This is a genomic window from Ruminococcus flavefaciens ATCC 19208 (genome assembly GCF_000518765.1).
GTDB lineage: Bacteria > Bacillota > Clostridia > Oscillospirales > Ruminococcaceae > Ruminococcus > Ruminococcus flavefaciens.
The window spans coordinates 1-57,671 of record NZ_JAEF01000007.1 but is presented as its reverse complement, the minus strand read 5'-3'; the positions used below and the strand labels follow the sequence as shown (position 1 = coordinate 57,671).

The 57,671-nt window shown below is 44.2% G+C and carries 47 protein-coding genes (1 of these 47 running past the window's edge); 9 read left to right on the top strand and 38 right to left on the bottom strand.

Going from position 1 to position 57,671, the window contains the following annotated elements; genetic code table 11:
* The 4 genes in view from L870_RS0102460 to L870_RS0102445 are tightly spaced (at most 36 nt apart) and all read left to right on the top strand, a layout consistent with a single transcriptional unit that may run on beyond the window.
* Positions 1–193, top strand: partial view of a hypothetical protein gene (locus L870_RS0102460; protein WP_028516781.1) — the 3' portion only. It extends 986 nt beyond the left edge of the window; the window shows 193 of its 1,179 coding nt (coding positions 987–1,179); the start codon falls outside the window, past its left edge; its stop codon occupies positions 191–193.
* Between the two features lie 36 nt (positions 194–229).
* Positions 230–997 carry a class I SAM-dependent DNA methyltransferase gene (locus L870_RS0102455; protein ID WP_028516780.1) on the top strand — a complete coding sequence of 256 codons (768 nt, stop codon included), beginning with the start codon at positions 230–232 and terminating at the stop codon, positions 995–997.
* Between the two features lie 13 nt (positions 998–1,010).
* Entirely contained in the window at positions 1,011–1,883 is an 873-nt protein-coding gene (gene hslO / locus L870_RS0102450; protein ID WP_028516779.1) for an Hsp33 family molecular chaperone HslO, read from the top strand.
* A gap of 4 nt (positions 1,884–1,887) precedes the next feature.
* Entirely contained in the window at positions 1,888–2,532 is a 645-nt protein-coding gene (locus L870_RS0102445) for an HAD family hydrolase (protein ID WP_028516778.1), read from the top strand.
* A 245-nt stretch (positions 2,533–2,777) separates the two neighbouring features.
* On the opposite strand, the gene L870_RS0102440 is transcribed toward L870_RS0102445, so the two are convergent.
* Both L870_RS0102440 and L870_RS0102435 read right to left on the bottom strand, forming a co-directional pair.
* On the bottom strand, positions 2,778–4,364 hold the full coding sequence (locus L870_RS0102440; RefSeq protein ID WP_028516777.1) for a glycosyl hydrolase 53 family protein: 1,587 nt from the start codon (positions 4,362–4,364) through the stop codon (positions 2,778–2,780).
* Between the two features lie 29 nt (positions 4,365–4,393).
* Positions 4,394–5,041: a nuclease-related domain-containing protein gene (locus L870_RS0102435; RefSeq protein WP_028516776.1), complete on the bottom strand. Its 648-nt coding sequence runs from the start codon at positions 5,039–5,041 to the stop codon at positions 4,394–4,396.
* 123 nt (positions 5,042–5,164) lie between these two features.
* Here L870_RS0102435 and L870_RS0102430 point away from each other — a divergent pair, with 123 nt between their 5' ends.
* Positions 5,165–5,383: a DUF378 domain-containing protein gene (locus tag L870_RS0102430; RefSeq protein WP_028516775.1), complete on the top strand. Its 219-nt coding sequence runs from the start codon at positions 5,165–5,167 to the stop codon at positions 5,381–5,383.
* 105 nt (positions 5,384–5,488) lie between these two features.
* Here the strand turns inward: L870_RS0102430 and rpsR are convergent, their stop codons facing one another.
* Genes rpsR through rpsF form a run of 3 tightly spaced genes read right to left on the bottom strand, consistent with a single transcriptional unit; the run spans position 5,489 to position 6,615 of the window.
* Positions 5,489–5,731: a 30S ribosomal protein S18 gene (gene rpsR, locus L870_RS0102425; protein WP_028516774.1), complete on the bottom strand. Its 243-nt coding sequence runs from the start codon at positions 5,729–5,731 to the stop codon at positions 5,489–5,491.
* Positions 5,732–5,770: 39 nt separating this feature from the next.
* Positions 5,771–6,289, bottom strand: coding sequence for a single-stranded DNA-binding protein (locus tag L870_RS0102420; RefSeq protein WP_028516773.1), 519 nt, complete (start codon positions 6,287–6,289; stop codon positions 5,771–5,773).
* Between the two features lie 29 nt (positions 6,290–6,318).
* Positions 6,319–6,615 (bottom strand): 30S ribosomal protein S6, encoded by a 297-nt coding sequence (gene rpsF, locus L870_RS0102415; protein WP_028514575.1) that lies wholly within the window; start codon positions 6,613–6,615, stop codon positions 6,319–6,321.
* A gap of 241 nt (positions 6,616–6,856) precedes the next feature.
* On the opposite strand from rpsF, the gene L870_RS0102410 reads away from it, so the two are divergent.
* On the top strand, positions 6,857–8,071 hold the full coding sequence (locus L870_RS0102410) for a cation:proton antiporter (RefSeq protein ID WP_028516772.1): 1,215 nt from the start codon (positions 6,857–6,859) through the stop codon (positions 8,069–8,071).
* Positions 8,072–8,195: 124 nt separating this feature from the next.
* A complete protein-coding gene (gene ispF / locus L870_RS0102405; RefSeq protein ID WP_028516771.1) occupies positions 8,196–8,672 on the top strand; it encodes a 2-C-methyl-D-erythritol 2,4-cyclodiphosphate synthase in 477 nt (158 codons plus the stop codon).
* Positions 8,673–8,728: 56 nt separating this feature from the next.
* On the opposite strand, the gene L870_RS0102400 is transcribed toward ispF, so the two are convergent.
* The 22 genes from L870_RS0102400 to mtaB all read right to left on the bottom strand — a co-directional run bounded on the left by L870_RS0102400 (position 8,729) and on the right by mtaB (position 42,820).
* Entirely contained in the window at positions 8,729–9,997 is a 1,269-nt protein-coding gene (locus tag L870_RS0102400; protein WP_028516770.1) for a dockerin type I repeat-containing protein, read from the bottom strand.
* 10 nt (positions 9,998–10,007) lie between these two features.
* Entirely contained in the window at positions 10,008–10,349 is a 342-nt protein-coding gene (locus L870_RS0102395) for a phenylpyruvate tautomerase MIF-related protein (protein ID WP_028516769.1), read from the bottom strand.
* Between the two features lie 183 nt (positions 10,350–10,532).
* On the bottom strand, positions 10,533–11,813 hold the full coding sequence (locus L870_RS0102390) for a methionine gamma-lyase family protein (protein WP_028516768.1): 1,281 nt from the start codon (positions 11,811–11,813) through the stop codon (positions 10,533–10,535).
* Positions 11,814–12,264: 451 nt separating this feature from the next.
* A complete protein-coding gene (locus tag L870_RS18860; RefSeq protein ID WP_028516767.1) occupies positions 12,265–14,826 on the bottom strand; it encodes a carbohydrate-binding protein in 2,562 nt (853 codons plus the stop codon).
* Between the two features lie 204 nt (positions 14,827–15,030).
* On the bottom strand, positions 15,031–15,768 hold the full coding sequence (locus L870_RS0102380; RefSeq protein ID WP_028516766.1) for an ABC transporter permease: 738 nt from the start codon (positions 15,766–15,768) through the stop codon (positions 15,031–15,033).
* Complete coding sequence (locus L870_RS0102375) at positions 15,761–16,672, bottom strand: ATP-binding cassette domain-containing protein (protein ID WP_028516765.1); 912 nt, start codon at positions 16,670–16,672, stop codon at positions 15,761–15,763. Before L870_RS0102375 ends, L870_RS0102380 begins: the two co-directional genes overlap by 8 nt.
* 109 nt (positions 16,673–16,781) lie before the next feature.
* Positions 16,782–17,981 carry an elongation factor Tu gene (tuf, locus tag L870_RS0102370; protein WP_028516764.1) on the bottom strand — a complete coding sequence of 400 codons (1,200 nt, stop codon included), beginning with the start codon at positions 17,979–17,981 and terminating at the stop codon, positions 16,782–16,784.
* 840 nt (positions 17,982–18,821) lie between these two features.
* Complete coding sequence (fusA, locus tag L870_RS0102365) at positions 18,822–20,900, bottom strand: elongation factor G (protein WP_028516763.1); 2,079 nt, start codon at positions 20,898–20,900, stop codon at positions 18,822–18,824.
* 24 nt (positions 20,901–20,924) lie between these two features.
* Positions 20,925–21,395 carry a 30S ribosomal protein S7 gene (rpsG, locus tag L870_RS0102360; RefSeq protein ID WP_009983569.1) on the bottom strand — a complete coding sequence of 157 codons (471 nt, stop codon included), beginning with the start codon at positions 21,393–21,395 and terminating at the stop codon, positions 20,925–20,927.
* Between the two features lie 230 nt (positions 21,396–21,625).
* Positions 21,626–22,042, bottom strand: coding sequence for a 30S ribosomal protein S12 (gene rpsL, locus L870_RS0102355; protein WP_028516762.1), 417 nt, complete (start codon positions 22,040–22,042; stop codon positions 21,626–21,628).
* A gap of 187 nt (positions 22,043–22,229) precedes the next feature.
* The gene (locus tag L870_RS19830) at positions 22,230–25,235 is read right to left on the bottom strand and encodes a leucine-rich repeat protein (protein WP_051411355.1); all 3,006 of its coding nucleotides are present in this window, start codon (positions 25,233–25,235) and stop codon (positions 22,230–22,232) included.
* An 85-nt stretch (positions 25,236–25,320) separates the two neighbouring features.
* Entirely contained in the window at positions 25,321–26,436 is a 1,116-nt protein-coding gene (locus tag L870_RS18240; protein ID WP_051411354.1) for a leucine-rich repeat protein, read from the bottom strand.
* A gap of 74 nt (positions 26,437–26,510) precedes the next feature.
* The gene (locus L870_RS0102340) at positions 26,511–27,947 is read right to left on the bottom strand and encodes a TrkH family potassium uptake protein (protein ID WP_028516761.1); all 1,437 of its coding nucleotides are present in this window, start codon (positions 27,945–27,947) and stop codon (positions 26,511–26,513) included.
* A gap of 19 nt (positions 27,948–27,966) precedes the next feature.
* Positions 27,967–29,325, bottom strand: coding sequence for a Trk system potassium transporter TrkA (gene trkA, locus L870_RS0102335; RefSeq protein ID WP_028516760.1), 1,359 nt, complete (start codon positions 29,323–29,325; stop codon positions 27,967–27,969).
* Positions 29,326–29,519: 194 nt separating this feature from the next.
* A complete protein-coding gene (locus L870_RS0102330; protein ID WP_028516759.1) occupies positions 29,520–29,762 on the bottom strand; it encodes a hypothetical protein in 243 nt (80 codons plus the stop codon).
* A 2-nt stretch (positions 29,763–29,764) separates the two neighbouring features.
* Positions 29,765–30,418: an HAD family hydrolase gene (locus tag L870_RS0102325; RefSeq protein ID WP_037270945.1), complete on the bottom strand. Its 654-nt coding sequence runs from the start codon at positions 30,416–30,418 to the stop codon at positions 29,765–29,767.
* Positions 30,419–30,445: 27 nt separating this feature from the next.
* The gene (locus tag L870_RS0102320; RefSeq protein WP_028516757.1) at positions 30,446–31,966 is read right to left on the bottom strand and encodes a DUF1963 domain-containing protein; all 1,521 of its coding nucleotides are present in this window, start codon (positions 31,964–31,966) and stop codon (positions 30,446–30,448) included.
* Between the two features lie 434 nt (positions 31,967–32,400).
* The gene (gene glgA / locus L870_RS0102315; RefSeq protein ID WP_028516756.1) at positions 32,401–33,855 is read right to left on the bottom strand and encodes a glycogen synthase GlgA; all 1,455 of its coding nucleotides are present in this window, start codon (positions 33,853–33,855) and stop codon (positions 32,401–32,403) included.
* Between the two features lie 327 nt (positions 33,856–34,182).
* Positions 34,183–37,215: a BspA family leucine-rich repeat surface protein gene (locus L870_RS18235; RefSeq protein ID WP_051411353.1), complete on the bottom strand. Its 3,033-nt coding sequence runs from the start codon at positions 37,213–37,215 to the stop codon at positions 34,183–34,185.
* A gap of 111 nt (positions 37,216–37,326) precedes the next feature.
* The gene (locus tag L870_RS0102305; RefSeq protein ID WP_028516755.1) at positions 37,327–37,635 is read right to left on the bottom strand and encodes a hypothetical protein; all 309 of its coding nucleotides are present in this window, start codon (positions 37,633–37,635) and stop codon (positions 37,327–37,329) included.
* A 26-nt stretch (positions 37,636–37,661) separates the two neighbouring features.
* On the bottom strand, positions 37,662–41,366 hold the full coding sequence (locus tag L870_RS0102300) for a phosphoribosylformylglycinamidine synthase (protein ID WP_028516754.1): 3,705 nt from the start codon (positions 41,364–41,366) through the stop codon (positions 37,662–37,664).
* A gap of 143 nt (positions 41,367–41,509) precedes the next feature.
* Positions 41,510–42,820 carry a tRNA (N(6)-L-threonylcarbamoyladenosine(37)-C(2))-methylthiotransferase MtaB gene (gene mtaB, locus L870_RS0102295; RefSeq protein WP_028516753.1) on the bottom strand — a complete coding sequence of 437 codons (1,311 nt, stop codon included), beginning with the start codon at positions 42,818–42,820 and terminating at the stop codon, positions 41,510–41,512.
* A gap of 278 nt (positions 42,821–43,098) precedes the next feature.
* On the opposite strand from mtaB, the gene L870_RS0102290 reads away from it, so the two are divergent.
* Positions 43,099–43,329, top strand: a complete 231-nt coding sequence (locus L870_RS0102290; RefSeq protein WP_019680953.1) for an HPr family phosphocarrier protein — start codon at positions 43,099–43,101, stop codon at positions 43,327–43,329.
* A 69-nt stretch (positions 43,330–43,398) separates the two neighbouring features.
* Here L870_RS0102290 and L870_RS0102285 read toward each other — a convergent pair whose 3' ends face one another.
* The 6 genes from L870_RS0102285 to L870_RS0102260 all read right to left on the bottom strand — a co-directional run bounded on the left by L870_RS0102285 (position 43,399) and on the right by L870_RS0102260 (position 49,949).
* Positions 43,399–44,088: a PepSY domain-containing protein gene (locus L870_RS0102285; RefSeq protein WP_028516752.1), complete on the bottom strand. Its 690-nt coding sequence runs from the start codon at positions 44,086–44,088 to the stop codon at positions 43,399–43,401.
* Between the two features lie 19 nt (positions 44,089–44,107).
* Positions 44,108–44,740 (bottom strand): hypothetical protein, encoded by a 633-nt coding sequence (locus L870_RS16350; protein ID WP_051411352.1) that lies wholly within the window; start codon positions 44,738–44,740, stop codon positions 44,108–44,110.
* A 126-nt stretch (positions 44,741–44,866) separates the two neighbouring features.
* Entirely contained in the window at positions 44,867–45,628 is a 762-nt protein-coding gene (locus L870_RS0102275) for a hypothetical protein (RefSeq protein ID WP_028516751.1), read from the bottom strand.
* Positions 45,629–46,101: 473 nt separating this feature from the next.
* Positions 46,102–47,637 (bottom strand): zinc ribbon domain-containing protein, encoded by a 1,536-nt coding sequence (locus tag L870_RS16345; RefSeq protein ID WP_037270938.1) that lies wholly within the window; start codon positions 47,635–47,637, stop codon positions 46,102–46,104.
* 170 nt (positions 47,638–47,807) lie between these two features.
* Entirely contained in the window at positions 47,808–48,698 is an 891-nt protein-coding gene (locus tag L870_RS0102265; RefSeq protein ID WP_028516750.1) for a dockerin type I domain-containing protein, read from the bottom strand.
* A gap of 261 nt (positions 48,699–48,959) precedes the next feature.
* Entirely contained in the window at positions 48,960–49,949 is a 990-nt protein-coding gene (locus L870_RS0102260; RefSeq protein ID WP_028516749.1) for a dockerin type I domain-containing protein, read from the bottom strand.
* Between the two features lie 436 nt (positions 49,950–50,385).
* On the opposite strand from L870_RS0102260, the gene metG reads away from it, so the two are divergent.
* Positions 50,386–52,377, top strand: a complete 1,992-nt coding sequence (metG, locus tag L870_RS0102255; protein WP_028516748.1) for a methionine--tRNA ligase — start codon at positions 50,386–50,388, stop codon at positions 52,375–52,377.
* Between the two features lie 137 nt (positions 52,378–52,514).
* On the opposite strand, the gene L870_RS0102250 is transcribed toward metG, so the two are convergent.
* The 5 genes from L870_RS0102250 to L870_RS0102230 form a co-directional block, all read right to left on the bottom strand.
* Positions 52,515–53,837 carry an esterase/lipase family protein gene (locus tag L870_RS0102250; RefSeq protein WP_028516747.1) on the bottom strand — a complete coding sequence of 441 codons (1,323 nt, stop codon included), beginning with the start codon at positions 53,835–53,837 and terminating at the stop codon, positions 52,515–52,517.
* A 177-nt stretch (positions 53,838–54,014) separates the two neighbouring features.
* A complete protein-coding gene (locus L870_RS0102245; protein WP_028516746.1) occupies positions 54,015–55,790 on the bottom strand; it encodes a hypothetical protein in 1,776 nt (591 codons plus the stop codon).
* Positions 55,760–56,275: an RNA polymerase sigma factor gene (locus L870_RS16340; RefSeq protein ID WP_037270935.1), complete on the bottom strand. Its 516-nt coding sequence runs from the start codon at positions 56,273–56,275 to the stop codon at positions 55,760–55,762. Before L870_RS16340 ends, L870_RS0102245 begins: the two co-directional genes overlap by 31 nt.
* A 70-nt stretch (positions 56,276–56,345) precedes the next feature.
* On the bottom strand, positions 56,346–56,558 hold the full coding sequence (locus L870_RS0102235; RefSeq protein ID WP_028516745.1) for a helix-turn-helix domain-containing protein: 213 nt from the start codon (positions 56,556–56,558) through the stop codon (positions 56,346–56,348).
* A gap of 11 nt (positions 56,559–56,569) precedes the next feature.
* A complete protein-coding gene (locus L870_RS0102230; protein ID WP_028516744.1) occupies positions 56,570–57,028 on the bottom strand; it encodes a DUF2975 domain-containing protein in 459 nt (152 codons plus the stop codon).
* Positions 57,029–57,671: the final 643 nt, after the last annotated feature.

Genomic DNA, 57,671 nt, shown 5'->3' with positions numbered 1-57,671 from the left:
TAAAAATACATATTATTGTGAATGGCAGAACGGTGCACTGCAGCCGTACAAAAGGACGAATTATTACGAATTTGTCCGCGAGGACGGTTCAACGGGCTGGGTAACAGACATATACTATTACGATGACGAAAGAAATGAGGTATTAGTCGATACCATAGAAGCTCAGCCGTCATCACAGGTTGCAGTATCTTAAAACTTTGGCTGATTTCCTGAGAAAGGAATATAAAATATGAGCGGATACAGTGCGTTTGCACGTTATTATGACGAGCTTACGGCGAATATAGACTATAAGCGCCGCGGAGAGTTTTTCCACGGCATAATACAGAAGTTCAAGACTACAAAGGAGAATATCCTCCTTGACCTTGCCTGCGGTACGGGAAGTATATCCGAGGTCATGGCAGGTCTGGGGTACGATGTTATCGGAGTTGATAACTCTGATGAGATGCTGGGCATAGCTCTTGATAAGAAGTTCGACAGCGGACTGAATATACAGTATCTCTGTCAGGATATGCGTAAGCTGGATATGTTCGGGACTGTGGATATAACAGTCTGTGCCCTTGACAGTATCAATCACCTTGCGAGCCTTGACGATGTGAAAAAGGTATTCGAGAATGTGGCGTTTTTCTCGGAGCAGGACGGACTTTTCATATTCGATGTGAACACTCCCTACAAGCACCGCGAAATACTGGCGAACAATACCTTTACATATGAGACCGAGAACGTTTACTGTGTCTGGGAGAATACTCTTGATCCAGATACTCTCGAGGTTAAAATGGAGCTTGAATTCTTTGAGCGCGAAGAAAACGGACTCTATTCACGGAGCTCCGACGGCTTCTCGGAAAAGGCTTACAGTGAAGAGGATATTGAGGCTCTGCTTAAAGAGTGCGGATTTGAGGTTCTGGCAAAGTACGGAGATGATACCTTTGAGCCGCCCTGCGAGACTTCACAGCGTATAGTCTATGCGGCAAGATGTATCAGAAGCGGTCAGAAATATTGAAAGGATAAGGAAAATGGGTAATTTATACAGAGCTATCTCTGCTGACGGTTCGGCTTTTGCAGAGGTACTTGATGCTAAGGATATAGTTTCGGAGATAGAACGCATACACAAGACATCTGCTGTTATTACGGCAGGTCTTGGCAGACTTTCAATAGCGGCTTCACTTATGGGCTATATGCTCAAGGGTGATGACGACAGCGTTACCCTGAGAGTTGACGGCGGCGGTCCTTCGGGACAGCTGGTTGCAGTTGCTGACAGCTGGGGCAATGTGAAAAGCTGCGTGAACAATCCTGTTGTGGAGCTTCCGCTGAATGCGCAGGGAAAGCTCGATGTGGGCGGCGCAGTGGGCAGAGACGGTACTCTGTCCGTAGTCAAGGATATGGGACTGAAAGAGCCGTATGTTGGCGTTATACCTCTTGTTTCGGGTGAGATAGCTGAGGATATCGCAAGCTATTACGCTACAAGCGAGCAGATACCTACGGTGTGCAGTCTCGGTGTGCTTGTAAATCCAGATCTTACAGTTAAGGCAGCAGGCGGTTTCCTTGTTCAGCTCCTGCCCTTTGCTGACGAGAAGTGCATTGATACTATCGAGAAGAATGTGGCGAAGATACGCCCTGTTTCACAGATGCTGGACGAGGGTATAACTCCCGAAGAGATAGCAAATATGCTTCTTGACGGACTTGAGCCTAATGTGCTCGATACTGCTCATCCTGAGTACAAGTGCGATTGCAGCCGTGAACGCACAGAGAAAGTCCTCATCAGCATCGGAAAGGACGAGCTGAAGTCCATTGCGGACGAGGGAAAGGATACCTCTGTAAGCTGCCATTTCTGCGGCAGGGAGTATGTATTCACTCCTGATGAGATACGCGGACTTATAGGGGAGTGAGAACATGAAAACAGCTGTATTTGACCTTGACGGCACTATTGCCGATACTATTTGCGATCTGGGTGACGCAGTTAATTACGGGCTTGAAAAGCTTGGCTGTCCCACACATGACTACGAAGCGTATAAGAAAATGGTGGGAAACGGTGCGAAGAAGCTTTGTGAACGTGCTCTTCACGATGATAAAAAGGATAAGGCTGCGGAGCTGCATAGGCTTTTCAAAGAGTATTATTCCGAGCATTATCTTGACAAGACAAGGCTGTATGACGGAATGAAAGAGACTATGGAGAAGCTTAAAAGCAGCGGAGTCATACTTGCTGTGGCTACAAATAAGCTGGAGGACGTTGCAAGAGAGATAGTCTGGGAGCTTCTGCCCGATATTGATTTCGTGAAGGTGCTTGGCGGTGTAGATTACAGACCCACAAAGCCCGACAGTGCTATACTTATCGAGATATTTTCAGTTCTTCCCGATGAGGAGAACGAGGTATACATGATAGGTGACAGCAACGTTGATGTGCAGACTGCGAAGAATGCAGGTATACCCTGTATAGGCTGTGCATGGGGGTTCCGCGGACGCGCCGAGCTTGAAGCCGAGGGTGCGGAATTTATCGCGGAAAAGCCTGAGAATATCGCGGAAATCATTTTGAAGTGATAACTGGCAGGGACGCCCTCTCTTGCAGGGCGTCCCTCTTCCGAAAACAATTCACTGGATTGTTTTCGGAATTCACCCTTGCGGTGCGCTTTTTTATTATTTCGCTGTTCTTTAAAAGCTTGGAACAGCGACCAGAGACGCTGTCTCTGGACTCTGCCAAAGGGTTATGAACCCTTTGGAAACCCATTCATAGGGTAATCATATTTTTACGCAAAAAAGCCGCTGCAATTGCAGCGGCTTTGCCATTATTTTACGATAATTGTCTTGTATGTGAGGTCACTGTCGGCATATCCTAAGATATAACGCTGGAGCTTCACAAGGTCTGCGACTCCGACCTCATTATCACCGTTGAGGTCGAGCTCTGCGGACTTATTTCCTGCTACGATAGCCTTTCTCAGTGCCACAACGTCATATACGTCGATAATTTCATCGTTGTTGATATCACCGAGAATTATATCCTTTGTCTGTATTGGCTCGGTAGTAGTTGTTGTGGTCGTAGTGGTCGATGTTGTTGTCGTAGTCGTAGTGGTGGTCGTTGTAGTAGTGGTTGTGGTAGTTACTACAGGCTTTTTCTGAGGGTAGATGTTGAGGAATACGTCCAGCGAATCCAAAGGCTTGCCGTGAAAGTCGAAAAGAGCCTGATTATCAAAGGAAGAACCTCCTGTCTCGGTGGCGTCTTTGTCGTAATTCCCGGCAGTTGCCGTTGCCCAGCCTGAACCGTATTTTTCCCAGAGCTGTTTCTGCTGCTGCCACGGTATATCGGGGACTCCCAGCCATGCAGGCTCCCAGTAGAACACGCCGATACCGTGACCGTTGCAGTTGGCAACAGTCTGGAATACGTCGGTAAGAGCCTTTGCCTGTCCTTCAATGGATATAGGGTATCTCAGGTCTACATCTTTGGTGCTTGATGTTACGGTATTGCCGAAGGTGTCGCCGTCCTCGTTGGTGTATGGATAAGCGGTCTCGACTACCATAACGTACTTGTTGTACTTATTTCCTATGCCTGTAAGTATTTTCTGCATATTGTCCAGTGAGCCGTGCCAGTAGGAGTAATATGAGCAGGCGAAAACATCGTAATCAAGGTTGCACTCGTTCATTACCTGAGCGTACCAGTCAAAGTGACCGCTGCCCGGATTTGCAAAGTGATGAGCGATGAGGATATTCCTGTTATAGTCGCGGACTGCCTTTTCTCCGCTTGAAAACAGGTCGCATATCTGGTACATATCCTTTTCGTCGCAGAAGAAGCAGTTCGTTTCATTGCCTATCTGCACCATGCCGATATCGCTGCCGTTTTCTGTGAGGTACTTCACTACCCATGAGGTCCAGTTGTATATCTCGGTCTTGAGCTTGTTGTGGTCGTGTGGCTGCCAGTACTTGGGGCGAGTCTGCTTTGCAGGGTCAGCCCAGAAGTCGGAATACTGTATATCGGCAAGGAGCTTCATACCGTACTTTGCTGCACGTTTGCCTATTTTTACAGCAGTTTCGAGGTCAGAGTGTCCGCCGCCATAGCTGTTGCCATTGCCGTCGTTTGGCTCATTCCATATCCTTACACGAATATAGTTTACGCCGTGGTCGGCAAGTGTCTTGAAGATATCCTGCTCGTTTCCGTTGTCATCGAAGAATTTCACGCCTGCTTCTTCAATGGAGATAATAGAGGATATATCCACACCGCGTATGGGCTCACCGCCGTTTATGCGGTTGTCGAAGTTTGTGAAAGTAACTGAGTTTATGTTTACAGCAGCAGATGTCTTTGAACTGATATCGGTGCATAATGCAGAGGGAAAGGCTATCAGCGCAGCTGATGCCAGTGCGATAAAACCTTTGAATTTCATAATAAACTCCTTTTGATATGTGGCTGTTATCAGTCGTTTTTTTTGCGTGTTCTTATCCACATCTTCTTCAATGGGTTCCTTACCTGCATTTTTATGAAGTAGTGGTAGAGTATATCCTGATTGCAGCCTGCATCAGGAAGTGAATTGTAGAATTTTTCAAGTCCCTTTAAGTCCATGCCTATTTCTGACGGGAAATCAATATCCTTTGCGGAGAATACTACCGCACCGTTAACGGGAGTATTCTCGAAACCGCCTTTTTTCAGGTGGTGGATAACGTTATCCATGTGGGTCTTGTTCTGGAGCTGAGGGTTGTAGAATTTATGAGTCTTGCTGCCTATGGTGTGAGTCAGATTCTTGCCGCTGCCTGTTACAGTGCCCGAAATACCCTTTGTCTCAACGACCAGTACGCCGAAACGTCCGAAAACAAGGTGGTCTACCTCGCAGGCTTTGTTGTAAAGTGGGAGATAAGCATTGTTGATTATCCTTATCCTGTCCTTTTTGCCAAGTTTTTTCAGGTACTTTCCAACCTTACGCTCGGCAGCTCTGCCCTTGCGCTTGCCTTTGCTGAAATGTACGGATATATAAAGAAGGAGCAGAAGTACTGCGGCAGCGATCACGGCTATCATTATCCATGTTTTTTTGTCAAAGGATATAAGTGACATATTATACAGAAACATATTTTTTCTCCTTAAAAATGAATAATCCTGAATTTTGCGGTTATAATACATTTGTACCAGTGAAGAGCGGTATTTATCCGCCGTCAGTGGTTTCAAAATCCCGAATAAAGAGGTGTTCTCAATATGTGGGACAAACTTGCTCTTATTCTTCTGATAATCGGAGGAATAAACTGGGGCTTAGTCGGTATTTTTGAATTTGACATGGTAGCATGGCTTTTCGGCGGTGCTGACAGTGTCATAAGCCGTGCAGTTTTCATACTTGTAGCTATCTCGGCAGTATGGTGCATATCTCTTCTTTTCCGCAGAGATGAGGAGCTCGCTGTACAGAATATCGACAGATAGACCCATTTGACCGCTCCTTTGCCGATGCCGTAAGGAGCGTTACATAAGAAGCTGTTTTGTGGATATGCAAAAAGGGAGGCATAATGCCTCCCTTGAATTTTATGATTAGTCGCTGATGTAAGGAAGCAGAGCGATGTGTCTTGCTCTCTTGATAGCAACTGTGAGCTCACGCTGGTGGTAAGCGCAAGTGCCTGTTACACGTCTTGGAAGAATCTTAGCTCTCTCAGTCATGCACTTTCTGAGCTTAGCGAGATCCTTATAATCGATCTTTTCGATTCTGTCAGCGCAGAACATGCAAACCTTCTTGCGAGGCTTCTTTGCCGGACGGGCATTTCTTTCCTTTTCCATGACTTTTCCTCCTATCGTAATAAAGTAAAGTTAACTGACTCAGAACGGTACGTCGCCGTCACTGAGTATTTCCTCGAAATCACTGAGGTTGCCGTAAGACATACTGTCATTACCTTGAGCGGGCTGTTGTGGAGCTGCCTGCTGCGGAGGAGCGGAATAATTGTTATTGTAATTGTTCTGGGGAGCACCGTAGCCGCCGTTATTCTGATAACCGCCGCCAGTGCCTGACTCTGACTTTGAACCCGTGAATTCAACGTTATCAACAAATACCTCTGTGGTGTAATGAGTTACATCTGAGTGGTTTTTGTCCTGATAGCTTCCTGTTCTGAGGTTGCCCTCAACACAGATCATGCTGCCCTTATTGAAATAACGGGTGATGAATTCAGCCTGCTGTCTCCATGCTACACAAGTGATAAAATCAGCCTGTCTTTCGCCGCTGTTCTTATCTACAAAGCGTCTGTTCACCGCAATGGTGAATCTGCATGAAGCAATGCCGCTCTGAGTCTGTCTCAGCTCGGGATCAGCAGTGAGTCTGCCCATTAAAATAACCTTATTCATCTGACCGCCTCCTAAATAATGAAGTAGAATTATTCAACAACTGTTACGAGTGAACGAAGAACGCCGTCTGCGATGTTGAGACGTCTTGAAAGCTCAGCAGGATAATCAGGCTGTGACTGGAATGTATAGATTACATAGTAACCCTCAGTCTCGTCCTCGATAGGATATGCAAGCTTGCGCTTACCCCAATCCTCGTTGACTTCAACAGCTTCAGCGTGACGCTCGATTCTTTCCTTGAACTTCTCTACGAGAGCCTTCATTGGCTCTTCGCCGTTCTTGAGGCTGAAAACAACCATTACTTCATACTTAGCGGATACCTTTGCCATTTAGCACACCTCCTTCTGGGATTATGCCCGACAACTTACTGTGGGCAAGGATAATAATAGTATCTGTTTGCACAAGATACTCAAATATTATACCATTTCATTCAGGGCTTGTCAAGCATTTTTTTCAAGCTTTTTGAAGTTATTTTTTTCAGAAAAGTTGACATCTGACAAACTTCATAGTATAATAAAATTATATGGGAGCTGTTATGCTCCCTTTATTTGCGAAAGGATATGAATGTGAATGGAAACTTATATGATCCTGAAAGACCTTGCTGTCATATTTATATGTGCAAAGGGTGCGGGACTTCTTGCAAGAAGGCTGAAAGCGCCTATGGTCGTGGGAGAGATCATCGCAGGTCTGTTCATAGGTCCGTGCCTGTGGAGGGGACTTGTCCAGCCCTCTGATTTCATAAGTCAGATGGCGGAGATAGGCGTTATACTTATAATGTTCTCGGCAGGTCTTGAAACAAATCTTCAGGAACTGAAAAAATCGGGCTTTGCGGCGTTTATGATAGCCTGTGTGGGAGTATTAGTGCCGCTTGTGGGCGGAAGTCTGCTGTATATGTGTATATACGGATTTTCGGAGTTCGGCTCGGACGAATTCTTCAAGGCTGTGTTTATCGGCTGTATCATGACGGCTACCTCGGTAGGCATAACGGTAGAGGTACTGAAAGAGCTTGGCAAGCTCAAGACACGTGTGGGACAGACTATACTAAGTGCGGCTATCATTGACGATGTTATCGGAATGATAGTGCTGACATTTGTTCTCGGCTTCAAGGATCCGAACAGCAATACACTTCTCGTTACGGGTAAGGTCGGACTTTTCCTTGTGCTGTCGCTGGTTCTTGGCTACATATTCTATAAGCTTTTCAAATTCTATGATGAAAGACACGCTCATACAAGACGTATACCGATAATCGCTATAACTCTTTGCTTTATCATGGCATATGTTGCCGAGAGATATTTCGGTATCGCTGATATCACAGGTGCGTATATCGCGGGAATTATCCTGTGCAATGTCCGTGATGCGGAGTATATCGACCGCCGTGTAAATATCAACGGATATATGTTCTTCGCTCCCGTATTCTTTGTTGGTATCGGACTTAAAACGGATTTCAGCAATGTGGATTCGAGCATGATAGTGTTCTCGGTCGGATTTGTTCTTGTTGCAATGCTCAGCAAGGTCATCGGCTGCGGACTGGTATCGAAGTGCTTTAAGTACAGCTGGAAGGAATGCCTTAAAATAGGCGCAGGAATGATGACAAGAGGCGAGGTAGCTCTTATTATTACGAACAAAGGACTGGGACTCGGCATCATCGACTCGTCTTACTTTACGGCTGTTATACTGCTCATTATAGTATCAAGTATAGTAACACCTGTGGTGTTGAAGCTTCTCTTCGGCAAGTCGGATAATGAAGAAGAGAAAGCTCTTGAAGCAGCAAATAATAAATCATAATTTTGCAAATCACGCGATGATATTTACCTGATAATTCATTATCTCTCGCGGCTGTTTTTTGTTTATCGATATTATTATAGCGCGGAGAAAGGGTGCAGCGTCACGCTGCGAAAGGAGAATCAATATGTTCAGAATAGGCCACGGTTACGACGTACACAAGCTCGTCGAGGGCAGAAAGCTCATTCTCGGCGGTGTGAAGATACCACATACTACAGGACTCCTCGGACACTCCGATGCAGATGTTCTTGTCCATGCCATAATGGACGCTATGCTGGGAGCTCTTGCAATGGGGGATATAGGTCATCTTTTCCCCGATAACGATGACAGCTTCAAGAATGCGGACAGCATGAAGCTCATGGAAGAGGTGTGCCGCAGAGTCCGCGAGGCAGGCTGGGAGATAGGCAATATAGATGCAACTGTTATTGCACAGGCACCAAAGCTTGCTCCGCATATTATGACAATGCGCGAGAATATTGCAAGAGTTTGCGGCTGCGATGTTTCGCAGATAAGCGTTAAGGCTACCACAGAGGAGCACCTCGGCTTTACAGGCGAAAAGCTGGGAATGTCGGCTCATGCGGTCGCACTTATGGTCAAGGCGTAATATAAAATAAAAGAAAAGCCATAGTATATCTGATTCAGAAATACTATGGCTTGTTTTTATGCTTTTTCGGGTTCGAGACTTTCTATCTTGTGGAGCAGATACTCCTGTATGCGCAGGGCATCGTTTGAAGTAACGCCATTGCTTGCAAGATCAACGTCTGCGTTTGCTTTTCCCTGTAAAGTAATGCAGTGCTCGTCAGTACCGTTGATGTCGTACTTGTTCGGATTTGCAAGAGACTGCATTATCAGTACAATATCCGACATATCCACTGTGCTGTCGCAGTTTGCGTCACCGTAAAGGGTGATGCTTATTGGGGGATTGGAAGTAGTTGAAGTCGTTGATGATACAGTAGTAGTGGTAGTTGTCGTTGTCGTCGTAGTTGATGTAGTAGTTTCCTGTTTTTCAACTATGGGAGCCATGCTTGGTACGCCGTCGCCCCACCAGTCCCAGCGGTCAGGAGTACGGTATTTATTGATCTTTTCTCCGTTTGCAGATGTCCATGTGAACACGTTATCGTAGAGGTGTCCCTCATAGTAATAGAACTGCGCCATAGCACATATCTCATCTGCGTATGTGGAGTAAGCACCGTCGTCCTCAGCCTTTGTGCACCAGCCTGTGTTGAAGCCTTTAAGGCTGTTTCTTATTACCTGATAGTCGTTCATTCCCTGTTCATTTATGCATATCTCGGCAAAGTGGAGTATCTTTCTGATACCCATATGATTTGAGATTATGCAGTCATAGAAGTTTGACTCGGTAAATGAATACTGGTACATTTCGGGTACGTTGTCCTCGGGCATGAATTTAGGATCGCAGTCCTTGAAAGCTGTAACGGCAGTCTGTAAAGTACCGTATGCGTGTGCGGAGTTTACTCCCCAGCCGTCCTCGTAGGCTGTTTCATGGTCTGAGCCTATCTTGCCCTCACCGAGAGTGGACTCTCTTGAACCGAGTCCGAGGAAAAGAGCATACATCTTTTCACGGTCGGGCTGTCCGAGACGGGTGGAGATAAGATCCCAGTGTTCATCTATCTCCTTGTAGAGTGCGTACTTTACCTCCTGTACGGTCATTTTGTGATTGATAGCACGTATCTCAGCTGTGGAAGCGTCCGCAGGAGTATTTCTCTCGCCGAAGTTAAGGGGATTGCCAACGCCCTCTTTCTGGATATCCCGTGAAGTGTCGTGCAGCGGATCACAGGTCTCTCCTGCGAAGCACCATTCGTCTGCGGCAGCATGAAGCACAGGTTCGCCTTTATCTGCCAGCATAGGTACACAAGCGGCAGTACATATTGCAAATGCAGTCAGTAAGCCGCAAATTCTTTTGAATTTCATTCATATCACCTCAGAAATTTGAACCGTTCCAGCCCCAGTCGTTGGTGCTTGTGTACTTGACATACACACGGTCGGACGGTATGCCGATATTGTCTGTGAGAATGCCTGTGATATGGCTTGTGAGAGTTACAAGAGCGTTTGAAGAAGCACTGCCGAAGATAGATACCTCTACCATAGCAGCAGGAGCGTCCTCGCCCTTGAACCAGAGGTCGTACTCAGGCTCGATGCCTACCATGAGCCAGCCCTCGGACTTGCCGGGGATAGCCGTGATAGCGCGTCCCATAGCGGATTTGATTGAGATTTTCTGTTCCTCGGAAACAGATACGTTTGTTTTGACATTGATGAATGGCATAATATTTTCCTCCCTTTTTAATAAATTTAATTCGGAATTCGTAATTCGGAATGCGGAATTGAATGTGTCGGCTTACGCCGATGAATTAAAGAATTATTTTTATTCTGTTTGCCAAATGGCAAACAACCATAATTCCTAATTCCGAATTCTTAATTCCGCATTATAAATCAGAATTTAGCAAAGCTAAATTTTGATGAGTCCATCAGACAGCATTTCCTGTGCTGCAAGCATTACTCCAAGCTTGCCGCTGGTAAAGGTTATGCCGCCCTGCATCCAGACTGCATATGGTTCACGAAGCGGTGCATCAGCTGAAAGCTCTATGGAAGCGCCGTTTGTAAAAGCTCCTGCTGCCATTATTACCTGACTTGAATACCCCGGCATATCCCACGGCTCGGGAGTTACGAAAGAGTCTACGGGAGCACCCTTCTGTATTCCGCGGCAGAATGCGCAGAGATGCTTTTCGTCACCGAGCTTTACGGCAGTTATGATGTCGCCGCGGGGCTCGTCCTTGCGCGGTGAACACTCGAAACCGAGAAGTGTGAAAAGCTCGCTTGCGAAAGTACAGGTCTTGATCGCGTTAGCTACAACATCGGGAGCAAAGAAAAGTCCAAGAAGCATTTCACGGTTCATACCGAGAGTACAGCCTACTTCCTTGCCCATACCTACGCAGGTAAGCCTGTACGAGCAAAGTTCCACAAGGTCTGCTCGTCCTGCGATATATCCGCCTGTACGTGCTATTCCGCCGCCTGCATTCTTGATAAGCGAGCCGATGATGACATCAGCTCCAACAGAAACAGGCTCGCGGTCCTCAACGAATTCACCGTAGCAGTTGTCTACCATTACGATGATGTCGGGATTGCCTTTCTTAGCGGCAGCTGCCATTTTTTCGATATCCGCAATGGTGAAAGCTCCGCGGAGAGAATAGCCGCGAGAACGCTGTATGTAAGCCACCTTAGCTCCCTTTACGGCTTTGGTTATCTCGTCAAGCTTTGGAGTACCGTCCTCGTTAAGGTCTACCTGACCGTATTCAACACCGTAGTCCATGAGTGAGCCTTTGCCTTTTCTGCCGCTGATACCGATAACTTCTTCGAGAGTATCATATGGCTTGCCTGTGACAGATACTATTTTATCGCCTGTTCTGAGTACACCGAAGAGTGCAACGGAAAGCGCGTGAGTGCCTGAAACAAAGTTGAAGCGCACGAGAGCGTCTTCTGCACCGAGTGCCTGAGCGAATACCTTGTCGATGACTTCGCGTCCCATGTCGCCGTAGCCGTAGCCTGTAGATCCATAGAAGCAGGGCTCGCTTACCTTATTATCGGAGAATGCTTTGAGCACCTTTGCTCCGCAGTATTCAGCATTAGCGTCTATTCTTGCGAATGCCTCTGCGCAGTTCTTTTCAGCTTGAGCTGCAAGCTCAGTGAGTTTGCTGTCGAAGCCGTATAATTCGTTTATTTTACTGTTCATTTATTATCCTTTCTTAAATCATAATTTAGCTTTGCTGAATTTTGATTTGACCTGTTAGCCCATTGTAGGGAACGCCGCCCTCGGCGTTCCGTGTAGGGGCGGATATTATCCGCCCGAAATGTAGGGGACGGCGTCCTCGACGTCCCCAAGAGAGCGTATCAAACTGTTAAGGGACGCCCTCTCTTGCAGGACCCCCTAATCGGGTCCGTCCCCTCTGTCGCGCTGCGACATCTCCCCACCCCGTGGGGAGTCACCCTCTTCCGAAAACAATTCACTGGATTGTTTTCGGAATTCACCCTTGCGGTGCGCCTTCGTATTATTTCGCTGTTCTTTAAAAGCTGGGAACAGCGACCAAAGGCTCTGCCTCTGGACTCTGCCAAAGGAACACAGTCCCTTTGGAATCCCGTTCATACACTCGGCAAGTTTTTACGCCTTTAAATTTTGATTTATCTTAATCCAATATGATTTCCATTCCCGAGATAATAAGCTTTCTCAGGTCGACGCTGTCGAATACGTCTATATCACCGTCACCGTTTATATCTGCATATTCAAACTGCTCCTGTATCAGCAGCGTCTTTCCCAGCAGGTGATTTTGCAGTGTCACAAGGTCAGAGATACCGATATATCCGTCGTTATTGATATCTCCCACAGAATATACGGGAGTGATATTGACCGCAGGAACTGCCATAACGATATAATTCACGCACTTGTACGTCTGCCCGTTGCTGCCGAGAGTCACCTTCTCCCCTGCCTTGACCTCCTTTTTATACATCATAAATGTAACATCGTTATCCGACTTGCACAGCGTCCTCATAAGGGTATAATCGCTGAGCCACTGAGGAACATTCTCCACACGGCTGTCAAGTCCCACATAGAGCGACATATCACTGCCTGCTGTAAAGTACGCAGAATCGCCTGTTGTACCCTTGGCATCACAGGAAGTAAGGAGTATCTCCGCACCTTCAAGGTTCGACTGAAGCTCAGCTATCCTGAAATCCCTGTCACCGAATATGAGCGAGCCCACAGCTGCATCTGAAGCTATATTCCATGAATCGGGATTTGCCTGTTCAGTTACCTCAACGCTCTTGAAAAGCTTTCCGCTTAGAGGCAGCTTGTCTTTTCCGAACTTGAATGAGCACAGATTTACAAGATATTCGCTTTCGCCCTTGAATACCATATACAGGTCATGAGTACCTGTTATTGTCTTGATATTAGTCTCGAATGTATGATAATCATTCAGCGATTTTGTGCCGCTGTAATCTATGACTGCGGCAGGAGTTCCGTCCATACTGTCAAGATAGAGTTCGATCTTTGAAGGATAGCCGCCCATCCATCCGCTGAAAGAATTTGCTCCGCTTCCAAAGTTTATTCTGCTATACTTTACCCAGTCGCCGTCAGAAACAAGAGCTAAATTATTTGATCTGCCCGAATATTCCTCGACGATTATGCCTTTCTTATCCGAAAACGAATCAGCTTCTATCTTCTCAAAGGCTGATACAGCCTGAACAGATGTGAAATTGCCCTCCGTAGGAGAAAGCTTCACAACACCCTCAGGGAACGAATTCACTGTAAGGTCATTGATATAATACTCGATATTCATATATCCCTGACCGCAGTAATCGTCTGCATAGTCATCGGGATCAGTGGGATCAAGTCCGCGGGCAAGCTCCCAGTTATCGTCCATACCGTCGTTATCGGCATCGGTTATCTCCTTTTTCGTAACTGCCGAAGGGTAGCTGTAAGTAACTCCGCACTTTATATTGTACTTGCTGAGATTAGCCTCTGACGAGTCATATGCCGCAGTACCGCTGCACTGTCCCGTACCGTTTTTAGTCTCCTCAGCGCACTGCCTGTCGATAGCTGTACGCTTATCGGGTGAGATACCGTTGCCTGCAAAGCTTATAACATGGTCGTATGAAGCTGCCGCACTTTCGCAAGTCATAGCTGTGGACAGGTTCTCACCGTCTGAATTTATGGGGAAAGCCGTACTGCTGTAAAGATTGTTTTTAGTTATACCTATGCCGTCCTTGACAGTAACTCCCGACCAGTTGTCATTAGTGACACTGTGGAACGAGCCGTCCTTGTTTATAAGGCGGTTGCCTGCGCAGTACACTTTGAAATTCTCAGGCTTTGTGGTACTGTCAACGTACATATAGTGATAACCGCCTGTAGTTGAATTTCCAGCCTTTAGAGTATTATTCACGTAGTTGAGGTGTCCGATAGTGCCGTAAGCCGTCTGATAGCCCCAGTCATAGATGATATTGTTAGTGAAATCGGCTGTATACTGGTCAGGAACTTTGCCGCGGAAGTTTCGTGAAACATTGTGTATGATAAGGTTATGGTCAAAGGTCAGGTCGCCCTTGCCCATCATTATTCCGAAGCCGTGAAGTCCTTTCTTGTGTCCGCCCCATGAGTCAGCAGGACCGAGCACGGAATACTGAACGGTATAATTTGTATTGTTGGAGTAAAGTCCCCACTGCTCGTCAGTTGTCCAGCCCATTGAGCAGTGGTCGATTATGGAATTTGAGCCCTTTGCACCGCCCCATGCGTCATTTCCAGAATCAGTAGCCGCATAAGGTCCGGGACGGGAGCTTATATACCTACAGATTATATTGTCTCCTGACATACCCATTTTGTAATTTTTCAGAGTTATGCCCGAGCCGCCCGGAGCAGTCTGACCTGCGACGGTAACATTGCTTGAACAGAGTATATTTCCCTGCAATTCGATAGTGCCGCTGACATCAAAGACAACTATGCGTCCCGATTTACTTACAGCGTCACGGAATGAGCCCTCGCCGCTGTCGTTGAGGTTAGTTACATGATATACCTCGCCGCCGCGTCCGCCTGTTGCGTATTTACCGCCGCCTACAGCTCCCGGGAAGGCAAGTACCCTTCCTGCCGCAGAAGCTGTGGTTATCCTGCCGCTCTGCATTGGAGCAAATGCCGAACTGCTTCCGAAAACAGTTATGATACCCGTAAGCATTGCGGTCAATCTTTTAAAACCTTTATTCATTTTAACACCCTCCTGATAAAAAGCTATACTCCCTATATTAACATTATACATTATTTATGTCTATCTGACAATGAAATATAGTGCTTTTTTACTGTGCATATTTCCTTTTTCAGGTTTGGGTATCTATTTTAACATATAATATCGTATCATCAGTAAACAAAAGTGCATAAAAAAGAAGCTCCCCAAAGGAAGCTTCCGAATATTTTATTTAAGATCAGCTCTTTTGAATATTTCTATACCTGCAATTGTAGCAACAATGCATATACCAATATCAATAAGTATCATCCACCATATGTTACTTGGCACATTTGTAGGATTATACGCAAAATCATTTCTCTGCAGGCTTGGAACAGCAATTTCAATCGCTTTAGCAAGTTTTTCACTTTTTACGAACATTACAACAAGACTTGCAACCATATTTACAATAGTGTCAAGCATAAGTGAAAGTACAAAACCGCCTGTATTTCTTAATGATGTACAAAGGAATACAAAGAAGCTTGTGAACGCAAATTCAATTGCCAGTGTAAGAAGCATATTCTGGAATATTTCAGCACACGGGAAATCATCGAACTCCATAATTGTACCGCATAAGCCAATAAGTGTAAGCCAGAAAACCAACTGATAAACAAAAGCTACAAACAATGCAATTATCAGATTTGCAAGGTAAATTTTAGTTCTTGAATGACCTATGATTATTTTATTTCGTATTGTATTGTTCTTAAAGTCACTAATAATGAACAGACCTGCTGTAATACTGATGAACATTGTCATAGTACCTATCATTGAAAAGCACAAAACGCTGCCGAGGTTTACAGCTTCTCCCTCTACTATTCTGATAAATATTGATGCAAATGTCGGAATAGCAATAATAATAGCGAGGACAATGTAAAAACGTTTTCCTTTAAACAGTCGTCTGAAACCTTCTGCGAGTAAATTAGACATTCTGAGCACCTCCTACAAGACCCATGAAATAGCTTTCGAGACTTTCGTGATTCTCGGTAATGGTGTTAACAAAGCAATTCTTCTCATTGAGAGCAAGTACAAGAGGAGTTACCTGCATAGGTGTATATATATCAGCTTCATTCTCTGATATGATATTGAATTCAGCGCCCATACCTTTGAGTACATCAGCAAGGATAGCTGTATCATTTACGTTTATATGAACGTATCTGCGTGAAGCTCTTTCAAGCTCTTCAGCACTCATTTCCTTTATTACCTGACCTCGCTCGATAAAGCCGTAGTGAGTAGCAAGACGAGCCAGCTCATCAAGGATATGGCTTGAAATGAGGATAGTGATGCCCTTTTCCTGATTGAGTCGGATAATAGTTTCACGAACCTCAATGATACCCTGCGGGTCGAGACCGTTTATTGGCTCATCAAGCACAAGGAACTCAGGATCGCCGACCAGTGAGAAAGCGATACCAAGTCTCTGACGCATACCGAGAGAGAAATCCTTAGCCTTTTTCTTGCCTGTATTGCCAAGACCAACAAGCTTGAGGAGCTCATCTATCTTATCGTCTGATATGCCCAGAGCCTTTGTCTGCTGGATAAGATTATCCCTTGCTGTCATATCAGGATGCAGTGAAGGTGTTTCTACAACAGCTCCTGTCTTTCTCTTGACTTCAAGAAGCTTCTTATCAGTATTTTTTACTCCGAAAAGCGAGAATTCACCCGAAGTAGGATTGTTAAGACCCGTGATTATACGGATTAATGTAGTCTTACCTGCGCCGTTTCTTCCGACCATACCATATATAGCACCCTTTGGAACGTTTATAGTAAGATTAGAAAGTGCATTGAATTTTCCGTACTTTTTGCTAAGCTGCTGGGTCTGTAGAATATATTCCATTATATCGACCTGCCTTTGACTATTTTATAACAATGTACTAAAATGTAAAAAGGCGGCCATGCTATAAGCACGACCGCCTAAAGTCGTTATTATTTATATGATTACGAAATTATTCGTTGATCTTTGTAACAACGCCTGAACCAACTGTTCTACCACCCTCACGGATAGCGAAACGGAGTCCTTCTTCGATAGCGATAGGAGTGATGAGCTCAACGTCCATAGCAACGTTATCGCCAGGCATACACATTTCCTTATCAGCAGGAAGAGTTACAACGCCAGTAACGTCAGTTGTTCTGAAGTAGAACTGAGGTCTGTAGTTGTTGAAGAAAGGAGTATGACGACCGCCCTCTTCCTTCTTCAGTACGTAAACCTGACCGCTGAACTTTGTGTGTGGGTGAATTGAGCCTGGCTTACAAAGAACCTGTCCACGCTCAACCTGATCTCTTGTGATACCACGGAGAAGTGCACCAACGTTATCACCAGCCTCACAGAAGTCAAGAGTCTTTCTGAACATTTCAAGACCTGTAACAACTGTGTTGAGCTTCTCGTCAGAAAGACCAACGATCTCAACAGGCTCGTTTACGTTGAGCTTTCCACGCTCTACTCTACCTGTAACAACAGTACCACGACCAGAAATAGTCATTGTATCCTCGATAGGCATAAGGAATGGCTTAGCATCGTCTCTCTCAGGGCTTGGGATGTACTCATCAACAGCGTCCATGAGGTCGAGTATTGGCTTGTAAGCAGGATCGTTAAGATCATCAGGAGCGTTAAGAGCTGCAAGAGCTGAACCCTTGATGATAGGTGTGTCGTCGCCAGGGAAATCATAGCTTGTGAGAAGGTCACGGATGTCCATCTCAACGAGCTCGAGGAGCTCTTCGTCGTCAACCTGGTCAGCCTTGTTCATGAATACAACGATTGCAGGAACGCCAACCTGACGAGCGAGAAGGATATGCTCTCTTGTCTGAGCCATAGGACCATCAGAAGCAGCAACAACGAGGATAGCACCATCCATCTGAGCAGCACCTGTGATCATGTTCTTTACGTAGTCAGCGTGACCTGGGCAGTCAACGTGAGCATAGTGACGCTTGTCTGTCTCGTACTCAACGTGTGCTGTATTGATTGTGATACCACGCTCTCTCTCTTCTGGAGCCTTATCGATCATATCGTAAGCCTCATACTGAGCCTGACCCTTCAGAGCGAGAGTCTTTGTGATAGCAGCAGTAAGAGTTGTCTTACCGTGGTCAACGTGTCCGATTGTACCAATGTTTACATGTGGTTTGGTTCTTTCAAATTTAGCCTTAGCCATTGGGAAATTCCTCCTTAGAATAGATTTCAGAAATCTGTATATTAGTATTATATCAGATTATTTCTGTAAATTCAAGTGTTTCAGTAAAAAAATCTCTCCTGAAACGTGTGTTTTTATAATTTTTGCCTGTTAATACAGCTATTGCCGTATAAAAAACATCGGTTAATACTGATTATCAGTCAGCACCAAAGCTGTAATGTGTGTCATCACTGCTATTACCGTGTGTCATGAGATAGTATATAATCCATGGAATTACTGGAATCATTTCATATCGCTCCTTATTATATTATTTAAAAAGATGTTTTAAAAATAGTTTCGCAAAATTAATTATTATTTCAGTGCATCAGCAGATGATCAGAAGCTATGACTGGAACCGCCACCGCTTCCGTTACCTGAAAATAAACTTATTAACCATTTAAGCATATTCGTATACCCTTTTGTGTATCAGCGGGTTATCAAAACCAGCCTCCGCCGCCACCGCTGTGGCCGCCAAATAGTCTTTTTAACCATTCAAACATATTCGTATACCTTTTTGTTCATCAGCAGTTTATCAGAAGCTGTGTCCGCCACTGCTGCTGCTTCCGCCGCCGAAAATTCTTCTTAACCAATCAAGCATATTTATTATACCTTTTTGTGCATCAGCAGTTTATCAGAAGCTGTGTCCGCCACTGCCGCTGCTTCCGCCGCCGAAAATTCTTCTTAACCAATCAAGCATATTTATTATACCTTTTTGTGCATCAGCAGTTTATCAGAAGCTGTGTCCGCCACCGCCGCCACAGCCTCCGCCGCTGAATATTTTTCTTAACCATTCAAGCATATTTGTATACCTTAATTGAACTATCAGTTCTTAGCTCTGTTAGCCATGATCTTTTCAGCAATGCTCTTCGGAACTTCCTCATAGCTGTGTGGTTCCATTGTGTACTGTCCACGACCCTGTGTATTTGAACGGAGGTCGCTTGTGTAACCGAACATTTCTGAAAGTGGTACGAGAGCGTCGACCTGGATTGAACCTGATCTTGACTCCTGTCCCTGGATCTGTCCACGACGTGAGCTGAGGTCACCGATAACTGTTCCGAGATATTCATCAGGAACGATAACTGCAACCTTCATAACAGGCTCCATGAGAACTGCGTTAGCCTGCTTGAGAGCTTCCTTGAATGCGATAGAACCTGCGATCTTGAATGCCATTTCTGACGAGTCAACTTCGTGGTATGATCCATCGTAAAGCTCTACCTTAACGTCAACTACTTCGTAGCCTGCAAGGATACCGGCCTTCATTGCGCCCTGGATACCTGCGTCAACAGCAGGAATATATTCCTTAGGAATAGAACCGCCGACAACAGCGTTTGTGAACTCATAGCCCTTACCTGACTCGTTAGGAGTAACTCTGATCTTAACGTGACCGTACTGACCTGAACCACCAGACTGCTTCTTGTACTTGTAGTCGATGTCTGCGCTGCCCTTGATTGTTTCCTTATAAGCAACCTGAGGAGCACCAACGTTAGCCTCTACCTTGAACTCACGAAGGAGACGGTCAACGATGATATCGAGGTGAAGCTCACCCATACCTGCGATGATAGTCTGTCCTGTTTCCTCGTCTGTCCATGTCTTGAAAGTAGGATCCTCTTCAGCAAGCTTTGCGAGAGCGATACCCATCTTTTCCTGACCAGCCTTTGTCTTAGGCTCGATAGCGAGCTGGATAACAGGCTCCGGGAATTCCATAGACTCGAGAATGATAGGATGCTTTTCATCACAGAGTGTATCACCTGTAGTTGTATTCTTAAGACCAACAGCTGCAGCGATATCGCCTGAGTAAACAGTTGTGAGGTCCTTTCTGTGGTTAGCGTGCATCTGAACGATACGGCCGAAACGCTCCTTAGTGTCCTTTGTAGCGTTGAGAACTGTATCACCCTGATTAACTACGCCTGAATATACACGGAAGAACGCAAGCTTACCAACGAATGGATCAGTAGCGATCTTGAATGCGAGAGCTGAGAATGGCTCGTCATCAGAAGAAGGTCTGTCCTCCTCCTGCTCTGTATCAGGGTTAACACCCTTGATAGCAGGAACGTCGAGTGGTGAAGGCATATAGTCGATGATAGCATCGAGGAGCTTCTGAACACCCTTGTTCTTATATGAAGTACCGCAGGTTACAGGAACCATGTGGTTAGCTATAGTAGCCTTTCTGATGCAGGTCTTGATCTCTTCCTGAGTAAGCTCGCCTTCCTCAAAGTATTTCTCCATGAGGGCTTCGTCCTGCTCAGCAACGTGCTCAACCATTTCATCGTGGTACTTCTGAGCGATCTCCTTCATATCATCAGGGATATCTTCAACCTTGATGTCTGTACCGAGATCGTTTGTATAAATGTAAGCCTTCATCTCAACGAGGTCGATAATACCTCTGAATTCGTCCTCAGCACCGATAGGGAGCTGGATCGGAACAGCATTACACTTAAGTCTGTCCTTCATCATGTCAATAACATGATAGAAGTTGGCACCCATAATGTCCATCTTATTTACATAAGCCATACGTGGTACCTTATAGTTATCAGCCTGTCTCCAAACTGTTTCTGACTGTGGCTCAACGCCGCCCTTAGCACAGAGAACTGTTACAGAACCGTCGAGTACACGAAGTGAACGCTCAACCTCTACTGTAAAGTCAACGTGGCCAGGTGTGTCGATGATGTTAAGTCTGTGGCCTGCCCAGTAGCAAGTAGTAGCAGCGGAAGTAATTGTGATACCTCTCTCCTGCTCCTGCTCCATCCAGTCCATAGTAGCGGAACCTTCGTGTGTTTCACCGATCTTGTGGTTAACACCTGTGTAGAAAAGGATACGCTCTGTGGTTGTGGTCTTACCTGCGTCAATGTGGGCCATTATGCCGATATTTCTTGTATTTTCAAGTGAACAATCTCTTGACATAATTTACTCCTTTTACAATGACGCTTACCAGCGGTAGTGAGCAAACGCCTTGTTTGCCTCTGCCATCTTGTGTGTATCGTCGCGCTTCTTGCAAGCACCGCCTGTGCCGTTAAGAGCGTCGAGGATCTCACCTGCAAGTCTTTCCTTCATGGTCTTCTCGTTTCTCTCTCTGGAGTACTTAGTGATCCAGCGGAGACCGAGAGTCTGTCTTCTCTCAGGACGAACCTCCATAGGAACCTGATAAGTAGCACCACCGAGACGGCGAGCCTTTACCTCGAGCTCAGGCATGATATTCTCCATAGCCTGCTCGAACACCTCAAGAGCATCCTTGCCTGTCTTTTCAGCTACGATCTCAAATGCACCGTAAACTATTTTCTGCGCAACGCCCTTCTTACCGTCTAACATGATATTGTTGATGAGACGTGTAACGAGCTTTGAATTGTATACAGGATCCTGTAATACATCACGCTTTGCGATTTTACCTCTTCTTGGCATTTTCGCTTCCCTCCTTCATATAGATTGATGAATTCATAGGTACTCAAACCTGATCGGTTACTGCCGTACACCGGCATTGCTTCGCCGATCGGTGTGTCAGGAGCCAATGCAGAGGATCTATCGAATAAATCTATATGATCTCCGCATTACCCTGCGGTAGTAGTTATCCTATTTAATTGATAATATGCGGCTTTATTCATGCAGCCTGCCGCTGACTGCTCTGAAGTATCTTACTTCTGCTTAGGCTTCTTAGCACCGTACTTGGAACGAGCCTGATTACGGTTAGCAACGCCCTGTGCATCAAGAGTACCTCTGATGATGTGGTAACGCACACCAGGGAGATCCTTAACACGTCCGCCTCTGATGAGAACAACGCTGTGCTCCTGAAGGTTGTGACCGATACCCGGGATGTAAGAAGTTACTTCGTAACCGTTTGTGAGCTTAACTCTGGCGATCTTTCTCATAGCTGAGTTAGGCTTCTTAGGTGTAGCAGTTCTTACAGCAGTGCAAACGCCTCTCTTCTGAGGTGAGCTCTGGTTGATCTGTGTCTTCTTCTTTGCATTGTAACCCTTCTGAAGTGCAGGAGCTGTAGACTTTGTCTCAAGATCCTTTCTTCCCTTACGAACGAGCTGGTTAAATGTAGGCATATTTTTCCTCCTTTTCAATAATATAAGCGTCAGACCTTCCATAAAAAGGTATAGAGTCTGCGCACTGATATATTATACCCAAAAAAGGACGGCTTGTCAAGGGTGATCCTCAAAAAGCCGTCCGTTTTCATTATTTTTTGTGATTTTTCCCATTATTGCATGGGATTTTGTCATAGATACTTAGCTATTATTTCAGCCACTTTCTCATATCGGTAACAGTACCGCCGCCCGAAACGTAAGAATAGAACGCAAGTACATCAGATGCATCAATGGAATCTATCCTTCCGCTTCCGTCAACATCGGCTGCCGCCTTCTGCTTTTCGTTCAGTATTGAGCTGTATCCCGTAGAAACAAGGGCATATTCTTTAAGTATCCTGCTGGCATCGACTGAATCCACCTTGCCGTCACCGTTTACATCTCCGAGCACTACCTCAGGCTCAGGCGGAGCTGTGGTAGTGGTTGTAGTTGTTTCTGTTGTTGTCGTTGTAGTGGTAGTCGTAGTGGTTGTAGTAGTTGTGGTGGTGGTTTCCTTCTCTTTGACCTCGACCGTGAACTCTGTTGATGCATAAACCCATTCGTTTGCATTATTATTAAACGACTTATAAGTTACTGTGATAGTCTTAACGCCCGCAGTAAGGCTGTCAAATCCGCTTACATCATAGCGGTCGGGACTTGAAGCAACTCTGTCGCTTCTGTAAATACGCTCGGTAACACCGCCCTGTGTATGATAAACAGATACATACAGACCTGACAGGTCTAATTCCTCACCTATCTCATACTCCGTCTGATGGGGCATTCTTACTATCTCAACAGAAGCCGTATAATGCGGATCGTTTGTAGTAGTTACAGGTTCTGTAGTTGTAGTAGCCGTCGTTGTAGTCGTGGTTGTTGTAGTTGTTGTTGTAGTTGTTGTTGTAGTTGTTGTCGTCTGCTTTATCATACCAACGGTCATAGTGAAAGACTCAGTAACAGTGATGCCGTTTTCGTTGTAGCTAAGAATAAATGTATACTCTCCTCTTACATCGAATTTATAATCCGTCTTTTTAACTATTCTCGGATCATTCATGGGAACGACCTCTGATTTTTCCTTACCGTTGGCGTCAATATGACCTATCCTTACCTTACCGCCTGTAAGGTCATATCGTTCATATATATCATAGTCCACCTTTTCGGGAAGTGATTCTATGCGTATGAACGGTTTTACGCCCTTAGGTGTGGTGGTGGTAGTTGTTGTAGTTGTAGTTGTAGTGGTAGTCGTTGTAGTAGTTGTTGTCGTTGTTACAGGAGCCTCCACCTTTATGGGCAGCTCGACAAAAGCTTCGGAATCCATGTAAATATAAGTAAATCTTATATTGCACATTCCCTCTGTTGTATTCTCAAACTCAATATCATCAAGACTTATACCGTTTTTCCTTTTAGAGACCTTGTTCATATCAACAGAGTCAAAGTAATTATCCTTATATGTACCGTCGCTGAATATCTCTCTGTAAGAGCGTATAAGTGTACCGCCGCTGAGATCAAGCTCTTCTCCTGTGGTATAAGTTGTCTTATACGGCATATGACCTATCTCAAGCCCTGCCTCTATTCTTTCAACATATACCATCGTAGTTGTGGTCGTAGTCTCCGTTGTAGTTGTTGTGGTAGTCGTTGTGGTCGTAGTAGTGGTAGTCAGCGGTCTTATGACCTCTACCTCATAATCCGTATATACAACGCTTCCTCCAACTGAATATCCGATGTTTATGGTATATTTTCCTTCACGGTTCTTGTCATAGGCGGAAGTATTGATATATACTCCGTCTCTCCAGAATGAAAGCTCGTCCATAGCCAGACTGTCAAGGAAAACATCGGCGTGTGTACCGTCATTGTAATACTCAGTGTACCATCTTATTACCGAACCGCCGCTGAAATCAAGCTCCTCACCTATGGTATAGGTGGTCTTATCCGGAAGATTATCTATATCTATCTTCGGATTTACACTTACCACAACTAAAGAAGTTGTCGTAGTCTCTGTTGTTGCAGAGGTGGTAGTAGTTGTAGTGGTAGATGTGGTTGTGGTGGTCGTTGTAGTTGTGGTAGTTGTGGTAGTTGTGGTAGTTGTTGTCTTTGGCGGTTCAACCTCCACTTCAAATTCCGTAAACGCTGTAGAGTCGGAATAAGTATAGCCGACCTTTATCTTATACCTGCCTGCCTCATAGCTGTTGAAGCCATCGGTATTTATGTATACTCCGTCTCTCCAATAAGTTGCCTCTTTCATGTCAAGAGGATCAAGCAAAACATCTCTGTATTTTCCGTCACTGTAGAACTCCCTGTACGAACGTATAACGGTTCCGCCGCTGAGATCAATATTCTCACCCATTGTATAGGTGGTCTTGAAAGGATTTTTTCCTACTTTGATATCAGCACTTACACTCGAAACAAAAGCAGATGTTGTGGTCGTTGTTGTTGTAGTTGTAGTAGTTGTTGTTGTAGTGGTTGTTGTTGTAGTTGTAGTTGTAGTGGTAGTCGTCGTTGTCGTTGTCGGCTTTGCAGTCGTTGTTGTAGCAACAGGCGGCTGACCGCTCAGAACCTGAAACTGATAGCCAAAGGTTTTGGCATATGTCTGCGCAGGAGAGCCCTCATATCCTCTGATAACACCGTTATACGAGCCTTTCGAGCCTGAATAGCTGTTGCAGATAGTCAACGAATCTCCTACTATACTGCATTTTGAATTATAGATCGTAATGCTTCTCAGCGAAGAACAGGCTTTAAACGACTCTCTGCCCACAGTAGTAACACTTACAGGCATTTCAACAGAGCTGAGTGCTGTACAGGAATTGAAAGCACTCATGCCGATATCTGTGACTGTATTTGAAAGATTTACAGATGTAAGCCTTGTACAAGCCATAAAAGCATACGGACCTATACTTGTTATACCGCTGCCGACCTCAACAGAATTGATCTGACCTCTGTAGGTGTTCCACGGTACCTTATCCGAGGACATCCAGTTAACAAGCTTTCCCGTACCCGTGATCGTAAGCTTGCCGCCGTTCAATTCCCATCTGGCATCCGCTCCGCAGGTACCCGATTGTTTAACATTATTGTCCTCAAGAGAAATTATCTGAGGAACTGCCGCCTCAGAAACTGTAAGAGAGCAGCAAAAAGCTGATGAAACGCTCATTATCGCCGCAATTACTGCGGCTGTGATTTTTTTCATGCATATTTCTCCATTCTCAAGCACCGTCCGCCTCTCCGGAAAGTGTTATTCTGATTTTCCCCTATGCATTCCCTATTTTTGTTTTTTATTTCTTTAAAAATTCCGATAATGATTTTACGTTCCCGTTTTCAGAAGATGAATAAGCATAGTATGCCAGTATCTTTGATGCGTCAACTGAGTCTGCCATGCCGTTTTTATCAACATCGGCAGCTGCGAATTCCCTGTCATTGAACTTTGAAGCCTTTCCTGATGAAACAGCAGCATATTCCGCAAGGACCTTGCTTGCGTCAACAGAATCTATAAGCTTGTCTCCGTTTACATCGCCGAGCATATACTCTTCAGTGTGAGGATCAGGTGTTGTAGTTGTTATCGGAACAGTTGTAGAAGCAATAGAGGTTGTGGTTGGTGCATTTGTTGTAGTAGTTGTAGTTTTGCTTGTTGTAGAAGTTGTGGTTGTAGTAGTGGTCTTGCTTGTTGTAGAAGTTGTGGTTGTTGTGGTCTTGCTTGTTGTAGAAGTTGTAGTTGTTGTTGTTGTCGTTGAGGTCGCAGTAGTAGTTATCTCAGGCTGACTTCCGAGCAGCTTGAAGTTATAGCCATAGTTCTGAGCAAATGTCTGTGCTGTTGAATTTGCTTCACCTATGATAGTGCCGCTGAAGCTGCCCTTATCGTTGGCTGAGGAATTGCATATAGTCAAGGAATAGCCTACTATATTGCAGTTCTTGTTGCGGATAGTTACAGTACTGAGCGAGGCGCAGTTTTTGAAAGCTTCTCTTCCTATAGTTGAAACACTTGCAGGAAAATCAACAGAAGCAAGCGAAGTACAGGAAACAAAAGTGCTCATACCGATATCCGTAACAGTATCGGAAATATTTACAGATGAAAGATTTGCACATCCGAGAAAAGCATACGGTCCTATGCTCGTTATGCCTTTTTCTATAACAACAGTTTTTATCTTACCTCTGAGTGAATTCCACGGTACCTTTGCACTTGATGCCCAGTTGACGAGCTTTCCCGAACCTGAGATAGTAAGCGTTCCGTCCTCAAGGCTCCATGCTGCATTTGCACCGCAGGTTCCCGATTCACCTACATTGCTGTCAACGACCAAGCTTTCCAGCGGAACTCCTGCTGCCATTACAGGAAAAGTCAGAACAGCCGAAAAGCAAATTGCCGCCGATATGACAGCGGATACGACCTTTTTCATGTTTTTATTCCTCCCATTTTAATATTATATTTCAGACCTGCACAGCACCCCAAGCATATGCAGGTCTTAAAAGCTTATCTTCTTCTTGGTACGAAAAGCATTATGAGCGGATATATCTCAAGTCTGCCCAGAAGCATATCAAAGCATAAAACTATTTTTGAAAATGCATTGAGTCCGCCGAGATTTCCCGCAGGTCCGAAGCGCCCCACACCGAAGCCGATATTATTCATACAGGTGATAACTGCCGAAGCCGACTCTTCTATGCTAAAGCCGTTGAGAGTGACCAGAAGTACAGATATGCACATAAGCATCATGAACAGTATAAGGTAATTGCTTACACCGCGGACAACGTCCTTTTCAACGGGCTTCCCGTCCATTTTTACGGTAGATACCGCACGGGGATTAGTGATATATTTGAGTTCCTTGATGCCTGTCTTGAAAAGTATCATTATTCTCGATACCTTCATACCACCGCCTGTAGAGCCTGCGCACGAACCCACGAACATGAGCACCAGCAGCAGCGTCTGCGAGAATACAGGCCATTTGGCAGTATCAGTAGTTGAAAATCCTGCCGAGGTTATGGTAGAAGCTACCATAAAGAATGTATGTCTCAGAGTATCGCCTACGCCGTCATAAAGCTTATGGACATTCAGTGCGATAATAGCTGTTGCAGCTATTATAACTCCGAAATAAGTCCTTACCTCTTCATTTTTGTAAGCCAGCGAATACTTTCTTATTATAATATAGTAATAGAGATTGAAGTTGACACCGAAAAGGATAATAAAAGCTGCCACTACCATTTCGATGTAAACGCTGTCATAATGGCCGATGCTGTCTCCCCATAATGAGAAACCGCCTGTACCTGCCGATGAGCAGGCATGGATAATAGCGTCATAAAGCGGCATACCACCGAAAAGAAGCAGTACAGCCTCAGAGACCGTAAGTGTTATGTATATGCCGTAGAGTATACGTGCAGAAAAGCGCGACTTTGATACAAGCCGTCCCACCTTCGGACCTGCACACTCAGCTCGCATCATATGCATGGTACGTGAGTCGTTGCTTGACATAATGGCAATAACGAACATAAGCACTCCCATACCGCCCAGCCAGTGAGTAAAGGCTCTCCAGAAGAGGCATGACTTCGACATCGCTTCTACGTCTTCAAGAATAGTCGCACCTGTAGTCGTAAATCCCGAGACAGTCTCAAAGAGAGCACTCGCATAATTGTCTATCTCTCCCGAGATAACGAAGGGAAGAGCACCTATGCACGACATCATTATCCATGAAGCCGCAACGCTCACAAAGCCCTCTGTGGAATAGACCGAATTGTTTTTTGGCTTCTTTATAGTGAAAATTACAGCTATCGCCATAGTTATAAGAAAAGGTATGCCAAAGGAAACAACAACATGGTCTTCCCCATAAATAAAACCTACCAATACGGGCAGAAGCATACAAAGTCCAACGACCTTCAGTATCTGTCCCATAATATAGGATATCATTCTGTAATTCATAAAAAATCAGGTGCACTCCTTAATCGAAAATATTGCTAAGGTCGTGCATACCCTTTGTAGTGGTAACAACAACAACGCTGTCGTTCACCTGAAGGCAGTCGTCGCCCTTTGGTATAATAAGCTCATTTCCTCTTACGATACTTGCGATAAGCAGACCACTGCGGAGCTTCAGCTTTTTCAGCGGAACATCTACGTATTCCTTCTTGTCGCGTACAACGAACTCAATAGCCTCAAGACGGTCATTGACCATTCTGTAAAGTGTAATTACGCTGTTTCCGACAGAATTCTGCTTTGCACGCACATACTGGAGTATCTGGTTTACGGTAATGGTCTTGGGCGATATGATACTGTCAAGGTCGAGAGTATCGGAAAGCTGCATGAGAGACATTCTGTTTACCTTTGTTACCACCTTTTCAACGCCGTTGTTCTTGGCAAGGAGTGAAAGGAGTATATTCTCCTCATCTATACCTGTAAGTGTAACGACAGCGTCCGCATCGTAAACGCGCTCTTCTTCAAGGATATCGTGGTCTGTACCGTCTGCACAGGAGATATCCACCTTGTTTAGCCTGTCGGAAAGCTCAAGACAGCGGTCACGGTCTATCTCTATGATCTTGACCTTAACGCCCATTTCTATAAGCTGCTGAGCAAGATGATAAGCAACTCTTCCTCCGCCTATGAGTACAGCCGATTTTACGCGCTTTTCACGGTAAGCCGCACTTATGCTCTTGAAGAACTTTACCATATTGCTGTGTGAAGCAGTCATGTGTATCTTATCACCTGCGCGGAGCACGTAATTTCCGTTAGGTATAGTGAGCTCCTCACCGCGCTGTACAGCACAGATAAGCACATCGAGCCTCATTCTTCTTGACAGCTGACTGAGAGCCACACCGTCAAGTATGCTTCCGCTTGTGATACGTATCTCCGCAAGGTCAACTCTGCCCTTTGCAAAGGACTCTATATTTATAGCCTCGGGGTAACGCAGTACCTTGGCTATTTCGTTAGCTGCATTGTAATCGGGGTTTACCATCATGCTGATGCCCAGTTCTTCACGCATGAAAACGAGCTGCTTATCGAATTCGGGGCTGCGTACACGGGCAATACAATGACGGGCACCCATTTTCTTGGCAATAAGGCATGATAATACATTAACTTCATCGGAAGTAGTCACCGCGATAAAGATATTTGCCTTTGAAACATTAGCCTCTTCAAGAATATTGGTCTGAAGGCAATTACCGCATATTCCCATTACGTCGAAATCATTTATTGCAGTTTCTACGAGAGTTTCTTTTTTATCTATAATAGTGATATTGTGTTCACCGCTGAGGACTTGTGCAAGAGAACTTCCTACCTTGCCGCATCCTACAATTATTATATCCATAATTCCTCCATAAAAAGTAATATGATGAGCAGCTATATTTACTCAATATAATTATAATCCCGACATGGGCTTTTGTCAACGACTTTTTAGTGATTAGATTGTTATTTGCATCGTAATGCACAACGGGACGTCGAAGACGCCGTCCCCTACAAGCTAACCGCTAACGGCTCAAATCATAATTCAGCTTTGCTGAATTACGATTTGTACTGTTCTTCCAGCCACTTTATCATCTCATCGAAGCCTTCCTGTGTACGCTCAAACTCTGCCTCATGCTCAATTTCAGCCTTCATGGAGCAGAGTCTGCCGTGCCATGTCATACACTTCAGATTTTCACCGTTGGATATTTTATAGGCGAAATCGCCCTTGCTTCCCGAGAAGTCGTTGCCGCTCTCGAAATAATAAAACTTCGGTATCTCAAATATCTCCGAAACACTCATAGTTACCTGCTCCTCTCAAAATACTCCACTGCCTCGTCAAGGCTGTCATATACTGCCGACAAAAGCGGCTTTATCTCCTCGTCGGGCTGGGTCATATCGGGTATCATTATAGCGTGACAGCCTGCGGCATGGGCAGCTGTGATGCCGTTGGGAGAGTCCTCTAATGCAGCGCACTCCTGCGGCGGCAGCCCAAGCTCACTTGCTGCTGTGAGGTATATATCGGGAGCAGGCTTGCCGTTGGTTATCATATCTCCGCACACCATAGCCGAAAAATAGTCATATGCACCTATAGTATGCAGATATTCATTAGTTCTGCTGCTTGGAGTAGCCGTCGCCACAGCCATTTTAATGCCGTGGTCACGGAGATAGTCCAGAAGAGTAAACAGTCCCTTTTTAACCTCGAGACCGTTCTCAATGATGTATTCATTCATAAGCACTGTTCTGTGCGCACGTATCTCCTCTGTGGGACAGTCCTCGCCCAGAAAGCTCTTTATCTTAGGTATGGAAAATTTCCTCGCCATACTTCGGATAGCGTAAACGTGCTCGGGCTTCATATCATAGCCGAAGTCCTTAGCCGCCAGTATCCAGAATTTGAGATAGAGCTTTTCGGTGTCTATCATAAGACCGTCCATATCAAAAATCGCGCCTTTTAACATTATTTGCTCCTTGTTATGTAATATCGCTCAGTCACAGTCTGCGTCCAGATGTATATTTGTAAAATCGCGGTCAATAAAGTCCTGCTTCTTCATTATCCAGAACAGCGACCACACACAGCCCACACTGTATCTGAGCTGCAAAAGCTGTATCTCGTCTTTCTCGATATAAGGAATATTTCCGCCGTGCGGTACTCCTAAAAGCTTGCTGCCAAACTCCGTAAACTCAAAGTCATTTCGGTCATCGAGCTCACAAAATCCGTCTATACTCAGCAAGTCTACGCGGCTGTACTCCGTCATATCGGCAAAGGATATCATCGTCTCGGGACATATCTCGTCAAATCTGCCGTTGTCCTCGTCGTCTGTATCCTCATAGTACGGCAAAGTCGGCTCTGTACGTCTGAGCTCGGACATATCGCCGTCCCACCATATCATCTTGCTTACCTGAGCAAGCTCGGGCTGGTCAGCACGCACAAATGCGTATTTATTTTTGGGATCGAATATAGTATCGTCCATTTCGCCGCTCCAGAAAAGATACAGCATACCCGTTTTCGGGAATATTCCCTCAGTATCCGCACCGCTCTCCGCAAGTTCGTAAAGATTTATCTGCACTGCAAGGTGCATAGCCGTTTTGGGGTAGACCTTTGCTTCTTCGGGCTTTTGTCCCTTCCTGCGGAAAGTAAAGCCTGTCATGGTCGGGTACTCCATATCGGGAGGAAGGTCGGGCAGACCGCCTATCTTGCTTGCTCCCACAGGTATCCCGCCCTCGGGAATTTCCTTATCGCACAGGAATATGGCATTATGTCTGAACTTCTTCATCTGCTCGCCTATCTCGGGAGCAGCCTCACATATTGCCTTTTCGGTGCGCAAGGGCGTGTCCATATCAGCTTCATCGTACAGCCTGTTGTAAGCTTCCATGAATCTTTCCTGTATCTCGTCAAACTTATCAGGCGGTTTCACGGGCTCAGGCTCGGAAACTTTTTCCTGCACAGGCTCGGGCTTTTCTGTATGAATCTCCTGCTGTACGGGAGATATGGGTGAGGGCTTCGGCTCATATTCGCCTCTTGCTTTTCTTTCCTCTATGTCATTTTTCAGTTCCTGAAATACCGAACCTATCAGGAACTCCCTTTTCACTTCCTTTAGGTCATCTGGGTGCTCGTCATATAACTTCGCATACTCTTCCTTGAAGCCGATAAGAACTGCCCTGTCGGCTGCCAGTATCCTTTCGCATATATTAACGGCATCGGTCTTTCTCATATTGTTTATCTGGTACATGATATGATATACCGTCACAAAATAAACATCTGCCCTTTCGGCATCGTCAGTTCCTTTGGCAAACACCCAGAAAAGCTCATTATACGGCAGGAGCACCGATTTCTTACCGTTGCGGACTATGGCGTATTTCCTGCCGAAGCTGCAACCATCGAGCAAAAGTCCGGAATCAGCATCAGCTTTGACCTCATTGTAATCGAGTCCTCTTACTCGTGCCTCTTTTTCAAGCAGCTTCTCCGTTCCATCCGTTAAAGCATCTATTATCTTATCAAAAAACATATTTTTCTCCCAGCAGCGTGACGCTGCCCCCTAACCATATTATCGCTTGCAAGCTCGCTCACTCTTATCAACACCGATACTCGTACATCGCTTACATCAATATATTTATACGGGCGAACACTGTTCGCCCCTACAGTGCGTTCATGTTACTTGCATCGTGAATGACGGGAGCCCGAGGGCGGACTCCCCTACAGTACGCTAATGCTGCTTGCATCGTCAGGCACGGGCGGATAATATCCGCCCCTACAATGGATTCATGTTACTTGCATCGTGATCGACGGAACGCCGAGGGCGGCGTTCCCTACAGTACGTCATTATATAATAAATATATGTGTGATTGACGGGCGATGCAGACATCGCCACCTACTATGCACTAACCGCTAATAACTAATCACTAAGTAAGGGCGGAACTGATCCGCCCTCACGTAGTTTTATTACCAGTTTATCATCCAGTTGTACATACCCTCATACTGACGGGCGGAGCTGTTCCATGAGAAGTCCTGCTCCATAGCCCTCTGAACCATCTCGTCCCACTGCTTGCGGTGCTCGAAGAAAACTTTCTTGGAGTAATTTATAGTCGAAAGCATCTCGTCACCGTTATAGTTGGCAAATGAGAAACCGTTTCCTGTGCCCTCAAACTCGTTGTACGGCTGAACAGTGTCCTTCAGACCGCCTGTTTCTCGGACGATCGGCAGAGTACCATATCTGAGCGCGATAAGCTGAGTAAGTCCGCAGGGCTCGAAAAGTGAAGGCATAAGGATAGTATCGGCTGCTGCATAGAGCTTGTGAGCAAGCTTGTCATCGTAAAGGATATTAGCCGAAACTCTCTCAGGGTATTTCCACTGATAATGCCTGAACATATTCTCATATCTCGGATCACCTGTACCGATAACGACGAACTGTGTATTCTCGTCGCAGATGCGCTCCATAGCATAGTTAACAAGGTCGAGTCCCTTCTGGTCGGTAAGACGTGAGATAATACCTATCATATACTTGCTCTTGTCAACGGGAAGCCCCAACTCAGCCTGTAATTTCTCCTTGTTTTCGGCTTTTTTTGCCTTGAAGTTCTTGGAATTGAACTTTACAGGTATCTTATCATCGTTTGCGGGATCGAATACCTTATAGTCGATACCGTTGAGGATACCTCTCAGAGATGCAGACCTTGCACGGAGAAGTCCGTCAAGCTGTTCGCCGTAGAAAGGATACTTTATCTCCTGAGCGTAGGTCTCGGAGACTGTTGTGATATAATCTGAATACACAAGACCGCCCTTGAGCATATTTGCATCTTTGTTAAATTCCAGCTTATCCGAAGTAAACATATAATCGGGCAGTGCTGTATTGTACTTGAAGGTATCAATATCCCATACACCCTGGAATTTAAGGTTATGGATAGTCATAATGCTCTTTGTAGAGCTGAAAAACGGATTCGTTGCAAAGGTCGAATGCAGGAACACAGGTATAAGCGAAGCCTGCCAGTCGTGACAATGGATAATATCGGGACGAAAGCCTATAACAGGCAGGATAGCCAGTACAGCCTTACAGAAGAAGGTGAACCTCTCGATATCCCATTTCAGGTCAGGAGAATAAGGCGTATCACACTTGAAGTAATACTCGTTGTCAACGAAATAGAACTTGATGCCGTTATACTCATACTCCATAATACCAACATGAACACCCTCACTTCTCATACCGTAATCCATATAGAAGTGGTGAACATATTTGAATTCATTCCTGTACTTATCGGGTATACAGGTGTAATAAGGCATAATAACTCTTACATCGAACTGATTTTTGTCGATATACTGCGGAAGTGCTCCGACAACGTCAGCAAGACCGCCTGTCTTTATAAACGGAACGCACTCAGAAGCGGCGAATAGAATGTTATTCATAGCATATCTCCTTACTCGTTATTTGTTACAGCAAACACCTGTAACCTCATAATTATTATACACTAAATTTCAGCTTTAGTCAACACAAAATTATGAACATTGCCTACTGCGCGTTTTGCCAGTGAGTAGTATCAATTCATAATTCATAATTGTAGGGGCAGCGTTTCGCAGCTCCTGTTGGGAGGCGTTCCCTACACTATTCACTAATTACTATGCACTAAAACTTTTCGGATATTCAATGTTTTTCCATTGAAAAAACGCGTTTTTCAGCCCCATTATGAAAGCATAAAAAAATCGGCACAGTAAAAACCGTGCCGATATAAATGCTTATGGCATTTTAACTGTTAATGTAGGAACCTGTCCGAGGAGATACTTCTGGATAAGCAGTGCGTCATCATTAGTCACTCCGTTAGGCGCATTATTCTCACCTCTGCTGACATCGGCATTTTTAAGTCCGAAGTCAGTGATATGGTTCTTGTCTGTGCCGTTGATGCCGTACTTGTTAGGATTTGCAAGGCTCTGCATTATGAGAACAACGTCAGCCATATCAACTGTGCCGTCATCATTAGCATCGCCGTATACAACAGGCTTGTCTTCAAGTGCATAAAACAGAATACCGTATTTCTTTGCATAAGCATCTGCTGTTGAGCCTCTGTGACCTATAATAGTATGAACACTGCCAAAAGTTTTTTCACTGTCATATATATCGCAATCAGGGTTCAGAATAGTAAGCTTATTCGCACTCAAATTATAAAAAGAAGAATATTCTATCTTTTTAAATGAATCAGGGAGAACGAGCTCTTTAAAATAACTGTTGCTAAACGCTTCCAGTTCAATATCTTTCAATGAAGCAGGCAGTTCCAATGACGGGATCGAAGCCATATAAAATGCATCATCACCAATGCGTTCAAGGTTTTTAGATATTTTAAAATTCTCGGAAATACTGCATGAAGAAAACGCAGCTGTTCCTATCTCCTTGACTGTATCAGGCATTACAACAGATGAAACTTTACATAAAAGGAATGCCTCAGTTGCTATCCTTGTAACAGTTTTTCCGTCAACCTTTTCTGCAATGACGATATCGCCCTCTGCTTTTTTATCACACTTCAGTACCTCTGCATGATCCTCAAATACCCTGTAAGTTAATGCTCCGTCTTTTACAAATGTGCTTTTCAGTTCGGCAGGAGTTTCATAGGATTCGCCATCACGTACAGAAAAATATCCGGGATTATCAGGTTCATCTACGTGTGCATACTCTATGGAAATTTTCTTTTCGTCATATTTTGTTCCGTTTCCGCCTGTAAGTGCATTACAGTCTTCAAACATATGACTATCATCTATAACGCCATCTGTGACCCACTTTGATCCTACATAAACAGTTTTTAATTCTCTGCAATCGCTAAACATATAATCCATACGGCTAACATTTACCGTATTAAAGCTTGAAAGATCAAGTGTCTGCAAGTTGGCGCACAAAGAAAACATTCTATACATTCCTTCAACCTTAGAAGTATCAAAGCTTGAAAGGTCAAGTGAACGAAGGCTGAAACAACTGTCAAACATTCTGTTCATTATAACAACATTCGATGTATCAAAATTAGAAAGATCAAGAGTTGTCAGTTCTGAACAGCCGTTGAACATAGACACCATATATTTTACTTTGCTTGTATCAGCTTTGCTGAGATCTATCTTCGTAACATTACTAAAGCCTGAAAAAAGGGATATGCAGACCTCAGGAAGTACTGTTCCCTCTTCGGCTATTACAGTTTTAGCTTTTTCTTTGTATTCCTGCACATCTGAATAGTAAATGTCTCCTCTGAGAGTAAGAGTACCTGTCTCTTCATCAAAGGATAATGACTTATTTTCGGAAGGAGCTTTTTCAGCTGCTGTGAAATATCCGGGAGCATCAGCAGTATCTATACGCGCATAATCGCTTGTGATCTCGTCTTCGTTATATGCTGTACCATTGCCGCCCACAATGCTTATGCACTCATCGAACACAGAAACCTTATCTGCGATATTTTCAATCTTCCAGCCGTCACTTACATAAACTGTTTTCAGAGCGGTACAGCCTGTAAACATAGCACCTATTTCGCAGCCCTTCTTGATTTTAAAGCCTGACATATCAACAGTTACAAGCTTCTTGCATTCGCCGAACATTCTGCGCATACTTTCTGCATTTGAAGTATCGCAGCTTGAAAGATCAAGCTTTTTCAGCGAACTGCATTCCCAGAACATATTCGTCATATCTACGACATTTGAGGTATCAAAATTCGACAGATCAAGAGATTCAAGGCTGGTACAGCCATTGAACATAAGCGTCATATTTGTTACTTTGGAAGTATCGAAATTAGCCACACCAACTGATGTAAGAGCTTTGCATTCACAGAACATGGCACTCATATCAGTTACTTTTGACGTATCAAAATTAGACACAGATACATTTTTAAGGCTTTCACAGTCCATAAACATAGAATTCATATCTGTTACATTTGAAGTATAAAAATTCAGAAGATCCAAAAACGTCAGTTTTGAACATCTGTTAAACATCATAGACATATCTGTAACCTTTGATGTATCAAAATGAGTCACATCAAGTTCAGACAGTTTTAAGCAGCCCGAAAACATCTTTCCCATATCGTTAACCTTTGATGTATCGAATTTAGTTACATCAAGAGAAGTAAGACTCTTACAGTCATAGAACATACTTCTCATGTTTGTTACATTAGAAGTATCGAATTTTGTAAGATCAAGAGATGTAAGCTCGAGACAGTCATCGAACATTCCCTGCATCTCCTCTACAGAAGATGTATCAAAGCCTGACAGATCAAGTGATCTCAACGCTCTGCACGCAAGGAACATCTGACTCATATCTTTGACCTTTGAAGTATTGAAGCTCGACAGATCAAGCGACTCAAGAGCATAGCACTCGCTGAACATCGCACACATATCAGTTACGTTTGAAGTATCAAAGCCTGAAAGATCAAGTTTTTTAAGCATGATACATTCGCTGAACATTCCGTTCATGTCAGTGACCTTGCTTGTGTCTGCCTTGCTCAGATCAATTGTTTCAGCACTCTGAAAACGCTGGAACATACCAAGGCAGCTCTGAGGAAGTACTGCTCCCTCTTCGGCAACTATAGTCTTTACACCTGTGCCGGAATACTGGATAACGTCATTTTTGATAACGTTTCCTTTCAGAGTAAGCGTACCTGTTTCAGCGTCAAAAACTGCTGATCTTTCAGCAGCTTCCTCAGCCGAAGCCGTAAAGCTGACAGGAGAATAGTTGTTTACTGCCTGTGTTACCCCGCACGTAACAGTAAATGCCATAACTAATGCTGTTAATTTTTTGATTTTCATGTTGTACCTCCAATATAAAATTTTTATAATAATACCACATTTTATATTATTTGTCAATAGAAAAAGGACGACATAAAGTCGTCCTTTAATTAAGTATCTCTTTAGATTACATCAACCATTTATCTGTTCAAGCAACAACTTTTCCAGCAATTCTTTAGCCATTGCTTTTGTTTTATCAGGTGCTAACTCTATCTTATTGGTTTTTAATTTCTCTGTATCCATATCACATACCTTAAACAGCCAATATAAATGATACTTTTTACTATTATTAAACTTTTCTATACGCGATGGAAAAGTCTTAACCTTTTTCCAATTCATATGTTCAAAAGTCATAAATTCATGATATGCATATGATACAAACCATGTTGCACCTATTTGTGAAAGTTCTTCTCCCCCTAAAAAGTTAAATGCATGACTCATAAAAAATTCCCCCTATGGTCATATCATCATGTAAAGTATTTAACGCCGCTCTCGAAGATCTTCTGATCCTTTTCACCCTCAACGTTCTTGCAGATGTAGCTGCCCTTACGCTCAGAGTGTCCCATTTTACCGAATACTCTTCCGTCAGGTGAAGTGATACCCTCGATAGCCTCGATAGAGGTATTCGGATTGTAGCGGATATCCATTGTAGGATTGCCGTCAAGATCAACGTACTGTGTAGCTATCTGACCGTTCTTTGCAAGCTGCTGTATAAGGCTTGCAGGAGCTACGAAGCGTCCCTCACCGTGTGAGATAGCTACTGTATGTATATCGCCTACTTCGCAGCCATAGAGCCAAGGGCTCTTGTTGGAAGCGATACGTGTATTTACCATCATTGACTGGTGGCGGTTGATAGTATTGAATGTAAGTGTAGGTGCATCGTCAGCCATGTCGATTATCTCGCCGTATGGAACAAGTCCAAGCTTGATAAGTGCCTGGAAGCCATTGCAGATACCAAGCATAAGTCCGTCACGGTTCTTGAGGAGGTCGTGAACAGCGTCCTTTATCTTAGGATTGCGGAAGAACGCTGTGATGAACTTACCGCTTCCCTCAGGCTCGTCACCGCCGCTGAATCCGCCTGGGATCATGATTATCTCGGAGCGTCTTACTGCGTTCTCGAAGTATCTTACGCTCTCCTCGATATCGCCTGCGGACAGGTTGCGGATAACTACTACCTCAGGCTTTGCACCTGCCTTCTCGAAAGCTCTTGCAGTATCGTATTCGCAGTTAGTACCGGGAAATACAGGGATAAGAACTCTCGGCTTTGCTATCTTTGTAGAAGCTGAAAGCTGAATACGGTTAGGTGAAGAATATGTCTGAGGAGTTGTATCTGTAGTCTTTATGCGGCATGGGAATACAGGCTCGAGCTTTGCTTCCCATATTCTCTGGAGATTGTCAAGGCTGAGAGTATAATCGCGGCAGATGATCTTGTAATCGGAAATAGTCTTACCGATAACGTTCTCATCGCTCTTTGCATCGCCCTTGAGCTCGATGATGAATGCGCCGTAGCAAGGCTTGAAGAGCTCATTGCTGCTGAGATATGATGTGAACTCGAAACCTATCTTGTTGCCGAAGCACATCTTTGCGATACCCTCTGCAAATCCGCCGTAGCCGTTTGTCCATATAGCATTTGCACGGTCATCGGCAATTATCTTCTCTACCTTGTCGAAGCAAGCCTTTATGCTGTCGAACTTAGGAAGTCCGTTCTCGTCATACTCCGGAACGATGGAGATAACAGTATTTCCTGCGCTCTTGAATTCTGTAGAAACTATCTTGTCTGCCATTGCAGTTGATACTGCGAAGGAAACAAGTGTAGGAGGTACGTCGATATTCTCGAATGTACCTGACATTGAGTCCTTACCGCCGATAGAACCGCATGAAAGTTCAAGCTGTGCCTTGAATGCACCGAGAAGAGCTGCCATAGGCTTGCCCCAGCGGAGAGGATCATTCTGTGTTCTCTCGAAGTATTCCTGGAATGTGAGCCAGCACTTCTTATATGTACCGCCTGCTGCGACTACCTTAGCGATAGACTCGATAACTGCAAGCATTGCACCGTGATAAGGTGATTTTTCGGATATATCAGGGTTATAGCCCCAGCCCATAAGTGAGCAGGTATTTGTCTCGCCCTTGAGTACAGGTATCTTTGCAGCCATAGCCTGTGAAGGTGTCATCTGATATACGCCGCCGAAAGGCATGAGGACTGTGCCTGCACCGATAGTTGAGTCGAACTTTTCGATAAGTCCCTTCTGTGAGCATACATTGAGGTTTGACATAAGCTGTGTCCATGACTCAGCCTTGTCTGCGATCTCTTCCTCAGCGCGTGGAAGAGGAGCTTCAACTTCGATATCTGTGAACTTCGGAGCACCGTTTGAGTTAAGGAACTCACGGGACAGGTCAACGATAGTGTTGCCGTTCCATACCATTTTAAGACGAGGCTCTTCAACAACGTCTGCTACGAGTGTTGCTTCGAGGTTCTCCTTTGCAGCCTCTTCAAGGAATTTATCAAGATCCTCGGGAGCGATGACAACTGCCATTCTCTCCTGTGACTCGGAAATAGCTATTTCAGTACCGTCAAGACCGTCGTACTTCTTTGGTACTGCGTTAAGGTTGATTACAAGTCCGTCTGTGAGCTCACCGATAGCAACGGATACACCGCCTGCACCGAAGTCGTTGCAGCGCTTTATCATCTTTGTTACCTCAGGATTGCGGAACAGTCTCTGGAGCTTTCTCTCCTCAGGCGGATTACCCTTCTGTACCTCTGCACCGCAGTGTTCAAGTGACTCTAAAGTATGTGACTTTGATGAGCCTGTTGCACCGCCGCAGCCGTCACGGCCTGTCTTGCCGCCGAGGAGGATAACGATATCTCCCGGTACAGGTCTTTCTCTGCGGATATTCTCAGCAGGAGCAGCACCGAGAACTGCGCCTATCTCCATACGCTTTGCAACATAGCCGGGGTGGTAAACCTCAGCAACATGGCCTGTTGCAAGACCTATCTGGTTGCCGTATGAGCTGTAGCCGTTTGCAGCTCCGAGAGTGATCTTTCTCTGTGGGAGCTTGCCTGCGATAGTATCTTCAACGGGTACCAGCGGATTTGCCGCACCTGTTACACGCATTGCCTGATATACATATGAACGTCCTGAAAGCGGATCACGGATAGCACCGCCGAGGCAGGTAGCTGCACCGCCGAAAGGCTCTATCTCTGTGGGGTGGTTGTGGGTCTCGTTCTTGAACATGAGTATCCAGTCCTCAAGCTCGCCGTCGATGTCTACCTTTATCTTTACTGAGCAGGCATTGATCTCTTCGCTCTCGTCAAGGTCGGGGAGCTTTCCGTCAGCCTTAAGCTTCTTGGCAGCGATAGTGCCGAGATCCATAAGAGTAATGGGCTTGTCCGTTCTGCCCAGCTCTTCACGTACATTGATGTACATATCATATGTATCTTTTATATAAGGAGTATTTATCTTTACGTTCTCAACATTTGTGAGGAATGTGGTGTGACGGCAGTGGTCAGACCAGTAAGTATCTATCATACGAATCTCTGTGATAGTAGGATTACGCTTTTCCTCATTGCGGAAATAGTCCTGACAGAACTTGATATCATCATAGTCCATAGCAAGACCGAACTTGTCAACGAATGCATGGAGTCCCAGTGCATTGAGGTTGATGAAGCCTTCCAGCTCCTCAACTGTTGTAGGGATATCGTAATTTGTATCGAGAGTCTTTACTGTTTCCAGTGATGCCTCACGGCTCTCAACAGGGTTGATGATATAAGACTTGAGCTTTGCGAAATCATCATCGCTGATGATGCCTGAGATTATATATATACGTGCATTTCTTACGCGGCAGCGCTCTCCCTGACGAAGTATCTGGATACACTGCTCACAGCTGTCGGCTCTCTGGTCGAACTGTCCGGGAAGGTACTCAACAGCGAATATCCTGTCAGTCTCTCCTACCTGTGGGAGCTCGTCATATACAACGTCAACGGCAGGCTCTGAGAATACAGTGTTTATTGCTGCCTTGAAATCCTCCTCACTGAGTTTATCTGCGTCGTATCTGTTAAGGATACGTACTCCTGAAATGTTTAGTCTGAGTGCAGTTTTTATATCGCTGAGCACAGACTGAGCTTCTACAGCAAATTCAGGCTTCTTTTCAACGTAAATTCTGAATACGGACATAATTCAGTCTCCCTTCAAATTTAATTAAGAATTAGGAATTAGGAATTAAGAATTGAGGTGTCGCCTTACGGCGACGGATTTAAAAAGCCACTTTTCCGATTTTATCGGCGAAGCCGATACAATTAATTCCGCATTCCGAATTTCTAAAGTTCATCAATGGCTCTGCCAAAGCAGAAGTCGTGACCATACTCTTCTATTATAACACTTATTATCTGATTACGCAAACTTTTTTCGGGATTTTTTCGTGAAATCTTTATTTGTGTATAATCAGGTGCATATCCGCGGTGAAATTCTGTAGAATTTTCACGCTCGAACAGCACAGGTACTGTTTTGCCTACCAATGAGCTAAGGTATTTTTCCCTCGTTTCGTCTGCTGCGGCAGTCATTTCCTGCCACCTTACAGTCTTGACGCTCTCGGGTACCTGTCCGCTCATTTTGTCGGCTCTTGTGCCCTTTCTCCTCGAATATCTGAACACATGGACTTTCGCAAAGCCTACCCTGCGTATGAACTCCACGGACTCTGCATGATCCTCGTCTGTTTCCTGCGGAAATCCCACCATTACGTCCGTAGTGAATGAGCAGTCGGGGAAGATACTGCGGATACGCTCAGTAAGCGCAAGGTACTCCGCAGCGGTATATTTGCGGTTCATAGCTTTGAGAGTACGCTCACAGCCGCTTTGCAAGGACAAATGGAACTGCGGACAGAACTGTGGCAGGGCTTTCAGCCTCATGAGCAGCTCCTCCGACATCATCTCAGGCTCTAAGGAGCCGAGCCTTATACGCTCTATGCCGTCCTGAGCCGCGCATATCTCAGCAGCATCGGCAAGATCAAGTCCCCATTCTCTGCCATAAAACGCAAGATTTATACCCGAAAGGACTATCTCCTTCTTGCCGCTCTCAGCTATGGCTCTTACCTCGTCCCGCAGAACCTCGGGAGCTTTCGAGCGGCAGCGGCCTCTTGCATATGGTATCATGCAGTATGAGCAGAACTGGTTGCAGCCGTCCTGTATCTTCACAAATGCACGGGTATTGTTGTCGAAACGAGTGCATTTAAGCGGCTCGAACACATCGTCAGAGCCGTAGTCCTCTATCTCCACCATGTGTGACCGTGTCTCAAGGCAGTTCTTCACCATGCCAACTATATGGCTGCGAAACTTGGTTCCTGCGATAATATCAGCCTCGGAAAGCTTCTCGGCTTCTTCCCTGTTTGCCTGCGGATAGCACCCCGTAAGAGCTATGACCGCATGAGGAAGCGCAGCACGGGTCTTTCTCAGCGCCGTAATGGCACGGCTGTCACCCGAGGAAGTCACAGTACATGAATTTATCACAACTGCGTCAGCATCATCGGGAATATCGGTTATTTCAAAATCAGCTTCACGAAAAAGCAACTTCATACACTCTGTTTCATAGTGATTGACCTTACAGCCAAAAGTTATAAAATATACTTTATACATATTTCACCCTAAGTTCATAAAAAATGCACATTCTGCTGTGTGTATAGTTTGCACAATTATTACTTTATGTTTTTATGCACTGTTAATAGTTATCTGCTATCAATAAAAATTGCTATTTCTGTATCAATCTATTGCACCATTATGACGAAAATTCAGAAAGCGGCTTGACACCGCGCTTTTTTAGTGCTATTATATATTTGCGGAAGGGAAAAGCCGCAGAAAAAGAAATAAACAAGAAAAAAAACCACAACCCAGACATCTGAAATAGGAGGTATAGTATGACTAAAACAACTGTTAATCTTCAGGCAATCAACGACGTAAAGGAATTCGTCAACATCGTTATGAAGTATGATTTCGATATTGACCTCGTTTCCGGTAGATACGCTATAGACGCTAAGTCTATCATGGGTATCTTCAGCCTCGACCTCTCAAAGCCAATCCAGCTTAATGCGCACACAGATGATGCTGATAAGTTCCTTAAAGAGATCGACAAGTTCATTGTTAAGTAAGATAAAAAGTTAATAACAAAGCAAAAGGGATATGTTCCGTAAGGAATGTATCCCCTTTTTCTTTATCTTTCAGCTCACTGATCTGTTTACCTGCACTATATCGCCGTTATTCGCGTCTATGTACACTTCACTGACATTATCATCGGATACGGGCACAAACCACGCAAGCACAGGTCCGCTGAGTATTTGCAGCTCAGCCTTAGTGCCTTTCTTTACTTTATATTTTGATTCTGCACACTTTATTGCTTCTGCTTCGCTTACCTTTGGCTTGGTATTGAAGCCCCAGAGATCCATATAATCGCTACTGAGCACCTCTGCTTTATTGCCGTCCATGCGGCTTACAGTAAGCTCCACCGAGCCTGCCTTCATGTTGTCGCAGTACTGGTCGAATATATAATCCACATTGCTGCCATACTCTATCGTACTATGGAACTGAAGCTCGGAATATACATCATTAAAGCCCATTACCTCGGAATACGAAGCTATAACGTCAAGGGCATCGTCCTTGTCATTTACCGGATCGGGACTGAGAATGCCCTGTATGATATATATTATGTCATCGCCTTCCTCGTCACGCTTTACAAATACCTGTGTTTCGCCGCTGCGCGGAGTCACATCGTCAAGTGTGCGCTGTTCCACTGACCACGATGCAGGTCTTTCCTTTTCATCAGCTCTATTGCTTTTTGAACCTTTCCCCGAACAACTGCACATAGCTGCCGCTGTCAGTACTGAAATTACTGCTGCTGCCGCTTTTTTCATTTAAAGCCGCTCCCTTCGTTCATTGTCTGTTATAATAATCTATCCCACCGTTGGGGCGGAAATAAGTCCTTATATACCCGTCTGTGGAAAGAATAACAAATTCATTTGTATCTTCTATATAGTAAACTCCGTCGCCGTCCTCGGCTTCGGTCTTATGAAGCGCCTCGGAATTATTGATAACATCGCTGGCGCCCTTTTCGTATTCCTTTGCGGTCTCGTAGTTGAAATCGCCGTCGAACTCCGCGCCGTGCTTCTCGAAATGCTGGTTCAGAAGCTTTGCACTGCGGAAATGATACTCTACATATGTACCGTCATCGCTTTGGAATACAGACTCTGTTTCCGTAGTAACATTTTCAGTTTCAGCGGAAGTAGTCTTTTTATCCGACTTATTGTTCTTTTTATTTTTAGAAGTAACTTTTTCGGTTGTTTCTGCCTTTGTTGATGCAGTTTTTTTATTTTTCTGCTCCTTTGCGGTTGTAACAGTTGTTTCAGGAGCTTTTGTGGTAGATCTAACGTTTTTGTTTTCTGTTGTTACTATAGTGATAACAGGTTCTTCGATATATTTTGCATCGTTATTGTCTCCGCAGCCGCAAAAAGTTGCCGCTGTTATAACTGCTGTCGATAATACGGCAAAAATCCTTATCTTTTTCATATCATTCCTCCTGACTTCAGTTAAGAAACGTTCTACATTACAATTATACAGCAATAAATAAAAAATAGCAAGAGAAATCTCAACATCAGAAAAGCTTCCTTTCAAAAGGAAGCTTTCGCTTTTTCATTATGCTCTGACTGCACGGATATCATATGTCAGCTCAAGGTCGGAATCATCACACTCGCTGTAAAAGCTGCTGACTATACGGTTTGCAACAAGATGTCCGCCCTCGTCATCAGCGCCTATCAGCAATACCAGCATTCGGTTGTCTCCGCACACTGTAGCCATATCTCCGCGCCTCAGACAAAGCTTTACCGCATGAGAAAGCGTACCTATCTCGTTCCTGCATGAAAGCGTATCGCAGCTTCTGCTGCCCTCAAGAGTCAGCACAAGCACCTGAGCATTCTTTTTAGTGCGCTCAAGTATCCTGCGAACGAACCTGTATATATTTTCAAAATCATCTGTGCATACATAATAAGCTCCGCATTCAGCGTCTTTCATTCTCATAAGGCTGTCGAGGCTTATGTGCCTGTCAGAGGAGTATGACGATGACGTTCCTGCAAGCGAAATCACCCTGCGCTGCAAAAGCTGAGGGCAGGCAGGAAGAAGTATGATATCATCAAAGCCAAGTCCGAAAAGTATCTCCTGATCCTCACAGCTTCTCTCATAAGTTACCGCAGCCGCAGGTATCCTGCAAAGCTTTTCGGAAGCACGGATATTCTCCATTACCGTCCCTATAGCGCCTCCGCAGTATTCTTCTGAAATAAGCAGTACATCACACTCGGAAAGCTCACTTATATCAGCTGCAACTATAAAATCCATTGTTTCGCCTATGGAAGATTCCCAAAATCCGAATTTATTCGGACTGTCTATGATACCTGCTTTCATAATATTCCTCCGTTAATAATTCGTTCATAACGTATTATAACACATTTCATATTAAGTATCAACTATCGTTTAATACAAATTTTCATTGTTTTTTTATGCTATAAATGACAAAACTGCGCTTTGCAAGTATGTCACACATACAGAAGCTTACATTAATTTATCGGGGGAACCCTTTCTGAGGAAAGGTTTTCCCCCGAACCCCTTTCCAAAGACTTTTATCTGATTTTTTCTCGGATAGGGCGCGTACAAGCAATAAAAAAGACCTGTAAATATACAGGTCGCGCCCTATCCGAGAAAAAATAAAAACAGAAGTTTTCGGGAGAGAGTTTGAGAGTGACTCCCCGCAGTGCGGGGAGATGTCACGCAGTGACAAAGGGGCGCGCCTCCGTCAGAGGGCTCCCTTTTTCAAAAGGGGTTCTCTCAATAATCAGTATAAACTTCTGTATAAGTAATGTACTTGTGAAACGCTGTTTTTACTGTGCAGCATTTGCAGCGGCTGCCGCAGCGTTTTTCTTTGCTCTTCTCCTTATACCAAGGTATGTCTTTCTGAATATAAATCCGATAAACAGCTCGGCAACTCCTATTGCGATTACCAGCACAGTGAATGGCAGGAGCAGATTTTCTGCGAGATAATATCCTACATTATGTGTGAATGTAAAGCCCATTGCCGAACCGATAAATATCGTAAGTCCGCCAAGAGTAAGAAGTGCTCCTGTAAATGTGAAGATAAATCCGAAAAATCCTGTAACGTGCTTTACTCGTCTGTCAACTATTGCTGCGATCCATATGAGGAAAAGCAGGAAGAATGCAGCGATTATGCCTATTGTGATGTATGAGAAAAGGAAGCTGAGCTTATCTACGTGGAAACCAAGCTTTCTGTTCCACTCTCTTACGCTGAGAGAGTCTGTGAAATTGTCCTTGTCAAGATTTTTGGCAATGAGTTCATAGTCATTTTCTTCAAATTCATAATCAAATTCTTTTACTGCTGCGCCTTTATTGACCTTAATAAAGTCGTTTACAAAGTCATCGGAAGTAAGTGAAGGATCACTTCCCTCACCGTCCATTATGAAGTCGATGTAATTGTCAGCAATCCTGCCCATATACTCACGGAAATCGGTGTTGAGCATATATCTCTTGAAGCCTGCTTCATCGGCATTTCCTCTTGTTGCAGTTCTGAAGCCCATAGAATCATAGAAGGTCTTTGACAGCTCCTTGCCGTCATACTGAGCGGTAAGAACTGTTTCACCATTGAGCTTTATTGCTCTTTTTCTTATCATATTTCCGTTGGCTCCAAGCTTTACTGCAATGAGCAGACTGAAAAGCATAAGGAAAACGATAGTGAATATAGTTACTAAAGATGCTCCGAAAATACGTCCGCCGCCGACTTTTTTACGCGCCTTCGGCTTGTTCTCCTGAACAGGCATGGGTGCAGGTGCAGGCTCAGCAGGCTGCTCCTGCGGCTGAGGCTGATACTGCGGTATATCATTCACAGGAGGCTGTACGCTGTTATTATCATTGATGCTGTACTTCTGCTCACCTGCAAACTTATCGTTATGTACATTGCTCGGGCTGTAAGGCTCAGGCTGTACGGGTATCTTCATGGTATCGCTGTTGTCGTTGAAGCTTTCGGGAGCACTTATCTCAGGTGCTGGAGCTTCCTGCTTCGGAAACTCAGCAGGCTTCTCAAAGCTTGTCTCAGCAGGCGGTATCGGTGATGGCTCCGGAATAGGAGAAGGCTCGGGGATATCTATCTTCTCGGTAGTGCTGAGTATCTCCGTTGGCTCGTCATTGAGAAGCTGCACCTGCTCCTGTGTGAGACTGAGCGTCTCCTCGTTGTCAGCTATTACTTTTTCAAGATGTGGTAAAATGGAAGTTTTTTCGTTGTCCGTATCATTATCGACAGATACGGCATTGAGTTCTCCGTCTTTTTCTTCTGCAAGCGATGCTCCGCACTCTGTACAGAACAGAGCGTCCTCAGGAAGCTCGCTTCCGCATTTTTTGCATATCATAATATCCCTCCTGTAAGATAGGTAGAATGGTCAAAAGTAATTCTGTTATCATTATAAGTCAAAAGGAAATATATGTCAAGTAAAAAAACTGTTACATAAGATTACATATCGGGTATTTTTGCAAAATTTCGTATATTATGGAAAAAGCCCTCGAATGAGGGCTTTTCTTGTTATTTCTTTAAGTAATCGACAAGAGCGAGAGTTCCGTTTGAAGAAACATAAGCATAATACGAAAGAACTTTTGAAGCATCAATGGAATCGACCTTTCCGTCGGAATTCACATCGCTTGAAGCAAGCTCCTTAGTTGTAGGTGAAGCCTGTCCTGTTGAAAAGACTGCATAAGAAGCAAGTATATTCGATGCATCTACAGAATCTATCCTGCCGTCACCGTTGACATCGCCGAGCTTTACCATATTGGTTTCGTCTTTCAGGATCTCAAAATTGAAATCGTATTTGTCAGCATATGCCTGTGCTGTAGAGTCTTCATAGCCGTATATAGTACCGCTGAATGATGGGACGTATTTTGAATAACGCTTTTTGCCTTCCTTCCATTCAACCCTTTCAGTGTCATTGGATATGGAATAATAAACTCCCGTTACTAAATTACAATCAGGATTCTTTATAGTGATAGACACCAGCTCTGAGCACTTCTCAAAAGCGCTTCCCGCTATTTTAGTTATGGTATCAGGCAAAACAATGGATTTTATTTTTTCATCGCCATAAAAGCACTGATAAGCTATTCCCGTTACAGGCAGACCGTTTACCGTGTCTTTTATAACAATATCATAATTTGAAATAGCAGCAAGCAAACTGTTCAGTTCAGCTTGTGCTTTTTCCACTTGTTCTGCAACTCCATTGAGAATAATATCCTCAAGTTCTTTTACCTTCGGATTCTTGACAACTTCAACATGATCGTCAAATATCTGGTATGAGATAAGCGGAAAGTCATCATTATCAACATATTCATCATTTGAAGCTTCGGCTTTGGCCGCTAATGGAGCGCATAATGTAAATACACCCGCTGCTGCAACTACACCTGTCAGAAATCTTTTAATATTCATAATCATACCCCCTTATGATTTATCAATATTCTTCTATCTATATTATATAAATTGAATATTATAATGTCAATAGATTATATATTAAATAACTAAAACAATTAAAAAAGCCTTATTAATGCAATAATTTAATAGATATTTTTATGCCGATCATTGAGAGTCACCTTATGAAAAAGGGAGCCCTTTCCTCAGAAAGGGCTCCCTCAATAAATCAATATAAACTTCTATTTCAGCACCACGGTTATCGGGAGCTTTAACAGATCTTTAGTTCTTTGGCTTTTCGCCTGTAGAAGCAGTATCAGCAAATTCAGCAAATTCACCTGACGGGATTATTTCCTCAACTTCCATAGCATTTGAATCAAAGTATACCCATACGAGCATAGCAGCCATACCCGGATTGTTCTTGAGGTTTATGCGATAGCGTACTTTCTCACCCGGCTTTGCGGAAACATTGTCACCGTAAGCAACGAAGCCTGTTTCTGATGAAACGTCCTGAGGCTCGATATCTCCGCCTACTCTGATATTACCCTGTATTACCTTATCAGGCACAAGAGAATTACCAAAAACAGTTGAGAAATCAGTGCTGAATCTTACAGCATAGTCTTTCTCGGGGATATTGTCCTTGAGCCTGAAGCATACCTCTATGAAATCATCGTTGAATACAAAGTCCTTATTCTTTGATATGTCCAGCCAGAAGCAGTATCTGCTGTCTGTCTTGCTTACATAGTCGTCATCAGAAGGAGTCGTTCCTTCTTCTGTAACTTCCTGTCCGTCTTCGTCACTAAATGACCCGGAACTAAAGCTGCCCCACGGACTGTCAAAATCAAAGAAAGAGCCCCATTCCCATGACAATGCAGGATCAAGTACAAAATCTTTTGCGTTTTCGTCCCACCATGAAACAGCCTTATTGCAGAGTTCTCCAATAAATGTCTCTAACGATACCTCTGTATCACTTATGGACTGGTTTGCGTAATATGAAAGTATAAGTGAAGCATCAAGAGAATTGACCTTGCCGTCCTTGTCTACATCACATATAGCCATCAGTTCATCTGTTATCTCTCCGTTACCTACGGAAACATCAGCATACAAGCTGAGTATATATGAAGCGTCGATAGCATCTATAATGCCGTCGCCTGTAGGGTCGCCGAAGCTGACATTGGCTATCTCAGCTGCGCCTGCACTCATGGCTGCGCTCAGAGAAGCTGCCGCGATCATACCTGCTGCTGCACCTGCAAAAAACTTGAATAATTTCATAATAACCCCTCCTTATGATATAAAAAAGCCCTATATTGCTATTATAACGCTTATAATGGCTGATGTCAACAGTCACAGGACAACTTTTTTTGCAATTAATAATAAAAAAACGTGACAAAGTACAAAATGTATGATATAATAAATGTTGTACATTTATTATATTTGATCTAAATGCCCTTGCAGATACGCAAATCAGAAGATTTGCTCCCTGCAATCGGGCAATTATACCATATGCGCTGCGCTTATATGGTATAATAAATGTTGTACATTTATTATATTTGATCTAAATGCCCTTGCAGATACGCAAATCAGAAGATTTGCTCCCCGCAATCGGGCAATTATACCATATGCGCTGCGCTTATATGGTATAATACAAAGCTGACCGTTTCTTTCATTCGGAAACGGAATTTTTTACACTCAGATTGGAGCGATTTTTATGTCAAAGAAACCCTTTTACATTACCACACCGATTTATTATCCGTCGGGCGATCCTCACATAGGTCACTGCTATACAACAGTTGCCTGCGATTCTATTGCCCGTTACAAGCGAATGCAGGGCTATGACGTAATGTTCCTCACAGGTACAGATGAACACGGTCTTAAAATAGAGCAGAAGGCTGCCGAAAAAGGCGTAACTCCCAAGGAATACGTTGACGTTATAGTTGATAAATTCAAGAACCTCTGGAAATACATGAACATTTCCTACGACAGATATATCCGTACTACAGATGATTACCACGTTGAAGCCGTTCAGAAGATATTCAAGGCTCTCTACGACAAGGGCTATATCTACAAGGGCGAATACTCGGGCAAGTACTGTACTCCCTGCGAGAGCTTCTGGACAGAGTCACAGCTTGACGAACACGGCTGCTGCCCTGAATGTCACAGACCTGTTAAGTTCGCAAAGGAGGAGGCTTACTTCTTCAAGATGTCTCCCTTTGCAGAGCGTATAGAGAAGCTTCTCCTTGAGACAGATTATCTCCGTCCGAAGACAAGAGCTGTTGAGCTGGTAAACAACTTCATCAAGCCCGGTCTTGAGGATCTCTGCGTTTCAAGAACTTCATTCACATGGGGCGTTCCCGTAAGCTTTGACGAGAAGCACGTTGTATACGTTTGGATCGACGCGCTTTCAAACTATATCACTGCCCTCGGCTATGAGAACTCCGCTCACAGCGACTATGAGAAGTACTGGCCTGCCGATGTTCACATGGTAGCAAAGGACATCATGCGTTTCCACGCTATCATCTGGCCTGCAATGCTCATGGCACTTGATCTGCCCCTTCCTAAGCACCTTGCTGTACACGGCTGGATAACAATGGCAGGCAAAAACGGCGAAAGCGAGAAAATGTCCAAATCTCTCGGCAATGTTGTTGACCCGTTCGTGCTCGGCGAAAGATACGGGCAGGATTCCATAAGATATCATATCCTCCGCGAAATGGCTCTGGGTGCAGACAGCCTTTTCTCCAACGAGATAATGATAAACCGTATAAACTCAGACCTTGCAAACGGCTTCGGAAACCTCGTTTCACGTACTGTAGCTATGGCTGACAAGTATTTCGGCGGCACTCTCCCCACAGAGCGCGAGGCTGAGCCTATTGATGACGAATTCAAGTCTGCGGTTACAGGTCTGTGTTCAGTAGTTGACGGATTTGTTGACGAAACCAAGATAAAACAGGCACTCGAATCTATATTTGAGGTAGTTTCACGCGCTAACAAGTACATTGATGAGACTGAGCCGTGGAAACTGGGCAAGGACGAGGCAAAGAAAGCTCGTCTTGCAGCAGTTCTCTATAATCTCCTTGAAGCTATCCGTATCACCTCTGCACTCCTTGCACCTTTCATGCCTACTGTTATGCCAAAGGTATGGGAGCAGATAGGCGCAACAGCTGCTGATGTTGAGTACGACAATCTTGATAAGGTAGGCGTACTTCCCGCAAACGTAACTGTTCACAAGGGAGAGATACTCTTCCCGAGAATAGATGTTGACAAGGAAATCGAAGAACTCAACGCTATACTCACAAAGAATATGGAAGCAGCAAAGGCTAAGCTTTCCGCTGCGGAAAAGGGCGAAGATGCTGCCGAGCCTGAGAAAATAGAGCTCAAGCCCGAGATCACTATAGATGATTTCGCTAAGGTAGAGATAAGAGTAGCAAAGGTAGTTGCCTGTGAGAAGGTAAAGAAGTCGGACAAGCTCCTTTGCTTGCAGCTCGATGACGGCATGGGCGGCAGACAGGTAGTATCTGGTATCGCTCAGTATTACACTCCTGAAGACCTTATCGGCAAGAAGCTCCAGCTCATTGCGAACCTCAAGCCTGTAAAGCTCAGAGGAGTTGACAGCAACGGCATGATCTGTGCTGCTGATACTCCTGACGGCGTTAAGGTCATCTTCGTTGACGACAGTATCCCTGTTGGTTCAAAGATAAGATAAACTCATATAAAAGTTCAGCCCCGAGGCTATGCCTCGGGGCTTGTTTTTAACATAAATCATAATTTAACGGCTTTGCCGCTTTATTATCGGGCGGATAATATCCGCCCCTACAATGGGCTAATGGCTAACGACTCGGCTCAGAACCCTTTTGCTTTCAGGTCACTTACCAACTTAACATAAAACTCCCTTACATCAAAATCCTTTATATTCTCGCGGTTAAGGTCTATGATATCGCCGTGGGTTATGCCCCTTTTTCCGCTTGGTTCGGCAAAAATGAATTTCTCGCCCCACTTCATAGACTCTACAGAAACAAGTCCGTCATTTGGTCCGTCGAAATACTTCACCAGATGATAAGACAGATTCAACGGGAAACGTCCGCCCATAGCCGATACCGACCGTGAGCCCACACTCTGGTAATACACGCCCTGAACATCTTCGCACAGCTTGTTCATCTCCTCGCAGGCAGACGCAGTAAGATCAGTAACTGCCGCAATAAAGTCAGGAGCACTATCGCCTAACTTTTTGAGTGCAGTGTTATACTTATCGGCAAGCCCGTTTTTAAAGCCCTCGGACACCTTCGTCAGAAGATATTCCGCGAACTGACAGCCTCTGTGGGGAGTATTTATAGTAGTAAGACTTGCCACCTTATCACCTGCTCCCAGCATGGAGATAGCATATCTCGAATCAAGTCCGCCTTTTGAATGGGCTATTATATTGACCTTGCCGCACTTCTCCTTTTCAACTATCTCGTCTATCTTAGCTTTCAGCTCTGCGGCACAGCCTGCTACAGAGTCCGCTGACTGCTGACAGCCATAATATATCTTTGCACCGTTCTTTTCAAGTGCCTTCGGTATCCTTCCCCAGTAATTGAAAGCCCTTACATCGCGGAAAAATACTCCGTGTACCATGAGTATCGGATATTTTGTTGCGCATACTCTTTCCTGCTCGCGCGAGCGGTCAAGGGCAAGCCTGTCACATTCGATCCTGTACTCATCATCTGTAAGCTTTATCATCTTAAATAGGATAATAACGTTTATTACGGGGATAAATGCGAATATCACGCCCAATACTCTCCATTTTATACCTATCTGTACAGAGCTTGTGTATATCCTCACAGCTGATACCAGAAACATCAGTGCAAGCAGTAAAAATGCTATGACAGTGTTTACCGTAGCTGTCAGCCCCCATTTTCCGCTCACTGCGAAATAAATACAGCCTGCTATCTCAGCTGTCGCATCTGCAAGGAATATCTTCATAAGGTGGCTGCCGCGGTACATACGTCCCAGCCTGCCGCTCTCACGGGATCTGCACGGAACTGCGCAAAGGACAAATACAAATAATATACCAACTACTACCGTCAGCACTTTCATAGGACCATGCATATACATCAAAGAGATCAAGTATATATTAACTGCACAAAAGCCAAGCACTGTTTTTATTAAAAGAGACAGTAATTCCATATAATTCCCTCACATTAAAATACATATCCGATACATTATCGCATCACACTAAGATTATACATCTCATAACAGCTTTTGTCAATAAAACCGCCGGCGCATCTCTGCCTTGACCGAATAGGCAGAAATGCGCCGGCAAAATCCTCCACATCATGTATCCGAATGCGGGAATATATCTTATCAATGAGCTTTTATACCCTCATAAAGCTCTGTAAAACGTTCATCGTCGGTGTGATAAAAATACAGCCTGTTACCGACACTCAGCATCATATTTCCATTTGCATCTATGCAGATATTTATATCGCTGCCGTAATAAGGTCCATAGGTAATGTTTTCGTTGTTATCAAATTCCGAACCCATCGTTTTTGTCCATTCAAATGACATCAGATTATTGCGTATCTCTGATATATCATTTACCATCTTCTGTTTGTAATTCTTAATATAATTTGCATCAGCCTCCTGATAATATATACCATTTTCATTATTGACCGTATTATTGATAAACCAGTCAACCAGCTCGTCACCCTCCATAGATCTTCCGGTAATATTATTTACAAACGACCTTAACGTACTATAATCATTAACACTTATGCTGTATCTGTAAGATGACTTTATATTTACATTATTATTATCATTTACTAAAATAAGCTGATCACCGATGACTATTTTAAAGGAATCATCGCTTTCTGCTAACTTTTCTCCGTCAAGTCCATATGTATAATATCCGTCATCACCCATTTCAAGGATGTAAATATCCCCCCAGAAGCACCATTCAAATGTTTCAAGCAAATCTGCAAGCTCGTTATACATTCCAAAATTCACAAGATATGCTTTTTCAATACCGTTCTCTTTCCTGAAAACAACTGCATCTTCATATTTAAAATCTATAGGGCATACATCTATCCATCTGCCGTTTCCGAGATCGCTCAGTACACTTCTTAGCCTGTTATATACCGTTAAATCATCGCACGTGTAAGTTTTTTTGATCTCTTCACCGCTGTCAAGGGATATCTTGCTGATATATAAAACACTGTCTTTATAAAGCCTGAGTTTATACCGTGCCTTATCGTTCTGCACATCCAGTGTTATCGGATCTTCATCGGGAGCTTCTTCAATTTCGTCCGTCGCTTCTTTCCATGGTGTAGTTCCAAAAAGCTCTGAAACAGAATATGCCTGAAGCTCACTTACATTTCCGTCACTTTTAGGAGTATGATAAGCTGCGTCCTTAAAGCTTGCATTTATAATGCCACATTCAGTATACTGATCCATTCTGTTTTCAAGCAGGAGAGCAATAAGCCTTGTGTATGACCCTTCGGGCAGGGCGTATTCATAATTTTCATACTTTACAGAACCATTCAGAGGTGTATATTCACAATCATTCCCCATATCATTGCCGTCTGCATCGAAATATCTTACTTTGCATACCTTTACCGTATCATTAGATATTATTGTTATGCTATAATTTTCGACAGAAAATGAAATACCGACCGTATTATAAATAGTAAGACCTTTTTCATTGGCAGTTTCCTCAGTCCATTCGGTATTCTCAAAAAAGTTATGAAGCTTTTTGGCAATGCTTTCATAAGCAATTACTGTTGCAGTGATCTCCCTGTCTTTTACGTAAAATACTGCATCATGTATCGGAAGGGTCGCAAACGGAAAATGACAGTAATAATCATTGTATACCATCTGCTCGCCTTTAGGCAAAGTGTTGCTTGTCGAATTGTATCTATAATAAGCTCCGCCGCCCACAGCGCCTGCACATATAACAAATGCCGCAGCTGCTGCAAGTCCGCGATGTCTTTTTGGCTTCACTACGTCAACGTGAGTTACCACATCTTCGTACTCATCTTCATTTATCTGCTTGCTCTCCGCAAGCTTTTTCTCCATTTCTTCGCAGAATTTACTGCTGAGCTGAAGTTCATTCAGAGCGTCTTTATAATCGTCTCTCTGCATGGCTCATCCTCCTTTTCAAGTTCAGCTCTTAATTTTTCCCGTCCTCTTCTCAACAGTGAGCCTACTGTATTTTCATTCTTTTCAATTATCTCGGCTATTTCTTTTATGGAATATCCCTCATAATAGTGAAGAAATATCACCTCGGCATACTTATGCGGAAGCTCCGCTATCTGTCGGCGAAGCTCGCGCCCTTCGGTGCTTATCTCATATATAGCCTCTGACTGCTCTATTTCGTCGATAGAACAGGTGCGGCTGAATCGGAAGCTTCTTCTTAGATTTTTGCACTTGTTTATCGTTACCCTGAGAAGCCACGCTTTAAGATGTTCATCGTCATTAAAGGATCGGGGTGTTGTATGTAATGAAAGGAAAACGTCCTGAACTATATCCTCTGCCTCGGCATAGCTGCCGCTGAACGCAAAGGCTGCGCGCAGAACTGTGTTTCCGTATTTTCTGAATGCGTATAATGCAGTACTGTCATTATTCATTGCTGTGACCTCCTTTCATATATAACACACATAAGGAATGAGTAATTGTGCAGAGAGTTTAAAAAAATTTTTATTCTTCGTCGTCAGTGAATTCCAGTATATCTCCGGGCTGGCATTTCAGTGCCTTGCATATGGCATTGAGTGTGGAGAAGCGTATAGCACTCACCTTGCCTGTTTTCAGCTTTGACAAATTAACATTGCTTACCCCAACACGCTCGCTGAGTTCGTTAAGGCTTATCTTTCTGTCCGCCATTACGCGGTCAAGTCTAAGGATTATCGACATATGCGCTCACCTCATAAAGTCTCGTCAGACTCTATCTGAAGAAGCTTTCCGTAGCGCATTATCTCGGCAAAGAACAGAAAAACTACAGCTCCGAATACTGAAAAGATCGAAGTGGATAATGCCGATATGAACGGCATACCTGCACTGTGCCTTATCAATGCAATAACGATACTGCCGATAAGTGACAGGGCGGCTATAACTCTGACTGCTGTTATATTGCCATTTGTAAACGGTCTGCCGCTTCGGAATATCCTGTAGAATACGACCATCTCAATAATAAATGTTGACGCATTGAAAAGCATATTTACACTGTTCGGTAACATCATCTTAAAGACTTCAGGAGACATTTTTTTAGAGTTTTTGTATTCCATTACCGCCATTAGCAGCGAAAGAACTGTCTCAATAGCAGCTATTATCATTACAATAAGACTGCTTCTCTTTATCATGGCTTCTACTTTCGTTTTGTTCATATTGATCGCTCCTTGTAAAGTATTTGTTCATTATCAGAACATAGAGTTACTCCGTTTCTGTGACTAAATAATAGCACTGATATTTATGTTTGTCAACAGTTTTTTATCGTTTATCATTAATTATTGTATGATTAAACATAAATCGTCTTGTATTTCACGCTTCTCATTGTGTATTTCGTACGATAATTATTTATCGTTTATCATTAAATCAGTGCTATCGAATTTCAGTTTTCAGTCATTTTTCACAGTTTAATTATAGACATAAGCCGTAAAATATGATATAATATAAATAAGATAAATCATAATTTAGCTTTGCTGAATTTTGATTTGACCTGTTAGCCCATTGTAGGGAACGCCGCCCTCGGCGTTCCGTGTAGGGGCGGATATTATCCGCCCGAAATGTAGGGGACGGCGTCCTCGACGTCCCCAAGAGAGCGTATCAAACTGTTAAGGGACGCCCTCTCTTGCAGGACCCCCTAATCGGGTCCGTCCCCTCTGTCGCGCTGCGACATCTCCCCACCCCGTGGGGAGTCACCCTCTTCCGAAAACAATCCAGTGAATTGTTTTCGGAATTCACCCTTGCGGTGCGCCTTCGTATTATTTCGCTGTTCTTTAAAAGCTGGGAACAGCGACCAAAGGCTCT

Bases quoted from the DNA above. Each gene is read 5' to 3' on its own strand.
- L870_RS16350 (WP_051411352.1), bottom strand. From the start codon at position 44,740: ATGAAAAAGATAAGGATTTTTGCCGTATTATCGACAGCAGTTATAACA.
- L870_RS0102340 (WP_028516761.1), bottom strand. From the start codon at position 27,947: ATGAATTACAGAATGATATCCTATATTATGGGACAGATACTGAAGGTC.
- L870_RS0102375 (WP_028516765.1), bottom strand. From the start codon at position 16,672: ATGGAATATATTCTACAGACCCAGCAGCTTAGCAAAAAGTACGGAAAA.
- L870_RS0102330 (WP_028516759.1), bottom strand. From the start codon at position 29,762: ATGAGTGTTTCGGAGATATTTGAGATACCGAAGTTTTATTATTTCGAG.
- L870_RS18860 (WP_028516767.1), bottom strand. From the start codon at position 14,826: ATGAATAAAGGTTTTAAAAGATTGACCGCAATGCTTACGGGTATCATA.
- L870_RS0102275 (WP_028516751.1), bottom strand. From the start codon at position 45,628: ATGAAAGCAGGTATCATAGACAGTCCGAATAAATTCGGATTTTGGGAA.
- trkA (WP_028516760.1), bottom strand. From the start codon at position 29,325: ATGGATATAATAATTGTAGGATGCGGCAAGGTAGGAAGTTCTCTTGCA.
- L870_RS0102250 (WP_028516747.1), bottom strand. From the start codon at position 53,837: ATGGAATTACTGTCTCTTTTAATAAAAACAGTGCTTGGCTTTTGTGCA.
- L870_RS0102260 (WP_028516749.1), bottom strand. From the start codon at position 49,949: ATGAAATTATTCAAGTTTTTTGCAGGTGCAGCAGCAGGTATGATCGCG.
- L870_RS0102380 (WP_028516766.1), bottom strand. From the start codon at position 15,768: ATGTCTAATTTACTCGCAGAAGGTTTCAGACGACTGTTTAAAGGAAAA.
- L870_RS0102320 (WP_028516757.1), bottom strand. From the start codon at position 31,966: ATGTTTTTTGATAAGATAATAGATGCTTTAACGGATGGAACGGAGAAG.
- L870_RS0102400 (WP_028516770.1), bottom strand. From the start codon at position 9,997: ATGAAATTCAAAAGAATTTGCGGCTTACTGACTGCATTTGCAATATGT.
- rpsG (WP_009983569.1), bottom strand. From the start codon at position 21,395: ATGCCAAGAAGAGGTAAAATCGCAAAGCGTGATGTATTACAGGATCCT.
- glgA (WP_028516756.1), bottom strand. From the start codon at position 33,855: ATGAATAACATTCTATTCGCCGCTTCTGAGTGCGTTCCGTTTATAAAG.
- L870_RS0102390 (WP_028516768.1), bottom strand. From the start codon at position 11,813: ATGAACAGTAAAATAAACGAATTATACGGCTTCGACAGCAAACTCACT.
- L870_RS18235 (WP_051411353.1), bottom strand. From the start codon at position 37,215: ATGAAAATCAAAAAATTAACAGCATTAGTTATGGCATTTACTGTTACG.
- L870_RS0102230 (WP_028516744.1), bottom strand. From the start codon at position 57,028: ATGAACAAAACGAAAGTAGAAGCCATGATAAAGAGAAGCAGTCTTATT.
- L870_RS0102430 (WP_028516775.1), top strand. From the start codon at position 5,165: ATGTGGGACAAACTTGCTCTTATTCTTCTGATAATCGGAGGAATAAAC.
- rpsR (WP_028516774.1), bottom strand. From the start codon at position 5,731: ATGGAAAAGGAAAGAAATGCCCGTCCGGCAAAGAAGCCTCGCAAGAAG.
- L870_RS0102440 (WP_028516777.1), bottom strand. From the start codon at position 4,364: ATGAAATTCAAAGGTTTTATCGCACTGGCATCAGCTGCGCTGATAGCC.
- L870_RS18240 (WP_051411354.1), bottom strand. From the start codon at position 26,436: ATGAAAAAGGTCGTATCCGCTGTCATATCGGCGGCAATTTGCTTTTCG.
- L870_RS0102395 (WP_028516769.1), bottom strand. From the start codon at position 10,349: ATGCCATTCATCAATGTCAAAACAAACGTATCTGTTTCCGAGGAACAG.
- tuf (WP_028516764.1), bottom strand. From the start codon at position 17,981: ATGGCTAAGGCTAAATTTGAAAGAACCAAACCACATGTAAACATTGGT.
- L870_RS0102325 (WP_037270945.1), bottom strand. From the start codon at position 30,418: ATGTTAAAAGGCGCGATTTTTGATATGGACGGTCTTATGATAGACACC.
- hslO (WP_028516779.1), top strand. From the start codon at position 1,011: ATGGGTAATTTATACAGAGCTATCTCTGCTGACGGTTCGGCTTTTGCA.
- L870_RS0102235 (WP_028516745.1), bottom strand. From the start codon at position 56,558: ATGTCGATAATCCTTAGACTTGACCGCGTAATGGCGGACAGAAAGATA.
- L870_RS0102300 (WP_028516754.1), bottom strand. From the start codon at position 41,366: ATGTCCGTATTCAGAATTTACGTTGAAAAGAAGCCTGAATTTGCTGTA.
- L870_RS0102265 (WP_028516750.1), bottom strand. From the start codon at position 48,698: ATGAATATTAAAAGATTTCTGACAGGTGTAGTTGCAGCAGCGGGTGTA.
- L870_RS16340 (WP_037270935.1), bottom strand. From the start codon at position 56,275: ATGAATAATGACAGTACTGCATTATACGCATTCAGAAAATACGGAAAC.
- metG (WP_028516748.1), top strand. From the start codon at position 50,386: ATGTCAAAGAAACCCTTTTACATTACCACACCGATTTATTATCCGTCG.
- fusA (WP_028516763.1), bottom strand. From the start codon at position 20,900: ATGTCAAGAGATTGTTCACTTGAAAATACAAGAAATATCGGCATAATG.
- L870_RS0102285 (WP_028516752.1), bottom strand. From the start codon at position 44,088: ATGAAAAAAGCGGCAGCAGCAGTAATTTCAGTACTGACAGCGGCAGCT.
- L870_RS0102245 (WP_028516746.1), bottom strand. From the start codon at position 55,790: ATGCAGAGAGACGATTATAAAGACGCTCTGAATGAACTTCAGCTCAGC.
- L870_RS0102445 (WP_028516778.1), top strand. From the start codon at position 1,888: ATGAAAACAGCTGTATTTGACCTTGACGGCACTATTGCCGATACTATT.
- L870_RS0102435 (WP_028516776.1), bottom strand. From the start codon at position 5,041: ATGTTTCTGTATAATATGTCACTTATATCCTTTGACAAAAAAACATGG.
- L870_RS0102305 (WP_028516755.1), bottom strand. From the start codon at position 37,635: ATGAGTCATGCATTTAACTTTTTAGGGGGAGAAGAACTTTCACAAATA.
- L870_RS19830 (WP_051411355.1), bottom strand. From the start codon at position 25,235: ATGAAAAAAATCACAGCCGCAGTAATTGCGGCGATAATGAGCGTTTCA.
- L870_RS16345 (WP_037270938.1), bottom strand. From the start codon at position 47,637: ATGATATGCAAAAAATGCGGAAGCGAGCTTCCTGAGGACGCTCTGTTC.
- L870_RS0102410 (WP_028516772.1), top strand. From the start codon at position 6,857: ATGGAAACTTATATGATCCTGAAAGACCTTGCTGTCATATTTATATGT.
- rpsF (WP_028514575.1), bottom strand. From the start codon at position 6,615: ATGGCAAAGGTATCCGCTAAGTATGAAGTAATGGTTGTTTTCAGCCTC.
- L870_RS0102420 (WP_028516773.1), bottom strand. From the start codon at position 6,289: ATGAATAAGGTTATTTTAATGGGCAGACTCACTGCTGATCCCGAGCTG.
- rpsL (WP_028516762.1), bottom strand. From the start codon at position 22,042: ATGCCTACATTTAACCAGCTCGTTCGTAAGGGAAGAAAGGATCTTGAG.
- L870_RS0102290 (WP_019680953.1), top strand. From the start codon at position 43,099: ATGACTAAAACAACTGTTAATCTTCAGGCAATCAACGACGTAAAGGAA.
- mtaB (WP_028516753.1), bottom strand. From the start codon at position 42,820: ATGTATAAAGTATATTTTATAACTTTTGGCTGTAAGGTCAATCACTAT.
- ispF (WP_028516771.1), top strand. From the start codon at position 8,196: ATGTTCAGAATAGGCCACGGTTACGACGTACACAAGCTCGTCGAGGGC.
- L870_RS0102455 (WP_028516780.1), top strand. From the start codon at position 230: ATGAGCGGATACAGTGCGTTTGCACGTTATTATGACGAGCTTACGGCG.